Source organism: Sphingomonas sp. BK345, from assembly GCF_014193845.1.
Classification (GTDB): Bacteria; Pseudomonadota; Alphaproteobacteria; order Sphingomonadales; family Sphingomonadaceae; genus Sphingomonas.
In genome coordinates, this window is record NZ_JACHZX010000005.1 from 57,672 (window position 1) to 114,936 (window position 57,265).

Below are 57,265 nucleotides of genomic sequence, written 5' to 3' on the forward strand. Positions count from 1 at the left end.
TCGCCGCGCTGTTCCAGGTGGTGCTGATCACCGCCTCGGCGATCGGCATCGCGGTGCGCGCGATCCAGCGCTTCTCCGCGCCTGCCGCCAACGAGGACGCGGGGCTGGGCATCGGCGTGTCGGTGCTCGCCATCCTCGCCACCTTCGCGCTGCTCGCCTATCAGCGCAGCGTGATCCGGCGCACCGGCTCGGTCGCGATCCTCGCGGACAACGTCCATTACCAGTCGGACGTGCTGCTCAACGTGGCAGTGATCGCGGCGCTGGTGCTCGACCAATATGTCGGCCTGTCGGGGGCGGACCCGGTGTTCGGCATCGCCATCGCTTTGTGGCTCGCCTGGGGCGCGTTCCAGGCGTCGAGCCAGGCGATCGACATGCTGATGGACAAGGAATGGCCCGAGGACCAGCGAGCCGCCTTCATGGAGGTGGCCGCGCGCCAGCCCGGCATCCGCGGCATCCACGATTTCCGCACGCGCCGCGCCGGCAGCCACGATTTCGCGCAGTTCCACATGGAGGTCGATCCGAGCCTCACCGTCCGCGACGCGCATGACATCGTCGAGCGGGTGGAGGTGGCGCTGCGCCAGACCTTTCCGCGGGTGGAGACGCTGATCCACCTCGACCCCGAGGGGCATGTCGATACCGACAACCCGCTGGTGGAGGCCGACGTCACGCCGCACTGGTTCGGCAAGCGAGTAGGCTATTGATGCGCATCCCTTTCGCCCAGATCGACGCCTTCGCCGACGCGGCCTTCGCGGGCAATCCGGCGGCGGTAATGCCGCTGGCGAGCTGGCCCGAGGACAGGCTGCTCCAGCAGATCGCCGAGGAGAACAATCTCAGCGAGACCGCCTTCCTCGTCCCCGACGCGAGCGGCGAGAGCGACTTCGAGCTGCGCTGGTTCACCCCCGCCGCGGAGGTGGCGCTGTGCGGCCATGCCACGCTGGCGAGCGGCCATTTTGTGCTCTCGTCGGATGGTGACCGCGACTCGGTGCGCTTCCGCACGCGGCAGGCGGGCGTGCTCGAGGTCGCGCGCGCGGACGGCGCGGTGGGCGCGAGCTACGCGATGGCGCTGCCGGCCTGGAAGCCGACGCCACGCGCGCTGCCCGAGATCGTCGCGGCGCTCGGTGTCGACGCGGTCGAGACCTTGTGGTACGAGAAGGGCTACGCGCTCGTGATCGTCGCCGACGAGGCGGCGGTGCGGGCGGCGGCGCCGGACGGGCGTGCGATCAAGGCGCTCGGGCCGTTCGTCCATATCGTCGCGGCGCGCGGCGAGACCGCCGACGTGGTCAGCCGGGTCTTCACAGACTATTTCGACATCCCCGAGGACCCGGTGACGGGCTCCGCGCACGCGGTGATGGTGCCGTACTGGGCGGAGCGGCTCGGCCGCGACTCGTTCGGCGCGTTCCAGGCGAGCGCGCGGGGTGGGCGCGTGGGCTGCCGGCTCGACGGCGACCGGGTGATCCTGCGCGGCGATTGCGTGACCGTGATCGAGGGTACGTTCCTCCTCCCCTGATGTTCGTCCTACAATGAGGGAGAGGGGCGCCTTCAGGGCGCGATCGTTCTCGTGCGTGCTACGCCGTCTTTCGCCGTCGTGGGTTGGTCGAGGCTTCTACTCACTTGTTTTCCGATCGGAGCAGTGTAGATTGGCGATGACGGCGCGAGGCGCCGCCTATCTGAAGGGGATCGGAGTTGATGAAGAAGATCGTCGCCGGTGCGACCGGGATCTGCCTGGCGCTGGCGCTCGCCGCCTGCGGTTCGAAGACCAGCAACGACACCGCCGCCAACGACACGCTGGCGAATGAGACGGTGCTCAACGAGGAGCTGCCCGCCGACGGCAACTTCGCGTCGGTCGGCAACGGCACCGACCTGGGCGCGCTGCCCGCCAACGCGACCGGCGACAATGTAAGCGCCACCGCCGGCAACACGCTCTGATCCGAGTTTCAGCGCCCCTCCCACGGGCGCCGCACCGAACCGTCTAGTGCTCCCTAGACCAACCTACGCCCGGCGCTCCCCCGCGCCGGGCGCTTGTTGTTGGCGCCTTGAACGCCATTCCGGTCGGAGGCACCGGCGCGTCGATCGCGCGCTTGCCCCTGCGTCGGCGGCTGAGTAACCGCGCAACGAGCCTCCGCAGTCCGGGACCGAGCGTGCCATATCCCGAGCAGTGCCGTCCGCGCCGCGCGCCCAACGTGCTGCCGCGACTGATCTATTTCTGGCGGTTCGGGCGGCTGCCCGATCTTGCCGCACCGCGCCGCTTCAGCGAGTTGGTGTATGCGCGCAAATTGTTCGAACGCGACCCGCGCTGGCCCAAACTCGCCGACAAGGTCGCGGTGAAGGCGCATGTCGCCGCGACGCTGGGCGGCGAGTGGGTGATCCCGACCCTGTGGCATGGCACCGCGCTCCCCGACACGCCGCCCTGGCCGCGCCCGTTCGTGCTCAAGTCCTCGCACGCGAGCCAGCAGAACGTGTTCGTTCGAGACGGGGAATCGCTCGACTGGGCGGCGGAGCGGCGTCGCGCGGCGCGCTGGCTGCGCCGGCCCTATGCGCCGCTGCTGCATGAGTGGCTCTACTCGGAGATTGCGCCGCAACTGCTGGTCGAGCCGCTGATCGGCTGCGGCCGGGTGCTGCCCGTCGACTATAAGTTCTTCGTGTTCGGAGGGCGGGTCGAGTTCATCCAGGTCGATCTCGACCGCGAGCATCGCCACCGCCGCGTGATGCTGGACCGCGCATGGCGCCGGCTCGACCTCGCCTTCGAGTTTCCCGCCGATCCGCGCCCGGTGATGCCGCCGGCGTCGCTCGACCGGATGATTGCGGCGGCCGAGACGCTGGGCGCACCGCACGATTTCGCACGAATAGACCTCTATGACGTCGCCGGCCGGCCGTATTTCGGCGAGTTCACGCTCTATCCCGGCTCGGGGCTCGATCGCTTCCGGCCGGTCAGTTGGGACCTCCACTTCGGCTCCTATTGGGCCGAGCGTCAGTCCGCGCCCTGTCAGGCAGCGAGGCGGTACGGCTCGTCAGCGATCGGGACGATCGGCACGGCGACCGGCGCTACGGCAGCACAGGTGCGCTCGGCGCGGCGATGGCTGATGATGAGGTAGACGAGCGAGAACATGGGAGATCCTAAGGTTGATGCTGCGGTGCAGCAATAGCCGTCATGTGGTCAACGCCTGGTTAGCGCGCAATTGCAAGTTGACGCGTCGCCGTTGCAGCAGGCGCAACCGCGCGAGCGATGGCGGGCAGTGCGAGCGGCAGGCCGGCGAGCCACACCGGCGCGAGCATCAGCCCCCAATAGCTGTTCTCGGGCCGCCCGATCAGCAGCGTGGGTACCAGCAACGTCACCAAGGCGAGAGTAACGCGGCGTGTATAGCCCGACGAGTTGCTCACCCAGCCGTAGAGCGCGAGCGGGACGCAGACGGCGGTGGCCGCTGTCGGGAAGAGTGCGAGCGGCGTGGTGGCGCGCGCCATCGCGAGATCGAAGCTCCAGCCGCCCGCGCGAACCCATCCTTGCGACACCGCGTCGCCCGGCCGCAGTATCGCAGCGACCGCGCTCGCATGGGCCGTGAGCGCGATAACGGCGGCGGTCGCGGCGGCCGCCCATCCCAGCGCCTCGTCATGCCGCCGCTCGAGCACCGCGGCGAACGCCATCGCGACGAGATACGGGAGCGCCAACTCTCGGAAGAGCGCGGCGGCGAGCCCAAGCAGCGCGGCGACCCGCCAGCGGCGCTGGTCACGCGACGCGAGCGACAGCGCCACCAGCAGCCCCGCCCAGCACTCGGGCCAGAGCGCGACCACGGCATTGGCCAGCGGCAGCGCGGACGCGGCGGCGATCGCGCTGGCGCCGCCCCAGAGGAGACGTGGGCCGATCGTCGCGCGCAGGCGATAAGCGAAGGCCATCGCAGCGAGCAGCGCCAGCGCGCGCAGCGCCCACAGAGCGCCCTGCGCGCCGACCAGACGATAGATCCAGGCACGCGTCGGTAGCCGCACCGCGACGAAGGGCTTCAGCGGGAAATCGCGGGCGCGATGTTCGGCGGCGACCGCGGCGTAGTAACCCTGCCCATCGGCGACGCGGCGGTCGATCGCGCGATACAGCGCGGCGTCACCGTTCGAGGCGGTGGCGGCAGGGTGCGCCGTCGGCGGGGCAGGGGAGAGCAGGCCAATCGCGATCAGCATTATCGTCGCCGCCAGCAGCAGCCGCGCGACGGCACGGGGCGGCAGTGCGACAGGAAACGAGAACGAGGCGGGCACGCCGGCACATTGCGCGTCGATCGGTTAACGTGCCGTCAACCTGCCCGCCGCTCAGCAGCCGAAGTGACGGAGCTGAAAGCGATAGACCCACAGCAGCAGCGTCGCCGCGCCGAGCAGAAGGCAGAGCCGCGAGCGCGGCCGACACCAGGCACACAGCAGCAGGGCCACGACGGGCAGGAGCGTCAACGTGGCCAGCAGCGGCCGGGCGGGATCGCGTGCGCCGAGCACGGCACACCGCGATCCCGGCACGAGATCGTCACCGGCGGCGATCCACTCGAGCGGGCTGGTCGAGAGCGTCACGATCGATAGCGCCGCCGCCAACGTCGACAGCGTGAGCACGAGGCGCTTGGCGCGGGCGAGCTGCCGCAGCGCTCGATCTCGCCGACGGCGCGGTGGCTGCCTAACGGGCGGCGCTGGCGTGTCCCGGGGCTCCGGCGCGGGCGGCGGCCGCCGCGCCGCGTGACCGCGCCGGCCGGGCATGGCTCAGCAAGCGTCGATCAGCGCGCGCAGCGCGGGATCGCGCACCTCGAGCACCTCAAACAGGCCAAGCGCGCGGAGCACCGGCACCGCCCCGGCGATCGCGCTCGTCAACAGCGCGCGTTCGGACGGTGCGATATCCGGCTCGGCCCAGCGACGCGCGTTGCGGAGGAAGGCGGCGACGGTGCCCTTGCGCGCGGGAATCCCGTCGATCTCGGCGTGATCGACGCCGTCGGCGAGCACGTCCTCGGGGCGCGAGGGGCGGGGCTGGTCGATCACGCGCGGGCTCCGTCAGGGATAACCCTCTCATCTTAGGACGCTCCGCCGTGGCGCCGCCGCGACGGGGCATAAAAAAGAAGCCGCCGCCCGGCATCCCGGGCGGCGGCTCGATCAGGTCGGCGGGCGGCGGGCGGCGGGCGGCGCGCGGCGCCGCCCGTCTCGTCTCACTGCTCGTTGAGATACTCACCCGCGTCGGCGTCGGTACCGGTGCCCGAGGGCACCACCGCCGCCAGCGGATCGCTGCCGGTGCCGGCATCGTCGCGCGGGCTGCGCTTCTCCTCGGCGGCGCGCGTCTGCGACGCCGTGCCGGCCGAGCCCGCCGCGATCATCGCCTCCTGCAGCTTGCGCTGCTGGACGCGCAGCGCGGCGTCACGCGACGAGGCTGCCACGCGCAGGCGGTTCATGCCCGCGCCGGTGCCCGCCGGGATCAGCCGGCCGACGATCACGTTCTCCTTCAGGCCCATCAGCGTGTCCTGCTTGCCCTGGACCGCCGCCTCGGTGAGGACGCGGGTGGTCTCCTGGAACGACGCCGCCGAGATGAAGCTGCGGGTCTGCAGCGACGCCTTGGTGATGCCCAGCAGGATCGGCTTGCCCGCGGCGCGCGCCTGACCGTCCTCCAGCTTCTCGTTGATCGCGTCCATCTCCTCGCGGTCGACCTGCTCACCGACCAGCAGCGTGGTATCGCCGCTCTCGATGATCTCGACCTTCTGAAGCATCTGGCGGACGATCGTCTCGATGTGCTTGTCGTTGATCTTCACGCCCTGGAGACGATAGACCTCCTGAATCTCCGACACGAGATATTCCGCCAGCGGCTCGATGCCGAGTACCTCAAGGATGTCGTGCGGGTCGGGGCTGCCGCCGATCAGGTTGTCGCCACGCTTGACGTAGTCGCCTTCCTGAACGTCGATCACCTTCGACTTGGGCACGAGATACTCGACGACCTCGCCGCCGTCCTCGGGCTGGATGCCGATCTTGCGCTTGGCCTTGTAGTCCTTGCCGAACACGACGCGGCCAGAGACCTTGGCGATGATCGCGTTCTCCTTGGGCTTGCGCGCCTCGAACAGCTCAGCGACGCGCGGCAGACCGCCGGTGATGTCGCGCGTCTTGGCGGATTCGCGCGCGACACGCGCGAGCACGTCGCCCGCCTGCACCGTCGCATTGTCCTCCACCGACAGCACCGCGCCCGGCGCCAGCAGGTAGCGCGCCGCCTCGCCCGAGCCCTCGTCGAGCAGGGTCATGCGCGGGCGCAGATCCTCCTTCGACTTGGTGGTCGCGCGATATTCGGTGACCACGCGCTGCGCGATACCGGTCGCCTCGTCGACCTGCTCGGTGAGCGTCTTGCCCTCGATCAGGTCCTGGAACTTCACGGTACCGCCGGTCTCCGTGATCACCGGCATGGTGAACGGATCCCACTCGGCCATACGGTCGCCCTTGGAAACGATATGGCCGTCGTCGAACATCACGTACGCGCCGTACGGGATCTTGTGCACCGCCAGCTCGCGCCCGTCCATGTCGACGATCGCGATCTCGGCCGAGCGGCTGAGCACGACGCGACGGCCGCGCTGGTCCTCGATCACGCGCACGTCGCGGAACTCGACGGTGCCGTCGACCGGCGCCTCAAGGTTCGACTGCTCGTTGAGCTGCGCCGCGCCGCCGATGTGGAAGGTCCGCATCGTCAGCTGCGTGCCCGGCTCACCGATCGACTGCGCCGCGATCACGCCGACCGCCTCGCCGATGTTGACCGGGGTGCCGCGCGCGAGATCACGCCCGTAGCACTTGCCGCAGACGCCGACCTTGCTCTCGCAGACCAGCGGCGAGCGGATCTTCATCGCCGGGATGCCCAGCGCCTCGATCTGAGCGACCATCGGCTCGTCGAGCAGGGTGCCGACCGGGATCACCACCTTGCCCGTCTTGGCGTCGACCACGTCCTCGGCCGTGGTGCGGCCGAGGATGCGCTCGCCGAGCGACGCGATCGTCGAGCCGCCCTGGACGATCGCCTTCATCTCGAGCGCGCGCTCGGTGCCGCAATCCTCCTCGATGATGACGCAGTCCTGCGACACGTCGACGAGGCGGCGGGTGAGATAGCCCGAGTTGGCGGTCTTCAACGCGGTGTCCGCCAGGCCCTTACGGGCGCCGTGGGTCGAGTTGAAATATTCGAGGACGGTCAGGCCTTCCTTGAAGTTCGAGATGATCGGCGTCTCGATGATCTCGCCCGACGGCTTGGCCATCAGGCCGCGCATACCCGCGAGCTGCTTGATCTGCGCCTGCGAGCCACGCGCACCCGAGTGCGCCATCATGTAGATCGAGTTGATCGGCTTCTCGCGGCCCGTCTCCGGATCGACCTTGACCGCCTTGATCTCGTTCATCATCGAGGCCGCCACCTGGTCGCCGCAGCGGCTCCAGGCGTCGATCACCTTGTTGTACTTCTCCTGCTGCGTGATCAGGCCGTCCTGATACTGCTGCTCATAGTCCTTCACCTGGTCGCGCGTCTCGTCGACCAGCTGCTCCTTGTCGCCCGGGATGATCATGTCATCCTTGCCGAACGAGATGCCGGCGCGGAACGCGTGGCGGAAGCCGAGCGACATGATCGCGTCGGCGAACAGCACCGTCTCCTTCTGGCCGGTGTGGCGATACACCTCGTCGATGACGTCGCCGACGTCCTTCTTGGTCAGCAGCCGGTTGACGACGTCGAAGGGCACCTTGTGGCTCTTCGGCAGCGTCTCGCCCAGCAGCATGCGGCCCGGCGTCGTCTCGAAGCGCTTGAGATACTGCTTACCGTTCTCGTCGGTCTGCGGCACGCGGCTGATGATCTTCGAGTGGAGCGTCACCGCGCCGGCGTAGAGCGCCTGGTGCACCTCGGCCATGTCGCCGAGCAGCATGCCCTCGCCGGGCTCGCCCTGCTTCTCCATCGACAGGTAATAGAGGCCCAGCACCATGTCCTGCGAGGGCACGATGATCGGCTTGCCGTTGGCCGGGCTGAGGATGTTGTTGGTCGACATCATCAGCACACGCGCTTCCAGCTGCGCTTCCAGCGACAGCGGGACGTGCACTGCCATCTGGTCGCCGTCGAAGTCGGCGTTGAACGCGGAGCAGACCAGCGGGTGGAGCTGGATCGCCTTGCCCTCGATCAGCACCGGCTCGAACGCCTGGATGCCGAGCCGGTGGAGCGTCGGCGCGCGGTTGAGCAGCACCGGATGCTCGCGGATCACCTCGTCCAGGATGTCCCAGACTTCCTTGCGCTCCTTCTCGACCCACTTCTTCGCCTGCTTGAGCGTCATGCTCAGGCCCTTGGCGTCGAGGCGCGCGTAGATGAACGGCTTGAACAGCTCGAGCGCCATCTTCTTGGGCAGGCCGCACTGGTGCAGCTTGAGCTCGGGACCGGTCACGATCACCGAACGGCCCGAATAGTCGACGCGCTTGCCGAGCAGGTTCTGGCGGAAGCGGCCCTGCTTGCCCTTGAGCATGTCGGACAGCGACTTCAGCGGACGCTTGTTGGCGCCCGTGATCGTCCGGCCGCGACGGCCATTGTCGAACAGAGCGTCGACTGCCTCCTGCAGCATGCGCTTCTCGTTGCGGACGATGATGTCCGGCGCGCGCAGCTCCATGAGGCGCTTGAGGCGGTTGTTGCGGTTGATGACGCGGCGGTACAGGTCGTTGAGATCCGACGTCGCGAAGCGGCCGCCGTCGAGCGGCACCAGCGGGCGCAGCTCGGGCGGGATCACCGGCACGACCTCGAGGATCATCCACTCGGGCCGATTGCCGGACTCAAGGAAGGACTCGACGACCTTGAGCCGCTTGATGATCTTCTTCGGCTTCAGCTCGGACTTGGTCGTCGCCAGCTCCTCGAGCAGCGCGACCTTCTCACCCTCGAGGTCGAGGCTCTCGAGCATGATGCGGACGGCCTCGGCGCCGATGCCGGCCGAGAAGGCGTCCTCGCCATATTCGTCCTGCGCCTCGAGCAGCTCGTCCTCGGTGAGCAGCTGATACTTCTCGAGCGGGGTCAGGCCAGGCTCGATCACGATATACGCCTCGAAGTACAGCACGCGCTCGAGCTGCTTGAGCTGCATGTCGAGCAGCAGGCCGATGCGCGACGGCAGCGACTTGAGGAACCAGATGTGCGCGACCGGGGCGGCCAGCTCGATATGGCCCATGCGCTCGCGGCGGACCTTCGAGACGGTCACCTCGACGCCGCACTTCTCGCAGACGATGCCCTTGTACTTCATGCGCTTGTACTTGCCGCACAGGCACTCGTAATCCTTGATCGGACCGAAGATGCGCGCGCAGAACAGGCCGTCACGCTCGGGCTTGAACGTGCGATAGTTGATCGTCTCGGGCTTCTTGATCTCGCCGAACGACCAGCTGCGGATCTTGTCCGGCGACGCGATCCCGATCTGGATCTGGTCGAACGTCTCCGGCTTGGCGAGCGGATTGGCGAAATTGGTCAGTTCGTTCATCTTGCTTTCCTCACAGGGAGGGAAAAACCACATCCGTTCGCCCTGAGGAGGGACTGAGCGGAGGCGAAGGCCCGTCTCGAAGGGCACGCCCGGCCTCAGTCCCTCGGGACGCCGCTTCGACTTCGCTCAGCGGCTCCTCAGGACGAACGGTGTTATCTGCTCACTCGGCCGCGATGGCGACGCCGTCCTCGTCCACGCCCAGGTCCATCGTCTTGAGATCGACGTTGAGACCCAGCGAGCGCATCTCCTTGACGAGCACGTTGAAGCTCTCGGGAATGCCGGCCTCGAACGTGTCGTCGCCCTTGACGATCGCCTCGTAGACCTTGGTGCGGCCGACCACGTCGTCGGACTTCACCGTCAGCATCTCCTGCAGCGTGTAGGCGGCGCCATAGGCCTGGAGCGCCCACACCTCCATCTCGCCGAAGCGCTGGCCGCCGAACTGCGCCTTGCCGCCCAGCGGCTGCTGGGTGACGAGCGAGTAGGGCCCGATCGAGCGCGCGTGGATCTTGTCGTCCACGAGGTGGTGCAGCTTGAGCATGTAGATGATGCCCACCGTCACCTTGCGGTCGAACTGGTCGCCGGTGCGCCCGTCGAACAGGTCCGACTGGCCCGAGCGATCGAGGCCGGCGAGCTCCAGCATCTCGGCGACATCGGCTTCCACCGCGCCGTCGAACACCGGGGTCGCCATCGGCACGCCCGCTTTCAGGTTCTGCGCCAGCTCGACGATCTCGTTGCCGTCGCGGGCGCGGATGTCGTCGAGGTAGTGCTCGCCATAGACCGTCTCGAGCCGCTCCTTCACCGCCGCGGGCATCTCGCCCGCGGTGGCGTCGGGGTTGGCCTCGCGCCAGTCCTCCAGCGCATGCGAGATCTGCTGCCCCAGGCCGCGCGCGGCCCAGCCGAGGTGGGTCTCGAAGATCTGCCCGACGTTCATGCGCGACGGCACGCCCAGCGGGTTGAGCACGAGGTCCACCGGCGTCCCGTCGGCGAGGAACGGCATGTCCTCCACCGGCAGGATGCGGCTAATCACGCCCTTGTTGCCGTGGCGGCCGGCCATCTTGTCGCCCGGCTGCAGCTTGCGCTTCACCGCGACGAACACCTTGACCATCTTGAGCACGCCCGGCGGCAGCTCGTCGCCGCGCTCCAGCTTCTCGCGGCGATCCTCGAACTTGTCGCGGATCTTCTTGGCGGCCTCGTCATACTGCGCCTTGACCGCTTCCAGATTGGCCTGGACCGCGTCGTCCTGCACCGCGAACTTCCACCACTCGTGGCGGTCGACGCTGTCGAGCAGGTCCATGTCGATCGTCGCGCCCTTCTTCAGGCCCTTCGGCACCGCCGTCGCGACCTGGTCAAGCAGCATCTCGCGCAGGCGGCTCCACGTCGCCCGGTTGAGGATCGTGCGCTCGTCGTCCGAGTCCTTCTTCAGGCGCTCGATCTCCTCGCGCTCGATCGCCATCGCGCGCTCGTCCTTGTCGATGCCATGGCGATTGAACACGCGCACGTCGACGATCGTCCCGGCGACGCCCGGCGGCAAGCGCAGCGAGGTGTCGCGCACGTCGCTGGCCTTCTCGCCGAAGATGGCGCGGAGCAGCTTCTCTTCCGGCGTCATCGGGCTCTCGCCCTTGGGCGTGATCTTGCCGACCAGGATGTCGCCCGGCTCCACCTCGGCGCCGATGTAGACGATGCCCGCCTCGTCGAGGTTGCGCAGCGCCTCCTCGCCGACGTTCGGGATGTCGCGGGTGATGTCCTCGGGTCCGAGCTTGGTGTCGCGCGCCATCACCTCGAACTCGTCGATGTGGATCGACGTGAACACGTCGTCCTTCACGATCCGCTCGGAGATGAGGATCGAATCCTCGTAGTTGTACCCGTTCCACGGCATGAACGCGACGAGCGCGTTCCGGCCCAGCGCCAGCTCGCCGAACTCGGTCGACGGGCCGTCCGCGATCACGTCGCCGACATTGACCACGTCGCCCACCTTCACCAGCGGGCGCTGGTTGATGCAGGTCGACTGGTTCGAGCGCTGGAACTTCATCAGCGTGTAGATGTCGACGCCCGACTCGGTCGCGCTGACGTCACCCGTAGCGCGGATCACGATGCGGCTGGCGTCGACCTGGTCGACCACGCCGGCGCGCTTGGCGGCGATCGCCGCGCCCGAATCGCGCGCGACGGTCTCCTCCATGCCGGTGCCGACGAACGGCGCCTCGGCCTTGACCAGCGGCACCGCCTGGCGCTGCATGTTCGAGCCCATCAGCGCGCGGTTGGCGTCGTCGTTCTCCAGGAACGGGATCAGCGAGGCCGCGACCGACACGAGCTGCTTGGGCGAGACGTCCATCAGCGTGATCGTCTCGGGCAGCGCCATCAGGAACTCGCCCGCCTGACGCGCGGAGACCAGCTCCTCGGTCAGCCGGCCGTCCGCGTCGAGGTCGGCGGAGGCCTGCGCGATCGTGTGCTTGGCCTCTTCCATCGCCGACAGATAGACCACCTCGCCGGTGACCTTGTTGTCGACAACCTTACGGTACGGCGTCTCGATGAAGCCATACTTGTTGACGCGGCTGAAGCTCGCGAGCGAGTTGATCAGACCGATGTTCGGGCCTTCCGGCGTCTCGATCGGGCAGATGCGGCCATAGTGCGTCGGGTGGACGTCGCGGACCTCGAAGCCCGCGCGCTCACGCGTCAGACCGCCCGGCCCGAGCGCCGAGACGCGACGCTTGTGCGTCACCTCGGAGAGCGGGTTGGTCTGGTCCATGAACTGCGACAGCTGCGACGAACCGAAGAACTCGCGCACCGCGGCGACAGCGGGCTTGGCGTTGATCAGGTCGTTCGGCATCACCGTCGACACGTCGACCGACGACATGCGCTCCTTCACCGCGCGCTCCATGCGCAGCAGACCGACGCGATACTGGTTCTCGAGCAGCTCGCCGACCGAGCGGACGCGGCGGTTGCCGAGATTGTCGATGTCGTCGATCTCGCCCTTGCCGTCCTTCAGGTCGACCAGCGTCTTGACCACCGCGAGGATGTCCTCGGTGCGCAGCGTCGTCACCGTGTCCTCGGCGTCGAGGTCGAGGCGCATGTTTAGCTTCACGCGGCCCACCGCCGACAGGTCGTAGCGGTCCGGATCGAAGAACAGGCCGGCGAACAGCGATTCCGCGGTCTCGAGCGTCGGCGGCTCGCCGGGGCGCATCACGCGATAGATGTCGGACAGCGCCTGCTCGCGCTCCTCGGCCTTGTCGGCCTTGAGCGTGTTGCGGATCCACGGACCGGTAGTGACATGGTCGATGTCGAGCAGCTCAATCCGGTCGATCCCGGCCTTGTCGAGCTTCTCGAGGCTTTCCGGCCCCATTTCGTCACCGGCCTCGACGTAGATCTCGCCGGTCTTCTCGTTGATCAGGTCGTAGGCGGAATAGCGGCCGTAGATCTCCTCGGTGGGGATCAGCAGCGTCTGCAGCCCGTCCTTGCCCGCCTTGTTGGCGGCGCGTGGGGTCACCTTGGTGCCCGCGGCGAATACCACCTCGCCCGAGGCGGCGTCGATCAGGTCGAACGTCGGCTTCACGCCGCGCCAGTTCTCGGGCGCGAACGGGATCTGCCAGCCACCCTCGCCGCGCACATAGGTGACGCGGTTGTAGAAGTGGTTGAGGATCTCCTCCGAGTTGAGGCCCAGAGCGTACAGCAGCGCCGTCACCGGCAGCTTGCGCTTCCGGTCGATGCGGACGTTGACGATGTCCTTGGCGTCGAACTCGAAGTCAAGCCACGAGCCGCGATAGGGGATGACGCGCGCGGCGAAGAGATACTTGCCGCTCGCGTGCGTCTTGCCGCGGTCGTGATCGAACAGCACGCCCGGCGAACGGTGCATTTGCGACACGATCACGCGCTCGGTGCCGTTGATGAAGAAGGTACCGTTCTCGGTCATGAGCGGCATGTCGCCCATGTAGACGTCCTGCTCCTTGATATCGAGCACCGAGCGGGTCTCCGTATCGGGATCCACCTCGAACACGATCAGGCGCAACGTGACGCGCATCGGCGCGGCATAGGTGATACCGCGCTGGCGGCACTCCTCCACGTCGAACTTCGGCGGCTCGAGCTCGTAGGTCACGAAGTCGAGCTCGGCGGTGCCGGCGAAATCGCGGATCGGGAACACGCTGCGCAGCGTCTTCTCGAGACCCGAGACATAGCCGATCGAGGGATCCGAGCGCAGGAACTGCTCGTAGCTCTCGCGCTGGACCTCGATCAGGTTCGGCATCTGCACGACTTCGTGGATGTTGCCGAAGACCTTGCGGATGCGCCGCTTGCGCGTGCCGCTGAGCCGGTCGGAGCGCGCGGAGCCCGCGTCGATCGCCTTGGTTGCCATAGGAGCGTGTGCCTCGTCAGCCAGAATATACGGGCGCATGGACCGAACGGCGAAAGGCCGCGCGTCTGATCCCGGCGGGCGGGAGACGGCGACCTTCAGCGTCCTGAACCCCTCGACCCATACGTATGACTCGCTGCGCGACGGCGTGCCATGTCCCGAGATCGAAGGAAGTGACCGGGATATAGGCTCGTCGTGTTGGAGCGTCAACCGGGCGGGGGTGGCTCGGCGGCGCGGGGCAGGGCGGTTGACCTCCTCCGTGAGCGCGGTAGCGGGTGCGGCGATGTTCACGCGTAACCTCCTCGTCCTGCTGGCCTCGCTGCCGCTCGCCCTGCCCGCGTCGGCGCAGCAGGCGACAACGGCGCCGGTCACCACCGTGCCGCCGGCCGATTCGGCAGTCCCGCCGCCGATCTCCTGGTCGCTGCCGCCGGGTCCTGGTGCCACGCCGAGCGTGCCAGCCGCGGTCGCACCGGTCCGGGTCGCGCCGACGCCGCGTCCGACGCCGACGGCGCGAGCGACGCCCGCGCCGGCGCCGCGAGCGAGTCCGACGCCGCGCGAAGCGCCTACGCCGACCCCGCGCGGCATCGCGACACCGGCAGAACGTGCGCCGGCCGTCGTCGCGACGCCGGTCGCCGCGTCCAGTCCGTCGGTGACATCGCCGGCCGCGGCTCCCGTCGGCACGCCGTCGCCGACGCCATCGCTTAGCGCCGCGGCGAGCGGCGTCATTCCAGTGCCTTCGCCCGCTTCCGCTCCGCCGGCACCGCTGTGGCGAGCCGACTGGCTGATCGCGGGTGCGCTCGTCCTGCTGGTCGGCGCCGCGCTGCTGTTGTGGCGGCGGCAGCGGCGCAAGGGATCGAGCGACGTCCACGCCGATGAGGTCGCGGTCTCCTCGGCGACGGTGGAGGCGCGCGCGCACCAGCCGCCCGCCTCGAATCCGGTACCACCCCTCGCCCCCGTGCCGACCGACTCCTTACCAACGTCGCCCGCCGTCGCTGCACCGCGTGCGCGTCTCACCGTGGCGCTGCGCCCGCGCCGCGGCGGGATCAACCTGCTCACCGCGACGCTCGACGCCGAATTGGAGATCGTCAACAGGGGTGATGCGCCGGCGGAGGCGATATACGTCACCGCGCGGCTGCTGAGCGCCCACCGCGACCAGCAGGCCGAACTCGACGCACTCTTTGCCGAACCGCGCGTGCGTGCCGCGACGGCGCCCTTCTTCCTCGCGCCGGGCGAGGCGCGCGTGCTGCCGCTGCTGCTCACGCTGCCACGCGCTGCGATCCGGCCGATCGACATGGGCGGGCACGCGATGTTCGTGCCCGTCGCGGCGGTGGACTTGCGCTATGCCAGCGGGGCGGGCGAGGCGCAGAGCGCGGCGGCCTTCGCGGTGGGCGTGGAGCGCGACGGCGCGACGAAGCTGGCGCCCTTCCGGCTCGACGGCCCCGCGCGCATGCACGAGACGCTCGGCGCGCGGCCACACGGCGAGCCGGTGATGCGCTGAGACCGAGCGACGCGACAGCGCAGCGCTTCAGCAGGTGAACGGTGTCGCGCAAACTGCGGGTGTCAACGGACGGATGTCGGGACCTCGGTGAAGCAACACCATCGACCGCATTGTCACCGCTTTGCTGCCGGAAGAGCAGCTCTCACCGCCAGGCGGTCGTCCTCAGCGTCCTCCCGTGACGCGACCGCCTGCCGCCTCAGGTCGACGCGCGCACCACCAGGGTCGCCGGCAGCGTGAGGTGATCGGTTGGCTCGCCCGCGATCTGGCGCACCAAAGTGTCGACCAGCACCGCGCCGGCCCGCGCGTAATCCTGCGCCACCGTGGTGAGCGGCGGGCGCGTCAGGCTCGCCGCAGGAATGTCGTCGAAGCCGACCACCGACACTGCGCGCGGCACCACCAGCCCGGCCTCGTCGAGCGCGCGCAGCGCGCCCAGCGCGATCAGGTCGGAGGCGGCGAACAGCGAGTCGAAGCCGATGCCGCGCGCGATCAGCCGCTGCGTCGCCTCATAGCCCGCCTGTTCGGACGATAGCGCGTCGACGTGCAGCCCCGGGTCCGCCGCGAGCCCGGCCTCGCGCAGCGCGTCGGAGAGGCCGCGGTAGCGGTCGCGGAACTCGGGATAATGGTCGCTCGCCTCGCCGATGAAGGCGACGCGGCGGCGCTTGCGCTCGATCAGGTGGCGGCCGACCGCGGCGCCGCCCGCGCGATTGTCGCAGCCGATCACCGTGCCGAGCCCGCCGCTCGCCGCGACCGAGCCGTAGCGCACGAAGCGAGTCTTCTGCCCGACCAGCTGCTCGACGCGCGCGCGGTACAGCTGCCAGTCGCCGTAGCCGAGCAGGATCAGCCCGTCGGCCTTCCGCGAATCGGCATAGTCGACGTGCCAGTCGGCGGAGAGCTGCTGGAACGAGGTGAGCAGGTCATAGCCGCGCAGCGCGCAGGTCTTGAGGATCGATCCCAGCATCGACAGGAAGAACGGGTTGATGTGCGAATCGTCGGGCAGCGGGTCTTCGAAGAACAGTAGCGCCAGCGTGCGCGCCTCGCCTTTCCGTAGCGACGAGGCGGCGCGGTCGACCTTATAGTTGAGCTGGCGCGCGATCGCCTCGATGCGAAGCCGTGTCGCCGCGCTCACCGTCTTGTCGCCGCGCAGCGCGCGCGACACGGTGGGCTGCGAGACGCCGGCCAGCGCCGCGATGTCGAACGAGGTGACTTTGTCGGACAGCGCCATGGCGGCGGATCGGTCTCTCCAGCGGGAGCATCTTCTACCGCGCGGGCGCCGCGCTGTGAATACGTATGCCCTGCGCTGGTCAAGCGCAGCGCCGCGCCGCATCAGGCGGCGAACCGCGCGGCCTGTCCCGACGCGGCACGGGGAGGGTGAGCGGATGGTGGTGTCGGGATCTTCGCTGGAGGTGTGCTCCCGCGAAAGCGGGAGCCTAGAGCCACAGAGCAGCATGTTCGCGGCTCTGGGTTCCCTCCTGCGCGGGAACGCGGGTGAGGCCAGGGCGGCTTCGTCCTCCTGCGCGTGGCGCGGGACGGACGGCACCGCCCCGTCCTCGCTGCCGCCGTCAGAGGGGTACGCCGCCGCTCCGTTCTCTTGGACGTCATCCCGAACTTGTTTCGGGATCCACCATGCCGCGTCCTCAGTGGCGGCGGCGCTCGCGGGACCGTGGATCCTGAAACGAGGTCAGGATGACGCTAGGAGCGCAAGCGTTCGCGCTCGTCCCCTCACCGTCATGACCATCCTCGCCGCGCTGCTCACCACCGCCACCCCCGCGCTCGCCGACCCGCTGACCGATCTGCGCGCGCGTCTGCCGCAGGACGAGGTGATCTACTTCGCGCTGCCCGACCGCTTCGACAACGCCGATCCGAGCAACGACCGCGGCGGGCTCAGCGGCGACCGGCTCGTCACCGGCTATGACCCGGCCGCCAAGGGCTTCTATCACGGCGGCGACCTCAAGGGGCTGACGCGCCGGCTCGACTATGTCGAGGCGCTCGGCGCGACCGCGATCTGGGTCGGGCCGATCTTCCGCAACAAGCCAGTGCAGGGCCCCAAGGGGCAGGAGAGCGCGGGCTATCACGGCTATTGGATCACCGACTTCGAGCATGTCGACCCGCATCTCGGCACCGACGCCGAGTTCAAGGCGCTGGTCGACGCCGCGCACGCGCGCGGCATCAAGGTCTACATGGACATCATCGTCAACCACACCGCCGACGTGATCCAATATCGCGAGTGCGGCGACTGCACCTATCGCAGTCGTGCCGACTATCCGTACCAGCGCCGCGGCGGCGTCGGCGGCGCCGCGATCAATCCCGGCTTCGACGGTGACCAGGACCAGAGCGCCGCCAATTTCGCCCGCCTGACCGACCCCAGCTACGCCTACACGCCGTTTGTGCCCAAGGGCGAGGAGAAAGCCAAGTCGCCCGCCTGGCTCAACGATGTCACGCTCTACCACAATCGCGGGAACAGCACGTTCAGCAACGAGAGCTCGACCATGGGCGATTTCGTCGGGCTGGACGATCTGATGACCGAGAACCCGCGCGTCGTCAGCGGCATGATCGAGATCTTCGGCGGCTGGATCGACCGCTTCGGCGTGGACGGCTTCCGCATCGACACCGCGCGCCACGTCAATCCCGAGTTCTGGCAGCAGTTCGTCCCCGCGATCCAGGCGCGGGCGAAGGCGCGCGGAATCCCGAACTTCCACGTCTTCGGTGAGGTGGCGGCCGACCAGCTCGACCCCGGCCCGCTCGCGGTGCACACGCGCGTCGACAGATTGCCCGCGGTGCTCGACTTCGCCTTCCGCCGCGCGGTGCTCGATACGGTGGCGGGACAGCGCGGCACCGACGCGTTCGAGACGCTGATCCGCGGCGACGCTTTGTACGATGGCGGCGAGGCGGCCGCGCGCACGCTCCCCACCTTCGTCAGCAACCACGACAACGGCCGCTTCGCCTATTTCGTTCGCCAGGGCTTCCCGCAGGCGAGCGACGACGAGGTGCTGCGCCGGGTCGAGCTCGCCAACGCGATGCTGCTCACCCTGCGCGGCGTGCCGACGATCTACTCGGGCGACGAGCAGGGCTTCACCGGCGACGGCAACGACCAGGACGCGCGCGAGGATATGTTCGCCAGCCGCGTCGCCAGCTACAATGACAATCGCCTGCTCGGCACCAGCACCACCACCGCCACCGCGCATTTCGGGCGCGACAACCCGCTGTTCCGCCAGATCGCGGCGCTGGCGCGCGTACGTCGTGCCGAGCCGGCGCTGCGCGAGGGGCGGACGCTGTTGCGCGCGCGCGAGGACAAGCCCGGGCTGCTCGCGGTGTCGCGCGTCGACCCGGCGAGCGGGCGCGAGATCCTGCTGGCCTTCAACACCTCTACCCAGCCCATCGACCGGCTGGTCGAGATCGGCCTGCGCGGTGCCACCGCCGCCACGCTCGCTGGCGCGGGCTGCGCCGCGCGCGCCGCCGCGCCCGGATCGCTGCGTGTGACCTTGCCGCCGCTCGGCTATGCCGTGTGCGCTATCGGAGAGACAGAATGACCGACCCGTGGTGGAAGGGCGCCGCCGTCTACCAGATCTACCCGCGCAGCTTCGCCGACGCGAACGGCGACGGTGTGGGCGACCTGCGCGGCATCACCGCGCACCTGGACCATGTCGCCTCGCTCGGCGTCGACGCGATCTGGATCTCGCCCTTCTACACGTCGCCGATGCGCGACTTCGGCTATGACGTCGCCGATTACTGCGACGTCGACCCGACCTTCGGCACGCTCGCCGACTTCGACGCGCTGGTCGCGCGCGCGCACGCGCTGGGGCTGAAGGTGATCACCGACCAGGTCTGGTCGCACACCTCGGAGCAGCATGCCTGGTTCCGCCAGAGCCGCCAGCGCCGCGACGGCGACAAGCACGACTGGTACGTCTGGGCGGATGCGAAGGAGGACGGCTCGCCGCCCAACAACTGGCAGTCGGTGTTCGGCGGCCCGGCCTGGACCTGGGACGCGCGGCGCCAGCAATATTACCTCCACACCTTCCTGCGCGAACAGCCCCAGCTCAACGTACGGAACCCGGCGGTGCAGGAGGCGCTGCTGGCGGTGGGGCGGTTCTGGCTGGAGCGCGGGGTCGACGGCTTCCGGCTCGACGCGATCAACCACGCGATGGGCAGCGCGGCGCTGACCGACAACCCGCCCGCGCCGCCCTCGAACAAGCCGCGGACGCGCTCGTTCGACTTCCAGCTCAAGCAGCACAGTCAGGATCAGCCCGACATGCTGCCTTTCGTCGAGCGCATCCGCGCGCTGACCGACGAGTATCCCGATCGCTTCACCGTGGCCGAGATCGGCGGCGAGGAGAGCGACTGGGTGCGCAAGGATTATACCGCGCCGCGCCGGCTCGACACTGCCTACGGCTTCGACTTCCTCTACGCCGAGCAGCTGACCCCGGCGCTGGTGCGCGCCGCGCTTGCGCAATGGCCCGGCGCCGCGGACGAGGGCTGGCCGAGCTGGGCGTTCGAGAACCACGACGCGCCGCGCGCGGTGTCGCGCTGGGCGCTGCCCCAGCATCGCGACGCCTTCGCCCGCGCCAAGATGGTGCTGCTGGCGGGGCTGCGCGGCAACATCTTCCTCTACCAGGGCGAGGAACTCGGGCTGACCCAGGTGGCGGTGCCGTTCGAGCTGCTCCAGGACCCCGAGGCGATCGCCAATTGGCCGCTGACGCTCAGCCGCGACGGCGCGCGCACGCCAATGCCGTGGCGAGCGGAGGGGCCGGGGCACGGCTTCACCGCGGGGACGCCGTGGCTGCCGTTCGGCGCGGACCACGGCGCGCTGGCGGTGGACGCGCAGGAGGCGGATGCGGGCTCGCTGCTGCACTGGACGCGGCGGCTGCTGGCGCTCCGCCGCGCGCATCCGGCGTTGCGGGTCGGACCGATCGCGTTCGTCGACCTGGGGCCGGGCGTGGTGGCGTTCGAGCGAGTCGCCGGTGACGAGCGGCTGCTGTGCGTGGTCAACCTGACGGCCGAGCCGCGCGAGCTGACGCTGCCCGACGGCGTGACACTGGTGGCCAGCGGGGTGAGCGGGACGCGCTTTGAGGGCTATGGCGCGCTGCTGGCGTTGCGTGTCCCGGTGGGGGGCGGGATCGAGGTGAGGGACGGCACCGCTTCTCACGTGCCGCCCGCAACTGGGCCCCGGCCTGCGTCGGGGCACGCGGGTGACGAGGCGCGCGACACTCGCTCCATCGGTGCCCCGGCGGAGGCCGGGGCCCAGTTGGGGGACGCTTCGCCATCTCGCGTGCCGTCCGTAACTGGACCCCGGCGTTCGCCGGGGTGGACGGGAGAAGGGGAGAGGTCGCCGCTCGCCGAGGTCACCACAGCTGCCGCCTCGACCGCCGACGCCATCCCTGGCTCCACCCCCCGCGCGACCTCCCGCGCATGACCCAGCCGCGCCGCCGCCGCCAGTCGCTCGCCGGGCTGGCCAACATCAGCTTCGGCTTCTTCGGCATCCAGATCGGCTTCGCGCTGCAGAACGCGAACATGAGCCGCATCTTCCAGTCGCTGGGCACGCGGCTCGACGACCTGCCCGCGCTATGGGTCGCCGCGCCGCTCACCGGGCTGCTGGTCCAGCCGGTGATCGGCCACCTCAGCGACCGCACCTGGCTGGGCCGGTTCGGGCGGCGGCGGCCCTATTTCCTCGCCGGCGCGCTGCTCGCCGCGCTGTCGCTCTTGATCATGCCGCTGAGCCCGGGGCTGCTCGTTGCGGCGCTGATGCTATGGGTGCTCGACGCCTCGCTCAACGTCTCGATGGAGCCGTTCCGCGCTTTCGTCGGCGACATGCTCGATCGCGACCAGCACGCCGCCGGTTACGGCGTGCAGACCGCCTTCATCGGCGCCGGCGCGGTGGTGGGCTCGATCTTCCCCTGGCTGCTCGAGCAGGCGGGCGTGTCGAACGTCGCGCCGCCGGGCGTCATCCCCGACTCGGTCCGCGTCGCTTTCTGGGCCGGCGGCGCCGCGCTGCTGCTGAGCGTGCTGTGGACGGTGCTGACCACGCGCGAATATTCGCCTGAGGAGATGGAGGCGTTCGACGGCGCGCGCGCCGCCGACGAGGCCGAGAGCCACGCCGCGCTCGCTGGGCGCGGTGACGGCGCTCCGCTGGCCTGGCTCGGCGCGGGTGCGGCGGTGGTGGCGCTCGTCGCCGCGCTCGGGCTGGAGAAGGAGATGTACCTGCTCGGCGCGCTGCTCGCCGGCTATGGTCTCGCCAGCCTGGTCGCCATCCGGCGCGCGCGGCGGGGGCGGAGAGCGGGCGTGCTCGGGCATCTCGTCGGCGATTTCGCGGGCATGCCGCCGCTGATGAAGCGGCTCGCGCTCGTCCAGTTCTTCAGCTGGTCGGCTTTGTTCATCATGTGGATCAACACCACCCCCGTCGTCACCGGTGCCTTCTACGGCGCGCGCGACGCGGCCAGCCCGGCCTATCAGGAGGGCGCCAACTGGGTCGACGTGCTGTTCGCCGCCTACAACGGCGTGGCGGCGCTCTCCGCGCTGCTGCTGCTGCCGTGGCTGGCGCGGCGCGTCGGCAAGGCGCGCACCCACGCGATCGGGCTCGGCTGCGGTGCGCTCGGCTTCGCCAGCGTCTTCGTGGTGCCCGACGCGCGCTGGCTGCTGCTGAGCGAGGTGGCGATCGGCATCGCCTGGTCGACCATCCTGGCGATGCCCTATGCGATCCTCGCCTCGGCGCTGCCGCAGCGCAAGCTCGGAGTGTACATGGGGCTGTTCAACGTCTTCGTGGTGCTGCCGCAGCTGCTGGTGGCGACGGTGATGGGATCGATTACCAAGCATTTCTTCCCGACCGAGCCGATCTGGACGCTGGCCTTCGCCGCCGCGACGATGCTGGCGGCGGCCTTGGCGATGCTGCGGGTGCGGGTGGAGTGAGGCGACGCGCGAGACGTACTTCGAGACGACGCTTCGACGGGCTCAGCGCCTCCTCGGCGCGAACGGATGCCGCGGCACCAGGCTGTCTTTCTCAGCCGTTCGCGCTGGGGAAAGGCTGAGCGCGTCGACGCCTCGTCTCGAAGTGCCTTCCGCTACGGCCGCTGGGGCGCCGTCTCGCCGCCCTGCGCCGCCAGCGCCATCGCGCGCGCGGTGCCGGTGGCGGGCTTGAGCCGCGTCGCCGACGCATCGCGGCCGTAGTTGAGGTACAACACCGTCGCGATCAGCAGCGCGATCGCCAGCAGCGCGGGCCAGCCGGCGAAGCTGCGGTAGGAGAAGCCGTGCTTGTTCGTGTCCATCGCGATCCTCGTCGTCGGGTCTCGCGGCTGGCAATGACATAGCGGGCAGACACGTTCCCGCTGATCGAGGTTACATTTTCTTGCTGTCAGGCGGCGCGGGGATGCGCCGCGAGCGCCGCCTCGGCCTGGTCGAGCGCGCGCGGGTCATCGACGTCGAGCCACCAGGCGTCGCCGACGTCCACCACCCGCGCCTCGCCGCACGCCGCCAGCGCCTCGACCCCGGCCGAGATCGAGCCGCTGCCACCGGCCGCGATCGAGTCGCGCAGCGCGTCATGAAAGCGCACGTCGACCGCGAACACGCCGGTGTCGTAGCAGTCATAGTCGGGCAGGTGCTTGCCGATCGCAACGATGCGATCGCCTCTCGTACGCACCCGCGTGACGTCGTCGAGGTCGACTAGGGGATTGTCGAGCCGGCGGTCGATCCCGAGCGTCAGCGCCGCCTCGGGCGCGGCGACGACGCGCGCGATCAGCGCCGGGTCGAGCAGGTGGTCCGCCATCATCAGCAGGTGGCGACGCCGGCCGATCGCCTCGGCGCCGGTCAGCACCGAATGGCCATTGGCGAGCGACCAGTCGGGCGTGCGCACGCAGCGCAGTGGCACGTTGAGCGTCGCCGCTACCACGGCGAGGTGACGCTCCAGCCGCTCGCCCTCGTGGCCGGTGACGACCGTCACGTCGGTGACGCCACCGTCGAGCGCGGCACGTAGCACGCGCTCGATCAGCGGCACGCCCTGCACGAGCGTCAGCGGCTTCGATGGAGAGACCGCGCGCAGCCGGCTGCCGTAGCCGGCCGCGACGATGAGCGCGTGCAAGGGGAGGGCCTTACTCGGCGGCGAGGCGCGCGTCGGCGTGGATGAACTCGTTGGTCATCGCGGCCGCCACGTCGTCGGTCACCTGCTGCGGCGGGTGCTTGCAGAAGAAGGCCGACGGACCCTCGAGTGCGCCAGCGATGCCGCGCTCCAGACCAAGCTTCACGCAGCGGATCGCGTCCACCACGACCGCGGCCGAGTTGGGCGAGTCCTCGACCGACAGGCGCAGCTCGAGGTTCATCGGCACGCCGCCGAACAGGTCACCCTCAAGCCGGAGGAAGCACAGCTTGTTGTCGCCGAGCCAGGGGATGTAGTCCGACGGACCGACGTGGATGTTCTCGTCCGCCAGCCGCTCGGCGATCACCGCCTGCACCGCCTCGGTCTTCGACTCCTTCTTGCTCGCCAGCCGGTTGCGGTCGAGCATGTTCATGAAGTCGGTGTTGCCGCCGGTATTGAGCTGGTAGGTGTGATCAATCGTCACGCCGCGCTGGCCGAACAGGTTCGACAGCACGCGGTGGACGATCGTCGCGCCAACCTGCGCCTTCACGTCGTCGCCGATGATCGGCAGGCCGGCGTCGGCGAACTTCTTCTCCCACTCGGGGCGCGAGGCGATGAACACCGGCATGCAGTTGACCACGCCGAGGCCTGCCTCGAGCGCGCACTCCATGTAGAATTCGGTCGCCTCCTGGCTGCCGACCGGCAGGAAGTTGACCAGGATCTCGGCGCCGGTGCGCTTGAGCTCGGCGATGATCTCCGCCTTCTCCGCGTCGCGCGTGTCGTTGATCTCGAAGCCGCGGTCGTTGGCGGCGGTGAGCATGTGCGGCGCGACGCCGTCCAGCTTGGCGCCCATCTTCACGATCGTCCCGGTCTTGGGCACGTCGGCGTGGAACACCTTGGTGCAGTTCGGTTTGGCGAAGATCGCCTCGCCGAGATCGAGCCCGACCTTGCGCGAATCGACGTCGAACGCCGCGACGAAATCGAGGTCGCCGACCTTGTAGCCGCCGATCTCCTCGTGGATCAGACCGGCGGCGGTGTTGCTGCCGGCATAGTGGTATTTGCCCTGCACGAGGCTGCTCGCGCAGTTCCCAACCCCGATGACCGCCACCTTGATCGAAGCCATTCTACCCCACTTGTCGGCCCCTAGCCGAGCTGAAGACATATACGTTGCCGCTTCGTGACAGATACGTGGCAACTGTCAAGCGGACCGATCGCCTGTATAGGCGCGCCGGGGCAAATGCACGAGGAACGCGTGAACGATTCCGAACCGGCTGTGGCGGGGAAGCCGCGCGAGCTACAAGGCTTTCTGAACAGGACGATTTATCACCCGCTCGCGCACCTGCTGGCGCGCGCGCTGGTGCCCACGCCGGTGACGCCGAACATGGTCTCGATCGCGGGCGCGCTGATGGTGATGGCGGCGGCGGTGCTGTACGCGCGGGTGGGGACGCCTGCGGCGATCGCGCTCGGTTTCCTGCTCCACTGCCTGTGGCACGTGGTGGACGGTGCCGACGGCGCGCTGGCGCGGATGTCGGGTCGCGCCTCGCCCTCGGGCGAGATCGTCGACGGGCTGTGCGACTATGCCGGGCACGCGGTGATGTACACGCTGCTCGGCGCGGCTATGGACGACCGGATCGGCTGGGTCGCCTGGCCGATCGTCGTGCTGGCGGGGGTGAGCCGTGCGGTCCAGTCGGTCTTCGCCGAGAGCCAGCGCCGCACCTATCAATGGTGGGCCTATGACGTGCCGTGGCTGCAGACCGCCAAGTCCGGCGGCGACGGTATCGGGGTGAAGCTGTCCGGCCTCTATCTCTGGGCGTGGCACAAGATGTCGGGGCCGACGCAGGTGGTGAACGCGCTGGTGGCGAGCGCCGCGGCGGATCCGCCCGAGCGCCGCCGCATCGCGCAGATCGCGCGCGAGGAGGGGCGCAAGCTGCTTCCCGCCGCCGCGGTGCTCGGCGCCAACCCGCGCACGATCCTGCTCGGGCTCAGCATGATCGCGGGGACGCCCCTCTGGTTCTTCCTGATCGAGATCGTGGTGCTCAACGTGGTGCTGGTGCTCGCGATCGTGCAGGCTGCCTACGTCGGGCGGCAGATGACCGCGCTGATCGCGCACGGGCACCGCTGACCCGCGTCGGTCGTGCACGGGAACCCCGCGCGCGGGCCGCGGGTTGCCTGCGGCAAGAACATGGATCAGCGAGATTTAGGGAGCGAGCGATGCGACGGATCACGGGCATGACGGCGGTAGGGCTGGCGACGCTGGCGCTCGCCGCGTGCAACGACCAGGCGAAGATGGACACGGGCGCGCCGGTCGCGGGCGGTGCCGGCGCCACTGCGCAGCTCGCCACCGCGACGGGCGCGCCGGCCGGCCGCGCCACCGTGACCGAGGTGGCGGGCGGGCTGCGCTTCACCGTGGACGTCAGCGGCATGCCGCCGGGCACGCACGGCGCGCACGTCCACATGGTCGGCCGCTGCGACCCGCCGGGCTTCGAGAGCGCGGGCGGCCATTGGAATCCGACGCAGATGAAGCACGGTACGATGAACCCGCAGGGGCCGCATCAGGGCGACCTGCCCAATCTCGTGATCGGCAATGACGGCCGCGGTACGATCGGCGCGACGATCCCGGGCGCGACCATGGCTGGGCTGCTCGACGCCGACGGCGCCGCGATGGTGATCCACGCCGGGCAGGATGACCTCAAGACCGACCCCAGCGGCAACTCGGGCGCGCGCATCGCCTGCGGCGTGTTCCAGGCGGGGTGAGAGGGGAGGGGCCGGCAACGCCGGTCTCTCATTGCTACCATCATCCTGAGCTCGTCTCAGGATCCACCGTGCCGCAGTGTCAGACGCCGAGGCGCTCGCGGGACGGTGGATCCTGAAACAAGTTCAGGATGACGCCAGCGCGTGAGGGGGGCGCCGGAGGGCGAGGAGAGGCGCGCGTCTCCCCGAGCCGCCTCACCCCACCTCTCCCGCCGCCCGCGCGCGGACCTCGCGAGTCCGCTCCGCCTCGGGCACCAGCCGGTAGGCCGCCACGCCCGCGGCCACGCCGAGCGGCACCACCGCGAGCAGCGCCAGCATCCCGGTCGACAGGCTGCCGCTCAGCGTGGAGATCCGCCCCGCCAGATACGGCCCGAGCGCCAGCCCGAGCAGCGTAGTACCGATGAAGAAGGTCGCCGTCGCCGTGCCACGCATTCGCGGCAGCACCAGGTCCTGCGTCGCCGCGGCGGCCGAGCCCAGCCCCCAGCTCGCCAGATATTGCGACGCGAACAGGCACAGGTAGAGCGTCAGCGGCGCACTCGCGGTGAAGCCGATCACGAGGAAGGGCACCGGCAGCACCGCGCCGCACAGAACCGGCACCAGCCGCCCGGACGGGTTGGTCCGCCGCAGCCGGTCCGCGATCAACCCGCCGCTCGTCACTCCGAGGAAGCCCGACAGCGCCGCGCCGCCGCCTAGGATCAGCCCGGCCTGCGCCGGCGACACCGCGAGCGCGCGCATCGCATAAGGCGCTGCCCAGAAGGAGGCGGCGTAGCTCAGGAAGGCGTTGAGCCCATAGGCCACCACCACGCACAGGAAGGCGGGGGTGCCGACGATCAGCGCGAAGGTCGGCGGGTCGCGCCGGCGCAGCGCGCTCGCCCAGGAGAAGACCGCGTACACGCCGGTGCCGACCGCGATCCACTGCGGCAGCGGCTCGCCCAGTGAGCGCAGCAGCACCACCGACGCGACCACCGCCGCCAGCGCGACGAGGTTGACGGCCAGCGCGCCGACTCCGCGCCGCGCCGCCGCGATCAGCGTGAGCGGGGGCAGGATCGTCAGCAGCTCGCTGGCGAAGGCGCGGAAGGGCGCAGGATGCGGCGGGGGCGGGGGCAGCGCCTCGACCGCGCCGCGCACCGGCTCGCGCAGCGTTGCCACCAGCGCGGCGAGCAACAGGCCGGGCAGCCCGACCGCGAGGAACGCGGCCTGCCAGCCGGCGAGCCCGAGCGGCGGGTCGACCGGGAAGGCGCGCTGCCAATGCTGCACCACCAGCCCGCCGACCAGCAGCGAGCAGCCCCCGCCGACGTAGATGCCCGCCGAGTAGATCGACAGCGCCGTGGCGCGCAGCTTGCGCGGGAAATAGTCCGAGATCAGCGAGTAGGCCGAGGGCGACGCGGTGGCCTCGCCGACCCCGACGCCGACGCGCGCCGCGGCGAGCTGCGCGCCCCCGTTCGCCAGCCCCGAGAGCGCGGTCATGGTCGACCACAGCGCCAACCCGATCGTCATGAGCCGGACGCGGTGCCAGCTGTCGGCGAGGCGGCCGAGCGGGATGCCGAACAAAGCGTAGAAGACGCCGAAGGCGGTGCCGTAGAGGAAGCCCAGGTCCTCGTCGCGCAGGTGAAGGTCGCGCTTGATGTCCTCGGCGAGGATGGAGATCACCTGCCGGTCGACGAAGTTGAGGATGTAGACGACGAACAGGATCGCGAGCACGTACCACGCATAGCCGCTCGCGCGCTGGTCGCCGTCCGGGGTCATGCCCGTTCCCTCCCGATCTTTGTCGTTGTGACGAGCGTAACAGAGGCGGGCGGAGAGGGAAGGGGGCGCCGCCGATATGGGGCGGGGCGGTGGCGCGGGATGTCGCGCCACCACCTCGTCCAGCGTCATCCTGAACGCGCCTCAGAATCCACCGGGCCGCACGTTCGACCGTTCGCGCGAGACGACCCCGCCGCCGCGAGCCCGTGCCCCGGCGCAGGCCGGGGCCCAGTTGGGAAGGCCGGTGTGCGAGCCATCCGCGTCGCCCAACTGGGCCCCGGCCTTCGCCGGGGGCATCGTGGCACTCTGGGCAGATCGACATGCCATGGAAAGGAGCTTTTCCGCCCCCCTACACTCGCGCCTCACCCACCCGCCTCATTGCGCCCGCGACACTTTCGTCCATGATCGCGCGCGTTCCATCCCCCGCGGAGTCGTCCCCATCGTGCGTCCAGCGCTCTCCCGTCTCGCTCTCTGCCTCGCCCTGCTCGCCGCCCCCGTCGCCGCGCAGCAGCCGCCCGCCGCCGCGGCGGACGGTCCCACCCGCCTCTTCACCGGCGCCGACCTGTTCGGCCTGTCGGTCGCGAGCGACCCGCAGATCAGTCCGGACGGGAAGACGATCGTCTACGTCCGCCGCTCGGGCGACATCATGACCGACCGCATGGCCTCCTCGCTGTGGCTGATCGACGTCGCCAGCGGGCGCCAGACCCCGTTCGCCACATCGGGCAGCTCGCCGCGCTGGTCGCCCGACGGCACCCGGATCGCCTATGTCGCGGGCGACGGCGAGCAGTCGCAGCTGTTCGTGCGCTGGCTCGCGAGCGGCAGCAGCGCGCGCGCCACCTCGCTGCCCGGCGACCCGAGCGCGCTCGCCTGGTCGCCCGACGGCACCCGCCTCGCCTATGTCGCCACCGTCGCGGGCGAGGGCACGACGCTCGGCAAGCCCCCAGCCAAGCCCGAGGGCGCGAAATGGGCGCCGGGGTTGGCGGTGATCGACCGCGTCACCTATCGCAACGACGGCCCCGGCTATCGCAAGCCGGGCTATGCGCATGTCTTCATGGTCGCGGCGGACGGCGGCGCGGCGCGCCAGCTCACCTTCGGCCGCTTCGACGACGATGGCCCGCTGGCGTGGAGCCCCGACGGACGCCGGATCCTGTTCGCCGCAATCCGCGCCGGCGACACAGAGCGCGAGGTGCTCAACACCGACGTCCAGTCGGTCGACGTCGCCACGGGCGCGGTCACCGCGCTGACCACGCGCCAGGGGCCGGACGCCAACGCGCGTGTTTCGCCCGACGGCCAGCGAGTCGCCTGGATCGGCTTCGACGACCACCGCCGCGGCTATGAGGACGCGCAGCTCTACGTCGGCGGGGCCGACGGCAGCGCGCCGCGCTTGCTCACCGGCGCGCTCGACCGCAGCGTCGAGGACGTGCAATGGGCGCGAGACGGGCGCAGCCTCTACGCCAGCTACGACGACCGCGGCCAGCGCAAGCTCGCGCGCGTCGGCACCGACGGCAAGCTCAGCGTGATCGCCGACAATCTCCAGGGCAGCGGGCTCGACCGGCCCTACACCGGCGGCGACTTCTCGGTCGCGCGCGACGGCACCGTCGCCTACACCGGCGGTGACGCGGGGGCGCCCGCCGACGTCTGGGTGCTCGCCGGCGGCAAGCCGCGCCGGCTGACGCAGCTCAACGCGGTGATGACCGCCGCCAAGACGCTCGCCCCCGTGCGCAAGCTGAGCGTCACCGCGCCCGACGGTCGCGCGATCGACGCCTGGCTCGCCACCCCGCCGACCCGCGCCGAAGGGCAGCGCGTGCCGCTGATCCTCGAGATCCACGGCGGCCCGCATTCGGCCTATGGCCCGACCTTCGCCAGCGACGTCCAGCTCTACGCCGCGGCGGGCTACGCCGTGCTGTGGGTCAACCCGCGCGGCTCGACCTCCTACGGCGCCCAGTTCGCCAACCTGATCGACAAGAACTATCCCTCCGCCGACTATGACGACCTGATGGCCGCTGTCGACGCCGCGATCGCCGACGGCACCGCCGACGCCGACGAGCTGTTCGTCACCGGCGGCTCAGGCGGTGGGGTGCTGACCGCCTGGATCGTGGGCAAGACTCACCGTTTCAAGGCGGCGGCGACGCAGAAGCCGGTAATTAACTGGATCAGCGAGGCGCTGACGATGGACAACACCACCTTCACCTCGCGCTACTGGTTCAGCAAGCTGCCGTGGGAGGATCCGATGAGCTACTGGGTGCGCTCGCCGCTCAGCCTGGTGGGCAACGTGACGACGCCGACGCTCGTGGTGGTGGGCAGCGAGGATTATCGCACCCCGGTGAGCGAGTCGGAGCAATATTATGCCGCGCTCCAGATCGCCAAGGTGCCGACCGCGCTGGTGAAGGTACCCGGCGCCAGCCACGGCGGCTTCACGTCGCGGCCGTCGCAGTCGGCGGCCAAGGCGGCGGCGATCCTCGCCTGGTTCGACCGCTATCGCGGGCGCGGCGGGGCGGCGCCGGCGAACTAAGCCTGGTGTGGGCCGTGGCGCCGACGCCGGCACCTCCGTCATCCCGGCCGCGAGCCGGGGTGACGGGCTCTACGCTCCCGGCCGTCCTCGACACCAACTCGGCCGCTGCGCGCCCGCCCCCTCGCGTCGGCTGCCCTAGGACATAGGTTAAGGTGTTTAATTTGAGCTATTTACGGCGCGGGACGTTGGCGGGGAAGGGTGAGAGCAATGAGGATGGAGCCTCGCGACGAGACCAGCCTGCTGGCGACGCTCGCGCGCAAGAACGCGGTGCTGGAGGGCATCAACCGGATCTTCCACGAGGCGCTTACCGCTCCTTCGCTTGAGGCGCTCGGGCGCGTCTGTCTGCGCGTCGCCGAGGATGTCACCGGCGCGTCGTTCAGCTTCATGGGCGAGATCGACCGCGCCACCGACCTGCTCGACGAGATCGCGATCAGCGAGCGGGGCTGGGCCGCGTTCGAGGCAGCCAAGAGCGATTGGCCGCGAGGCAAGGTGCCGACCGGGCTGGCCATCCACGGCCTGTACGGACGCGTGCTGCGCGAGGGACAGGGCCTGATCTTCAACGACGCGGCGACTCATGCGGATCGCATCGGCACGCCCGCGGGCCACCCGTCGCTGGAGAGTTTCCTCGGCGTGCCCCTTCACCAGAACGGCGCGGTGATCGGCATGGTGGGCCTCGGCAACCGCGCCGGCGGTTTCCGCGACGAGGACCTCGCCGCCGCCTTGGAGCTGGCTCCCGCGATCGTGCAGGCGCTGCACAGCAAGCGCGCCGAGATGGCGTTGCGCGACAGCGAGGAGCAGCGCCGCCTCACGCTCGAGCTGGTGCCCGCGATGCTGTGGCGAGTCGATCTCGCCGGCCTGCGCATCGCATCCAACCAGCAGTGGCACGCGATCACCGGCCAGACCGACGAACAGGCCTCGAACGGCGGCTGGATGGAGCTGATCCACCCAAGCGAGGCGGGCAAGGTGAGCCGCGCCTTCCGTCGCGCTTACGCCGCGGGCGAGCCCGTGACCGTGCAGTGTCGCGTTCGCCAGGCCGGAGGCGGCTATCGCGCGCTGCTGATCCGGCAGGTGCCGGTGCGCGACGGTGCCGGACAGATCACGCATTGGTTCGGCGCGGCGACCGACATCAGCGACATGCAATTGCTCGAGGAGCGCCAGCGCGTGCTCGTGGCGGAGCTGCAGCACCGCGTGCGCAACATCCTCACCGTGGTACGCTCCGTCTTCGCTCGCACGGTCGAGGGCGCGGAGTCGCTCGACGACGTCGCCGACCATTTCCGCGGACGGCTCGACGCGCTGGCGCGCACGCAGGTGAGCGCGACGCTCAACGCCAGCGGCACCGTTGACCTGGAAAATCTGATCCGCGACGAGCTGCTGAGCGTCGGCGTCAGCGATGGGCCCGGGCTCTCCATGTCGGGACCCGACGTGGCGCTGCCGGCGGGGCCGGTGGAACTACTCGGTCTCGCGATCCACGAGCTCGCGACCAACGCTTTAAAATTCGGCGCTTTTCGTGCGCCAGGAGGGTCGCTCTCCATCACGTGGGATGTTAATGTAGATGGAAGATCAGCGCGCCGTCTTGACCTTAGCTGGGTCGAGCAGGGCGTGCCTGCGATCCCGATCCGGCCGACGCGGCAGGGGTTCGGGACCGAGTTGATCGAGGAGGCTCTACCGTATCGGCTCGGTGCCGAGACGCGGCTCGAGTTCCGCGGTGGCGGTGTGCGCTGCACCATCGGGTTGCCGCTGGGCGGCGACGAGGAAGGGGCGTGACGATGCCGGGGCGACTCGCGGGCAAACAGATACTGGTCGTGGAGGACGAATATTTCATCGCCTCCGACCTGCGCCGCGCGCTCGCCGCCCAGGAAGCGCTGGTGATCGGTCCGGTGAGCAGCCTCGCCGCCGGACTGGATCTCGCCGAGCGCGAGGGGATCGCCGCCGCGCTGCTCGACGTGAACCTTGAGGGCGACTCGTCGCTCGCCATCGCCGACCGGCTCGCCGCGCGCGGCGTGCCGTTCGTGTTCGTCACCGGCTACGACGACTGGGCGCTGCCCGACGCCTATCGCCACGTGCCGCGTATCGCCAAGCCCTTCGCGGTGCCAACGGTGCTCGCCGCGCTCGACCAATTACTCGCATCGGAGGACGTGCCATGATCCGCGCCGCCACCATCATCGATGATCGTCAGCCCGCGCTGCAGCGGCTCGCCGCGCTGGCCCCGCTCGACGGCGAGGTGATCGACACGATCGTCGCGGCCGCCGGGCAGGCGCAGACGATCCGCGCGCGCCGCGAGCTGGTGAGCGAGGGGCGCGAGATCGCCGAGCCGCTGCTGCTGCTGCGCGGCTGGGCGGCGCGCGTGCGGCTGCTGCCCGACGGGCGGCGCCAGTTCCTCAGCTTCCTGCTGCCCGGCGATGTGGTCGGCCACTGCCCGCAGCCGCGCCCGGTCGCGGTGGCGACGATCGTTGCCCTCACCGACGTGCTGGTCTGCGCGGCCCCGCCCGCCGCACCCGGCTCGGTGCTGGGCACGGTCTATGCCGTGGGCGACGCGCTCGATCAGGCCTATGTGCTGGCGCACGTGACCCGGCTCGGCCGGCTCAACGCGCAGGAGCGGATCGGCGACCTGCTGCTGGAGCTGCACGAGCGGCTCACGCTCAACGGCATGGCGCGCGGCACCAGCTTCGACCTGCCGCTGACGCAGGAGACGCTCGCGGACGCGCTGGGGCTCACCTCGGTCCACGTCAACCGCATGGTGCAGCAGGCGCGGCGCGAGAACGACCTGCAGTGGAAGGGCGGTCGGGTCACGTTGCTCGATCCGCCGGGGCTCGCGCGCAAGATCGGTCGCGTGCCGGTGCGCGTGTCCGCCACGGTGGGGCCGCAGCCCGCGCGGGCGCGCTGAGGCAAGATCTACGCCGCAAGCGGGGAGGGCCTATCCCTCCACCCGCCGCGCGCCCGCCTCGCGCACCGCGGCGAGTGTGGGCCAGCCGTTGACCGCCATCAGCAGGTCGGCCTCGGCGAGCAGGCATTTGAGCACATGCGCGCAGCCCGCCGCGCCGCCGAGCGCGAGACCGTAGCTGTACGGTCGCCCGACGCCGACCAGATCGGCGCCGAGCGCTACCGCCTTCACGATATCGGTCCCGCTGCGCACCCCGCCGTCGAACCACACCGGGACGCGCCCCGCCACCGCCGCCGCCACGTCGGGCAGCAGGTCGATCGCGGCGATCCCGCCATTGGCCTGGCGCCCGCCGTGATTGGAGACATAGACCGCGTCGGCGCCGCCATCGATCGCGCGACGCGCGTCGTCGGGGTGGCACAGGCCCTTCAGCACGATCGGCAGCTCGGTCAGCGAGCGCAGCCACGGCAGGTCGTCCCAGGTCAGCACCTGGCCGAAGGTCGCCGCCCAGGTCATCACCGCGGCGCGGCGGTCTTCCTCGGGCGGCCGCGCGAGCAGGCGACGGAACACCGGGTCGCTGAAGTAATTGGCCAGGACGTGGCCGCGCAGCTGCGGGAAGTTGGCGGTATTGAGGTCGCGGGGGCGCCAGCCGGTGACCCAGGTGTCGAGCGTCACCACGATCGCGCGACAGCCCGCCGCCTCGGCGCGGCGCACCAGGCTGGCGGCGAGCTCGCGGTCGCGCGGCGTGTAGAGCTGGAACAGCGCGGGCGTGTCGCCGCCGGCGGCGATCACGTCCTCGAGCCGGTCGTTGGCGAGCGTCGAGGCGCACAGCGGCACGCCAGTCTCGGCCGCGGCGCGGGCGGCGGCGAGGTCGCCGTGCGAATCGGACGTGCACAGGCCGGTGACACCGATCGGGGCCATGAAGAGCGGCGAGGCGAGCCGCGCGCCGAACAGGTCGGCGGAGAGGTCACGCTGCGCGCTGTCGACCATCATCCGCGGCACCATGCCCCAGTGCGCGAAGGCGCTGGCGTTGCGACGCTGCGTCAGTTCATCGCCGCAGCCGCCCTGGACATAGGTGAGCAAGGAGGGCGGCATCGCCGCCTCGGCCCGCTGTTCAAGCGTGGCGAAATCGACCGGCCATTCGGGCACGATGCCCTCCAGCCCGGCGAGATAGATCGCCAGCTGATAGTCGCCGAACTGCGCCATCCCCGCTCTCCCTGTGTCCGCGTGGGCGTACGCCAATCCGGGAAGCGGTTCCACGCCGTTGCGACGGGGCGCGGACGCGAGAAGGGCCGGGATCGCTCCCGGCCCTTCCGCTGTTCGTCTGTGGCGAGCCCCGGCGAGCCGGGGCGTGCGTTCGTCGAGGCGCCCCGGCAAACCGGGGCAGGGGGCGTCAGGCGCCCGCGACCTCGGCGACGTCGACCTTGATCCCCGGGCCCATCGTCGAGCTGACCGCGATCTTCTTGACGTACTTGCCCTTGGCGCCCGACGGCTTGGCCTTCACCACCGCGTCGACCAGAGCGTCGAAGTTGCGGCGCAGGTCCTCGGCGCCGAAGCTCGCCTTGCCGATACCCGAGTGGATGATCCCGGCCTTCTCGACGCGATACTCGACCTGACCGCCCTTGGCGGCCTTCACCGCCTCGGCCACGTTCATCGTCACGGTGCCGAGCTTGGGGTTCGGCATCAGGCCCTTGGGGCCGAGCACCTTACCCAGACGGCCGACCACGCCCATCATGTCCGGGGTCGCGATGCAGCGATCGAAGTCGATCGTGCCGCCCTGGACCGTCTCCATCAGGTCCTCGGCGCCGACCACGTCCGCACCCGCGGCGCGCGCCTCGTCGGCCTTGGCGCCGCGCGCGAACACGCCGACGCGGACGGTCTTGCCGGTGCCGGCCGGCAGCGTGACGACGCCGCGGACCATCTGGTCGGCGTGGCGCGGATCGACACCGAGGTTCAGCGCGATCTCGATCGTCTCGTCGAACTTGGACGACGCGTTCTGCTTCGCCAGCGCGATCGCCTCGTCGACGCCGTGCAGCTTCTCACGGTCGATCGTCCAGGCCTTCTGCTTCTTGCTCACCTTCGCCACGGCCTCAGCCCTCCACCACTTCGAGGCCCATCGCGCGGGCCGAGCCTTCGATGATGCGGGTCGCCGCCTCGAGATCGTTCGCGTTCAGATCCTTCATCTTGGTCTGCGCGACCTCGGCCAGCGCCGAGCGGGTGATCTTGCCCGCGGACACCTTGCCCGGCTCCTTCGAGCCCGACTTCAGGTTGGCCGCCTTCTTGATCAGGAAGGTCGCCGGCGGCGTCTTCGTGATGAACGAGAAGCTGCGATCGGCGTAGACGGTGATCACGGTGGGCAGCGGCGAGCCCTTCTCCATGTCAGCGGTCTGCGCGTTGAACGCCTTGCAGAATTCCATGATGTTGACGCCGCGCTGACCCAGCGCCGGGCCGATCGGCGGCGACGGGTTGGCAGCGCCCGCGGGCACCTGCAGCTTGATATAGCCTGTGATCTTCTTTGCCATTCGTCTCACTCTGTTACTGGGCGCGCCCGAGGGAAGCGCCCGGTTCAAGTCTAGCGGTTCGTCCGGGCGCGGCCGCAGCCCCACCCTCCCGCGGCGTTCCATCGTGTGATGCGGTGGAAGCCAGCGCGCGTAGCCGAAGCGGGGTGCGTTGACAAGGTTTAGGGCTGCGACCCCGCACCTCCGCGCGCGCGATGAATTTCAACCGAATTGTACGTAATTTATCGTTTGCGCCGACCAGTTCTGTGAGCGTGATTATTGCCGAGGGCGGCGCCAAGTCGTAATCGCGAAATCATGGGCAGCTTCATCCCACGTACAGGAACGTCACGTGACGGTGCGCCGCTGTCGCTGAGTCGTACGCCACCCGACGATCTCGCGCCCTTCGTCGCACGCTTCTTCGTTACCATCTTCGATCGGCCTAGCGATGCCGTGCTCGAAGATTTCCTATTGCACGAAACAGCTTACATCCGCGTTCCGGTGATCGGCCAGTGGTCGACGATGATCGATGGCGCGTGGCGGGACTATGAAGGGCCGATGCTGTTCGGCGCGCAGCAGCGTCGCTTCCCGGTACGCTGCGTCGGTCCGATCGTCGCCGCGGGCTTCGCGATCCGGCCCGCCGGCTGGTTCGGCTTCAGCGACGCGACCGCGGACGAGTTGGCCGACCGACTCGTGCCGATCGTGCCGGGGCGGTGGAACGAGGCTTTGCGCTGGGCGTGCGACGACGTGCTCGACCAGGAGCAGACGTTCGCCCGGCTCCACCAGGTGGTGCGCGAGCATCTCGTCGTCCGCGCCGTGACGCCCGACATGATCAGCGCGCGCTTCGAGCGAATCGCGCGGGTCGACCCGACGCGGCCGGTCACGGAGATCGCCGCGGAGTTCGGGATCTCGGGGCGCAGGCTGGACCGCGCCGTGCGCCAGCATTTCGGCCACCTGCCCAAGACGGTGATGCGGCGCAGCCGCTTCCTCGACATGGCCGCGGTGATGCGCGGGCTCGCGGTGCCGACTGCCGACGAGCTGGCCGAGTTGCGCTTCTACGACGCCTCGCACCTCAACCGCGAGTTCCGCGAGTTCGTCGGCATGACCCCGGCACAGTTTCGCCGCACGCCGACGCCGCTGCTCACGCCGGGCCTGGAGGTGCGCCAGCAGCGCAAGCGCGCAGACCTCGCGCCGCACGCCCCCGCGCCGTGGCTGGCGGACGGGCAGGCAGCGCCCACGCTGGTGGAGATGCCGATCAGGGAAATGGGCATGCCGCCGGGCGGCTCCGCGGTCGCGGAGACGCAGAGCGCGGCCCGGCCGCGTTAGAACTCATCCAGCTCGGCGCCGCTCCCGCCCGAGCGAGAGCCCGGCACTTACTTGCTGCGCTCGACCTGCTCGAAGTCGAGCTCGACCGGCGTGGCGCGGCCGAAGATGCTGACCGACACCTTGACCTTCGACTTGTCGAAGTCGAGCTCCTCGACGGTGCCGTTGAAGCTCGCGAACGGCCCCTCGAGCACCTTGACGGCGTCGCCGATCTCGTAGTCCACCTTGACCTTGGTCTTGGGCGCGACCGCCGCCTCCTCCTTGGAGTTCAGCATGCGCGCCGCCTCGGCTTCCGAGATCGCCTGCGGTTTGCCCGAGGAGCCGAGGAAGCCGGTCACCTTGGGCGTGTTCTTGACGAGGTGATAGACGTCGTCATTCATGTTCAGCTTGGCCAGCACATAGCCGGGCATGAACTTGCGCTCGACCGCGATCTTCTTGCCGCGGCGCGCCTCGGTGACGGTCTCGGTGGGCACCTCGATCTGCTCGACCAGTTGCTCGAGTCCCATGCGGGTCGCCTCGGCCATGATCGAGTCGCGGACCTTGCCCTCGAACCCCGAATAGGCGTGGATGATGTACCAGCGCGCCATCGTCGTGCTTCCCGTCCTTACTTCGCCAGGCTCAGCAGCGCCTTGACCACGGCGTTGAAGAACGAGTCCACCGCCAGGAAGAACAGCGCCAACACCGTGGTCATCACCACGACCATCACCCCCGTCATCACCGTCTCGCGGCCGGTCGGCCAGACGATCTTGGCGGTCTCGGTGCGGACCTGTCGGATGAACTCGAGCGGGGTCGTCTTCGCCACGATACTGAGCCCTTGTTGAGCCGTGATAGAATATCCCGGCAGCGACCGGCATGGGCCCACTACCGCTTCCCCGCGAGTGGGAAGAGCGATGATAGACCGTCCGTGCTGTCGGAAGTGCGAGCGGACATAAGTTGGCCGCGGTGAAAAGGCAAGCGCGGTGGCGGTATAGGCGTCGCGATCGCTGCCATGAAGAAGGGGCCGGCGCGTCGCGGCACCGACCCCCTTTTCGCTATCCGTCGCTACTGACGGCGGGTCGCCCCTGGCGACCGCGCCCGATCAGTTGCTGTCGGAATCGTCGTTGTTGTCGTTGACGATCGCGATCACGCCGATCGCCGCGATACCGGCGGCGATGATGGCGCCGAACACGCCGGCGCCGGCGACCTGGCTGTCCTTCGACGTCGAGGTCGACGCGCGCGCGCCGGCCACCGACAGGCTGGCGGCGGGGTTCGCGGTGGCGGCGAGCGCCGGAGTGGCGACGAGGCTCAGCGCAGCGGCGCCGGCGAGAATGGAACGCATATGGCTACTCCCTTGGTGATTGACGTACGTCAGAGGTATAGGGCTATTACGCCGCGCTTGCGAACGCGCAAGCCGGAGAATCTATCCTTCGCCACCGTTCTGGGTTGGCAGGAGTGGAGGGACTCGAACCCACGGCCCTCGGTTTTGGAGACCGATGCTCTACCAACTGAGCTACACTCCTGTGCCGCGGCGCTGTTGGACGCCGCGCGCGCATTCGTCAAGGGGCGAGCGCGCCGAAGGTCTTAGGCCGCCCGCGTCGCGGCAGGCGTGGCGTTGGGGCGGCGCACCGCGATCGCCAGCGCGCGCGCCTCGGTCACCGGCAGCGGACGGCCGAAGTAGAAGCCCTGGATGCTGCCGCACCCCAGTTCCCGCGCCAGCCGCAGCTCGGCCTCGGTCTCCACCCCTTCCGCGGTGGTGGCCATGCCCATGCTCTGCGCCATCGCCACCACCGCGCGGATGATCGCGATCGCCTCGGCGGTGCCGCGCGACGCCGCCTGGACGAAGCTGCGGTCGATCTTGATCGAGGAGAAGCGGGTCGCGCTCAGATAACCGAGAGAGGAATAGCCGGTGCCGAAATCGTCGAGGCTGAGCCCCACGCCGAGATCGAGGATCTGCTTGAGCAGCTTCACCGCGCCGGTGCCCTCGCGCAGGAACACGCTCTCGGTCACCTCCAGCTCGAGCCGGCGCGCGGGCAGGCCGGTGTGCGCCAGCGTGTCGGTGATCACCCCGACGAACTGCGGGTTGTGGAGCTGCTCGGGCGAGACGTTGACCGCGACGCGCACGTCGTCGGGCCAGCCCGCCGCCTCCGCGCAGGCGGTGCGCAGCACCCACTCGCCGATCGGCGCGATCAGCCGCGCTTCCTCGGCGATCGGCACGAACTTGGCCGGCGGGATGTCGCCCAGCTCGGGGTGGCTCCAGCGCAGCAGCGCCTCGAAACCGCGCACCGCACCGCTGCGTGAGTCGACCACCGGCTGATAGGCGAGGTGGAGCTCGTCGTTGTCGAGCGCGCGGCGCAGCGCCAGCTCGATCACGCGGCGCTCCTCCGCCTCCAGGTGCAACTGAGGCACATAGGCGTGGTAGACCCCGCCGCCGCGGTCCTTCGAGCGATACAGCGCGAGATCGGCCGAGCGGATCAGCGTCTCCGCGGTGCGGCCGTCGCGCGGCCCGGTGGCGACGCCCACCGAGGCGCCGATGTAGAGCGTGTGCTGATCGACCTCGTAGGGGCGCGACAGCGTCTCGATGATGGTGTGCGCCAGCCGCTCGAGCCGGCCGGGGTCGCCCGCGTCGCGCACCACCACAGCGAATTCGTCGCCGCCGAGCCGGCCGATCAGCTCGTTCTCGGTCACCAGCTCGGCGAGCCGCTCGGACACGCGGCGCAGCAGGCGGTCGCCAACGGGGTGACCCAGCGTGTCGTTGACCGCCTTGAAGCGGTCGAGGTCGATCATCATGAAGGCACAGCGCGCGCGCCAGCGCTCCGCCTCGCTCAGCGCGCGGGTGAGCTCCTCGTTGACCGAGAGGCGGTTGGGCAGGCCGGTGAGCGCGTCGAAGCGGGCCATGCGGTTGATCCGCTCGGCCGAGGCGCGCTGCTCGGTGATGTCCGATACGACGCCGCGGAAGCCGGCGAAGCGGCCCGCCGCGTCGAGCCGCGGCGCGGCGGCGATCTGCCACCAGCGCGTCTCGCCGCGCACCGTGACCGGCAGCGCGACGTCGCTGAAGGGCTCGCGCCGCGTCATCTTGTCGGCGATGAGGCGCAGCTCGTCGGGGATGGCGGCGCTGTCCCAGTCGGCGCCGGCGAGCGACTGGAGCAGCGGCGTGCCCTCGAGCTCCGCGGCGGCGATCCCGCATGCGCGCGCGAAACGCTCGCTCGCGCCGACGATCCGGCGCGCGGCGTCGGTCTGCCACAGCCAGTCGGCGCCTTCCTCGAAGTCGCGCAGCAGCAGCTGCACCGTCGCCTCGCGTTCGCGCAGCGCGCTTTCCGCCGCGCCGATCCGCGCCACCGCGCGCGCGCGGGAGAAGATCACGGCCGCGAGCAGCAGCGCGAGTGCGACGACGATGGCCGCCGCGACGGGCCGGCCGGTGAGCGCGAACGGCGCGGCGGTCGCGGCGGCAGTGCCGGCGACGAGGACCAGCGCCGCGCTCGGCAGGGTCGCGAGCGTCAGCGCGGAAGCGGTCATCACCGTGGCGAGCAGCAGGTCGAGCGCGTGCGTCACGGGGGGATCGGCCGCGCCGGCGAGGTGCAGCGGGATAACCGCCCAGGCCAGCGCCAGCGCCGCCGCGGCGGCGCCCGCGCTGGCGAGCGGCAGCGGCGCCTCGGGCTCGGCGCGCGCGACGAGAAGGCGGGTGAGCGTCGCCGCTGCCACCGCCACCGCCGCGCCCCAGGTGATCAGCCAGGGCAGCGCCGCCGTGTGGCGCAGCAGCGCCATCGCCACGCCGGCGCCGAGCAGATGCGCGGCGAGCAGCGCGGGCGCGAGTCGACGCGCCGCTGCCCGCTTCTCCGCCCGCTCCACCGTCACCTCGCGGTGGCCGGCGGTGCGCTCGGCGCTACGACGCAGGCCGAGGCGCGCGCGGATCGGCACGGATGCCGATAGGGGGTGGGGATCGCGTGTCACGCCCGAGCCTTAGCGGCATCGTCGTTGACGAAGCGTTGCTGCCGGCAAGAACATGCCAGAGCGTCGGCACCGGATTGCCGGAGACAAGGCCGGCGTTGTCAGTCGCTTGCGCGCCGAGGCGGTGTCCGTGCTGGAGAAAACGTCCGGAATGGACGAAGAATCATCGCGCCTCACCCGCCACGGGCGGGGCCGGCGTGCCCGCAGCCGGGCGCCGGGCCGCGCCTCAGGCGGCGAGGTCGTAGGGCTTGATCTCGCCGGCGAGATACAGGTTCCGCGCCTTGGCGCGGCTGAGCTTGCCCGAGCTGGTGCGCGGCAGCGTGCGCGGGGGGATCAGCTCAACGACGCAGTTCATGCCGGTGACCGAGCGGACGCGGTCGCGGATCTCGTCGCGCAGCCGCACGCGCTCGATCTCGTCCGAGCTGCGGCACTGCACCAGCACCGCGGGAGTCTCCTCGCCGCCGGGCGTGGTGATCGCGAAGGCGGCGATGTCGCCGGCCTTGAACCCGGGCAGCTGCTCCACCGCCCATTCGATGTCCTGCGGCCAGTGGTTGCGCCCGTTGATAATGATCATGTCCTTGGCGCGGCCGACGATGAAGATGTAGCCGCCGGACATATAGCCCATGTCGCCGGTGTCGAGCCAGCCGTCGATCAGGCACGCATCGGTGGCGCCGGGATCGCGGAAATAGCCGACCATCACGCTCGGCCCGCGGCACCACACCTTGCCGATCGCTCCGTCGGGCAGCGGCGTGCCGTCCTCCTCGCGCACCTCGACTTCCATGTCGCGCACCGGCTTGCCGCAATTGACGATCGCGCGGTAGCGCTGCGGCCGGTCCTCGCCGTGCTGCATGCCCGAGAGCTCGGTTTCCTCGACCAGCTCGACCCGGATGCCCTCGCCCGGCGGCATCAGCGACACCGCCAGCGTCGCCTCGGCGAGGCCGTAGCTCGGCAGGAAGGCGGTTGCCTGGAAGCCCGCGTCGGCGAAGGCGTCGACGAAGGCCTGCATGACGTCGGGCCGGATCATGTCGGCGCCGTTGCCGGCGACGCGCCAGCGTGACAGATCGAAACGATCCGACGCCTTGGTCTGGCTGGAGATGCGGCGCGCGCAGATATCATAGCCGAAGGTCGGCGAGTAGCTCAGCGAGGTGCCAGGGTTGCGGCTGATCAGGTCGAGCCACGACAGCGGGCGGCGCGCGAAATCCTCGGTCTTGAGATAGTCGGTCGAGACCTGGTTGGCGACCGGCGAGAGGAAGCAGCCGACCAGCCCCATGTCGTGGTACCACGGCAGCCACGAGACGCAGCGGTCGGTCTCGATGATCTGCACGCCGTGCGCGTGCGCGGCGAGGTTGCTCAGCAGCGCGCGATGCGTGATCGCCACGCCGTGAGGGAAACGCGTCGAGCCGCTGGAATATTGCAGGTAGCAGACGTCCTCGGCGGTGCTCGCGGGCAGCGCCGTCTCGGGCCCGGGCTGGGTGGCGAACTCGACCCAGTCGATCCCGCGCACGTCCGACGCCTCGGCCGCCGCGCCCGCCATTTGCGCGAGCTCGGGCGGGAAGACGAGCATGACGGGATCGCAGCTGGCGAGCTGGACGCGCAGCTGGTCGATGTAGGAATCGCGCCCGCCGAACGAGGTCGGCAGCGGGAGCGGGACCGGCCAGGCGCCCGCGAGCACCGCGCCGAAGAAGAGCGCGGCGAACTCGGCGCTGGTCTCCGCCACCAGCGCGACGCGGTCGCCGGGGGCGACACCCGCCGCGATCAGGCGATAGGCGCAGGCGCGCGCGTCGTCGCGCAGCGCGGTGAAGCCGTAGGCGCGCACCAGCGTGCCGCGCGCGTCATGGAAGTTGAGTCCGCGGCCGCCCCGCGCGGCATAGTCGAGCGCCTCGCCCAGCGTCGCGAAATCGGCGAAGCGGCGCGGCAGCGGGTCGGCCGTCGGCGTCGGTCGCGTCTGGGGGGCAGTCGGGGCGATGTCGGTCGTCATCCTGTGTTCCTGTCGCAGCGGTCACGCCGGTGCAATAGTTAAGCGGTTAAAGGCGTACTTTGGCCGAGCGTTCAAAATCGGATGCCAGTGTGGCACAAACATGGCCGTGTCGCTGCCCCAATCACCCAAGGCCTCGCGCCGCCGCCCGCCGCCGCTCGACCATGCGGCGCTCGAACGGCTCGCGCTCCGCTACGTCGAGCGGTTCGCGACCACGCGCGGGAAGCTCAGCGCCTATCTCGCGCGCAAGATCCGCGAGCGCGGCTGGGACGGGGAGCCCGCCGACCCGGACGGCATCGCGGAGCGGATGGCGACGCTCGGCTATGTCGACGACCGCGGCTTCGCCGAGCAGAAAGGCGCCGCATTGGGTCGGCGCGGCTATGGCGCGCGCCGTGTCGCCGAGACGCTGCGCGCTGCCGGGCTCGACGCCGAGGACGCCGCGCCCGTGCTGGCGCAGGCGCGGGCGGCGGCACTGAAGAGCGCGCTGCGGCTCGCGCGGCGCAAGCGGATCGGGCCGTTCGCCGACGCGCCGGTCGACGCGGCGCAGCGCGCACGCCAGTTCGGCCAGTTGCTGCGAGCCGGCCACGCGCCGCCGTTGGCGCGACGCATCGTCGAGGCCGAACCCGGCGCGATTCTGGACGAGGAATGAACGATCGGCGCTTGCCAAGCTTCATTGTGCAGTGCACCGATAGACGGGCGTTAACGCTGCGACACGGCGAAGAAGGGGACGACGACGCGACGTGCGAGACGAGGCTTCCGCTACCGCCGGCGATCCGCACGATCCGGCCGGACTGCCGACGGCTGACGCCGATTCGGTAGCGGTATCAGGCGTTCTCAAGTGGTTCGACGCGACGCGCGGGTTCGGCTTCATCGTCGCGGACGATCCCGCGATGGGTGATATCCTGCTTCATTTCAGCGTCCTCCAGGCGTTCGGCCGGCGCACGCTGCCCGAAGGGGCGCGGGTCAGCGGCACCGCGATGCGGGGGCAGCGCGGCTGGCAGGCGGTGACGATCGCGGAGATCGATCTCAGCGTCGCGCTCGAGACGATGCGCGACCGCGACCGCGCGCGCGTCGACCCGAACGCGCTCACCGCCGAGGCAGGCGAGTGGGAGGAGGTCACGGTCAAGTGGTTCAATCGAATCAAGGGCTACGGCTTCCTGGTCTCGGGCGGGCGGCCGGGCGACATCTTCGTCCACATGGAGACGCTGCGCCGTGCCGGCGTCGCCGAGGCGCAGCCCGACCAGCGCCTGCGCGCCCGCATCATCCAGGGGCGCAAGGGGCCGCTGGCGGTCGCGGTGGCGGTGGTCGAGTGAGCCGCGCCGCGCTGCCGCTGGCCTTGGCGCTGCTGCTCGCCGCCTGCGGGCGCGGTGCCCCAGAGGCGGCACCATCGGCCTCGCCCTCCGCCATGACGAGCGAGACGACCGATGCGCAGCGCCGCACGATACCGGTGACGATCGAGAGCGGCGGCAAGCGCCACACCTTCCGCGCCGAGGTCGCCGAGACCGCGGCGCAGCAGGCGCAGGGCCTGATGTTCCGCACCGACCTGCAGCCCGACGACGCGATGCTGTTCGCGCCCTATCCCGCCGGCGGCGGCGCGCCGCAGGTGGCGGAGTTCTGGATGAAGAACACGCCGCTGTCGCTCGACATCGTCTTCATCCGCGCCGACCACAGCATCGCCGCGATCGCGCCGAGCACGACCCCGCTGTCGGAGGCGAAGGTGAGCTCGGGCGAGCCCGTCGCCGCGGTGCTCGAGCTGGTCGGCGGCCGCGCCGCCGCGCTCGGGATCGCCGTGGGCGACCGGGTGAGCTGGTAACTCTCTCAACCCCTCCCCGCGAGCGGGGAGGGTGGGCTTTGACTCACCTGCTGCACATCTGCCGGACGCTGCCAGGCATTGAACCGCGCCCGCGGGGCGGGTAAGCGCGGGGCACCATGGGCATCAACCTCAATCCCTTCACCTGGTGGAACGGCGCCAGCTGGGGCACCATCCTCGGGCTGCGCGGCAAGCGCCAGGTCGGCGAGGACTCGCTCGGCAACACCTATTGGGTGGGTGGCCGCGACACCGCGGGCAACCCACGCCGCTGGGTGATCTACGCCGGCGCCAACGACGCCAGCCGCGTCCCGCCGGAGTGGTTCAGCTGGCTGCACCATCAGGTGGACGGCACGCCCGACCAGAACCTGCCGCCGCCGCGGCAGTGGCAGAAGCCGGCAGTGCCCAATCTCACCGGCACGGCGCTCGCCTATCGCCCCCAGGGCGCGCTGGAGAAGGGCGGCCATCGCGCCTCCGCCACCGGCGACTATGAGGCGTGGAGCCCCGACGCGTGAGGCGCGGGCTCGCGCTCGGCGGGCTGTTAGTGGTGGCGGCGGCGGCGGCCTGGGCGGGCCTGGGATGGCGCGGCGCACGCCACGGCGACTCGCCGGCCGTGAGCACCGCGCTGCCCGCGCCCGTCGGCGCGCCCGCGCCGCGCGCCTCGGACGAGGTGTCGCTCGATTCGCAGGACGATCCGGTCGACCTCGGCGCCACCCCGATGGCGCAGCGCGTCGCGGTGCTGGGCCTGCTCAACAAGCGCAACGGCGTCAGCCGCGACATTACGCTCAAGCCCGGTCAGGCGGTGCGCGCAGGCGATGTGATCGTGCGGCTGCGCGCGTGCGAGCAGACCGCGCCGTGGGAGCCCGAGCCGCTCACCGGCGCCTTCGTGCAGCTCGACGTCCGCGCGGTCGAGGGCGGATGGCGCCGCGCCTTCTCAGGCTGGCTTTACAAGGAGCGGCCCGCCGCCAACGTGGTGATCCACCCGGTCTATGACGTCTGGACCAAGAGCTGTGCGATGACCTTCCCGGGCACCGCGCCGTCGGCACCCGCCGCGGCATCCAAGGCGCCGAAGGCGCCCGCACCCGCCGCCTCCGACAGCGCGGCAGGGGATGAGCCCGCCCCTGCCGACGAAGCGGTCGAAGAGAGCGCCGCGCCCAGCAACGCCATATAGTCGGCCCGTGGCACCTCGATCGCCCCGAGGGAGGCGAGGTGCTCGGTCATGAACTGGCAGTCGAGCAGCGTGAAACCGCCCGCGCGCAGCCGCGCCACCAGCGCCGCGATCGCGACCTTGGAGGCGTTGGGCGCGCGGCTCACCATGCTCTCGCCGAAGAAGGCGCGGCCGAGCGCGAGGCCGTAGAGCCCCCCGACCAGCCGGTCACCGTCCCAGCACTCCACCGAATGCGCCAGGCCCAGCCCGTGCAGGCGCACGAACGCCTGCTCGATCGAGGCGTTGATCCAGGTGTCGGGACGATCCTCGGCGCTCTCGGCGCAGAGCGCGATGATCTCGGCGAAGGCGCGGTCGGCGGTGACGCGGAAGCGGTCGCCCGCGATCACCTTGCGCAGCGAGCGCGAGAGATGGAAACCGTCGAGCGGCAGGATCGCGCGGCGGCGCGGCTCGACCCAATAGACGTCCTCCGCGTCGCGGCTGTCCGCCATCGGGAAGACCCCGACCGAATAGGCGCCCAGCAGCAGCGACGGGTCGAGCGGCTCGCTCAAGCGCAGCGCTGCTCCACGATGCGCCACAGCTGCGCGAACGCCTTTGCCGCGACGCTGTTCGGAGCGGCGACGCCGACCGGCAGGCGCATGGCGGTGGCCGCCTCGATCGCGCTGGCCGCGGGGATGGCGGGCCAGTCGGCGTGCTGCCCGACCGCGGTGACGTGGAGCGCGCGGCGGCGATCGACCATGTTGTGGACGGGCAGGATCGCGACGTGGCCGCCGAACTGGCGCTCGATCGTGGCGTGGGCGCGCTGCGAGAAGGCCGACGGCACCACCGGCACCACGATCAGGTCGGCGGCGCGCGCGACCTGGTCGGCGGTCTCGGTCAGCCCGGGCGGACAGTCGAGGAGGACGTGGTCGTGGTCGCCTAGGTCGGCGATCAACTTGCGCAGCCGCTTCTTCTTGTCGAGCTCGCGGAACAGGTGGTTGAGGTCGCGCAGCGAGGCGTCGGCGGGCAGCAGCTCGAGCCGGTCGAAGCGCGTGCGCGTGATCAGTCGCTCGGGATCGACGTCGCGCGAGAACAGCGCTTGGGCGCGATCGTGCGCGGCGCCGTCACCGAGCACCCAGCTCGACGCGGCCTGGGGATCGAGGTCCCACAGCAGGGTGCGTCGCGCTGACAGCGTGGCCGCGCACCAGGCGAGGTTGACCGCCAGCGTCGACTTACCGACGCCGCCCTTCAGGCTGTAGATCGCGATGGTTGCCATAAGCGTCGGACGCTAGGGGCGGCCGCGGCGGGCGGCAAGGATTGATCGAGGTGAGGCGCCGGCGCTCTCCGCGAGACGCGCCGGCGCGGTTCAGGTCAGGCGTGGCAGGAGAGCGCGCCCTTGCCGGGGCGGGTGAGGGTGATCTCGGTCGGGTTGCCGGTCAGCTTCCAGCCGCCGTCCGCACTGAGCGGCGCCTCGCCGCCCTCGCCCTTGAGCATCGTCGGCGTACCGTTCTTCTCGGTACGCACCACCGCCTGCTTGTCGCCGGTGAAGAAGGTCACGTACACGAGGCTGCCGTCCTTGCAGCGCATCGTCTTGTCGGCCTTGATCGCGGGCGGCAGCTCGACGGGCGCGGCATTGGCCAGCTGCGACGCCATCGGATCGGGGTTCGAATCGAGAACCTGCTTGGACGGCTCGGAATTGCACGCTGCGAGCGCGAACAAGGAGGCGGCGAGGGGGAGGAAAGCGAGCTTTTGCATAGGTCCGCACGCTTCGCGCATGCGGAAAACGTCGTCAACCCTGTCATACTAAAGTCATTATATCATCGACCCATTTCGGTAGCGCTCACTCGTGGAATTCGGACAACTCGGGGATCCGTCCGAACGCGATCTTCGAGCCGACGCGATCGAGCCGCCCGCCGTTCAGCGGGCCGACCGACACCGCGTTGCGCCCGAACCGCTCGTTGATCCGGTCCATCGCGCGGCTCAGCGCCAGCGTCCGCGTCTCGCGCGCGAGCGGGTCGTCGGGATCGAGCGCGGCGAAGAGCGATCCCTGCTCACCCGCGACCGGCTCGATCTCGGCCAGCGTCACGCCGATCATGCGGCAGCCGCTGCGATGCGCCGCGCCCGCCGCGTGCAGCCGCGGGAAGAGCGCGTCGAGCCGCGTGAGCACGACGAAACTGTCCTGCGTGGCCGGCAGCTTGACGCTCGCGCGCCACTTGCTCTTGTCGTCCTCGAACCGCGCGTGCAGCACCAGCAGCCGCGCGCGATAGCCCTTGCGGCGCAGCCGGCTGGCGGCCTTGAGCGCGAGCCGCCGTGCGGTCAGCCGCACCGATTCATAGCCGCGGTAGCGCGGGGAGAGCACGTGGCTGTGCCCGATCGTGCGGCTCTGCGTCGGCTTCTCGGGGAGGTCGACGCCGTGGAGCAGGTACCACAGGCGGTCGCCGTCGCTGCCGCCCCAGGCGTGGCCGGCGTCGCGCGGGCGGCGGGCGAGCAGCTGGCGGATGTCGTTGACCCCGTCGCGCGCCAGCCGCCGCTCCATGTTGGGGCCGATCCCCGAGATGTCGCGCAGTTTGAGCGGGTACAGCGCCTCCGGCAGCGCGGCGGCCTCGAACACCACCAGCCCATCGGGCTTCTGCAGGTCGGAGGCGAGCTTGGCGAGCAGCCGGTTGGGAGCGATCCCGATCGAGCAGGTGAGATAATCGCCGACCGCGGCGGCCAGCCCGCGTTTGATCCGCCCGGCCAGCGCGATCGCGGCGTCGCGGCCGTTCTCATTGTCGAGCAGCCGGCACGCCACCTCGTCGATCGAGCAGACCAGCGTCACCGGCACGTGGCGCTCGACCTCGGCGACGATGCGGTGGTGATAGGCGACGTACAATTCGTGCCTTGCCGGCGTGACGACCAGGTCGCGGCACTTGCGCTTGGCCTCCCACACCGGTGTGCCGGTCGAGATGCCGTACAGCTTGGCCTCGCGCGACGCCGCGATCGCCACCGTTGTGTCGCTGCCGACCGGCGCGACGATCACCGGCCGCCCGCGCAGCGAGGGCTGCACCTGCTGCTCGACGCTGGCGAAATAGCTGTTCAGGTCGAGGAACAGCCAACGCAGCGGACGCGGGGGCAGAATGAGATCGGCGCTGGGCACCGGCGGGCGACTCGCGAGAGGGAACGGATGAGGAACATGGCAGGTTCGCGGCGATTTGGCGAATCCGTGATGTGATCGCGGCGTCGGCTTGGCGCGATCCGGCCGTCGAGCGATGGCGCTTGCCGTCGGACGGGGTAGATCTGTGCCGCGCGCCGGATCGAACCGGCGGGCCCCGCGGCAGGGAACCGAGATCTGCGCCTGGGCGGTGCGGCAGGGAATGACCTGCGCGGTGCTCAAATATCGGGTCCCGCAGGTCTGGCTGCGCATCAACGGGCAGCAACGCCGCCCCGACGTGCTGCCTGGGCTCGAGGACGCGCAACGCGCGCTCGGCATCCTGCGCCAGCGCGCCCCGGGCTATGGCATCGACCCGCACCGGGTCGGCGTAATAGGCTTCTCCGCGGGCGCTCATCTCGCCGCCAACATGAGCAACACCGAGGCGCGCAGCTACGCCCTGACCGACGCCGCCGACCGCGCGTCGCCGCGGCCCGATTTCGCCGTGATCGCCTACACCGCCCGCATGCTCGACAACACCAAAGGGCGGAACAATCTCGAGCTCCGGCCATGGGTCACGATCAGCCCCCAGGCACCTCCGACGCTGATCCTCCATGCCATGGACGATCCGACCGACAATATCCGGCAGCCGCTGGCCTATGCGCTGGCGCTCAACGACGCCGGCGTGCCGGTCGACCTGCGCGTCTACGCCAGGGGAGGACATGCCTTCGGCCTGCGCCCGACCGCCGCCCCCGTGACGACGCAGTGGCCCGGGCAGGTGCTGCGATGGCTGCACGATCGCGGCATGCTATGATCGGCCGCCGCCCTGACCGGAGACCCGCTCGTGACACCGCGCACCTTTGCCGATTTCTGGCCCTATTACCTTCGCGAGCACGCCCGCCCCGCCACCCGCGCGCTCCATTATGCCGGCACCGCGCTCAGCTTCGCCGCGGCGGCGCCGGCGCTGGCGTTCGGCGGCTGGTTCTGGGCCGCCGTCCCGGTGGCCGGCTATGCCTTTGCCTGGAGCGCGCATCTCGCGGTCGAGCGCAACCGGCCGGCGACCTTCCGCCATCCGCTCTGGTCGCTGCTCGCCGACTATCGCATGTTCTTCCTGTGGCTCGCCGGGCGCCTCGCACCGCACCTCGCCAAGGCCGGGGTGACGCCGCGATAGATCTGCTCGCTTGCGCATTCCCCTTGGGGGCCGCATCTAGCGCGGCATGCATACCACAAGCGACACGCTGGCGCTGATCGGCAACACGCCGCTCGTGCGGCTTAAGGGGCCGAGCGAGGCGACCGGCTGCGACATCTTCGGCAAATGCGAGTTCACCAACCCGGGCGCGAGCGTCAAGGATCGCGCCGCTTTGTTCATCGTCGAGGACGCCGAGGCGCGTGGGCAGCTTCAGCCCGGCGGCACGATCGTCGAGGGCACCGCGGGCAACACCGGGATCGGGCTGGCGCTGGTCGCCAACGCCAAGGGCTATCGCACGATCATCGTGATGCCCGACACCCAGTCCAAGGAGAAGATGGACACGCTGCGCGCGCTCGGCGCCGAGTTGGTGACGGTCCCCGCCGCGCCCTATTCGAGCCAATACCACTTCGTCCACACCTCGCGCCGCATCGCCGAGGAGACGCCCGGCGCGATCTGGGCCAACCAATTCGACAACATCGCCAACCGCCGCGCGCATATCGTCGGCACCGCCGAGGAGATATGGGCGCAGATGGAGGGCCGGATCGACGGCTTCACCTGCGCGGTGGGCACCGGCGGCACCTTCGCCGGGGTGGGGCTGGGCCTCAAGGCCAAGGACGAGCGCGTCTGCATCGCGCTGAGCGATCCGCACGGCGCCGCGCTCTACGACTATTACGCGTGCGGCGAGCTGCGCGCCGAGGGCTCGTCGGTCGCCGAGGGGATCGGGCAGGGGCGGATCACCGCCAATCTCGAGGGCGCGCCGGTCGACGCGCAGTTCCGCATCGCCGACCAGGAGGGTTTCGACTGGACCGAGCGGCTGCTGGCGGAGGAGGGGCTGTGCCTCGGCCTCTCCTCGGGGATCAACGTCGCCGGCGCGGTGCGGCTCGCGCGGCAGCTCGGGCCGGGCAAGCGGATCGCGACGATCCTGTGCGACACCGGCTTCCGCTATCTCTCGACGCTCTATGATCCGGCCTGGCTGGCGGCGAAGGGGCTGGTACGGCAGCGTCGTGACGGGGCGTGATCGACAGCGCCGCGACGATCGGTTAACGTCGCACGACGAGATGAAGGGTTCGCAGCGAAAGAAAGTGGCGGTCGAGCGCCAACAGTCGGAACAGGCGCGCCAGCGCGTGCGGGTCGGCATGGTCGGGCTCGCCATGGTCGTGTTGCTGATCGGTGTGGCCAGCGCGATCTTCTCGACCGTCGATCAGGAGCGCCCGGTCGCGGTCGCCGGCGCGGCGCAGCCCGCGGTCGTGGTCAACATGAGCGTGCCGGGACCGATCCCCACCGTGACGCCGACCAACGAGCCGCTCGCGGAACTCGGCGTGACCCCCAGCGCCGCCAACACCCCGCCGGCCGAGAAGCCCGCGCCGCACGCGCAGTGACGAACGGCGCGCCCGGGTGCGCGCATGCAGCAGCGGAGCGCGTTGGCCCCCAGCGGCCACAGTCGGCGGGGTTGATGCTGGCTTTACTCTGGCAATCTCGTCATGCCGGGCTTGACCCGGCATCCATGGTGCCGCGAGCGCCCCAGTCGTCGCGCCGGCGGAACGTTGCATCCCGGCTCAAGCGCGGGGTGACGATGATATCGGATCCGGCCTCCTCGTCGCGACGAGCGCAGCTCCTTGCCAGATGGGGGAGCCACAGGGCGAACGGCCCGACCGGCTCGATGGCAGTTCCGGTTTCCCAGCGTGCGCCGTCGTTCCCGCGCGGTCCCCGATCCTGCCGGGGAAAAGCGGGGAAAGCCCGCCCGCATCCGCTCGTCACGCCGAGTCTTACCCCCGCGAGCGCCCGCTCACGCCCGCCCCCGCCGCCCTAGCGAGCGGATTAGGCGATAAAATCCGCTGGTTCCCCGGCTATCCCCGAATTTCCCTTCTCATCCCCGTACAACCCTGATACCTCCGTGCGACGACATTGGGGGCAAGACCACTGTTGTTTGCTGATGGGCAACGTCGGCGGGCGGTGATGACCGTTCGCCGGACAGGGAGGTTTTGCGTCCCGGGTGTGAGGTGGGCGTGGCGGACAGGGTGGACTATCAGGGAAAGGGGCTCGGTCTTGTCGACGACAAGGGCCGTGTCGCGATTCCCAACACCCTTCGCGCGATGCTCGCCAAGAACGCCCCCCGCGACGACGGCAAGGACGGCGGCACGGTCATCATCGCCCCGCACCCCGAGCACCGCTGCCTGATCGCCTATGATCCCGGCTTCGTGCCTTTCTGGAAAACGCGGCTGGAGGCACTCGACGCGGCGCAGTTCGAGCGCACCGGCAAGGTCGATTACAACATCCTCGATCGTGCCGGCGGCGCCGAGCCTTTGCCCTTCGACGGCTCCGGCCGTTTCATCATGCCCGCGTTCGAGCGCCGCTACGCGCGGATCGCGGGGGCGGCGGTGTTCCTCGGCGCGTTCAACTGGATCACGATCTGGGCGCCCAACATCCTGCTCGAGACCCCGGATATCGACCCGTTCCTGAAGGAATATGTCGAGTTCGCCTGCGAGGAGAAGGGGATCGCGCTATGATGAGCGAGACCGCCCCTGAGACCGGCCTGCCCCCCGGTCCCGTCGCGCCGCACGTGCCCGTGCTGCTCGCGCCCGTGCTCGCCGCGCTCGCCCCCGCCCCCGGCGAGCGCCACGTCGACGCAACCTTCGGCGCCGGCGGCTACACGCGCGCCCTGCTCGCCGCGGGCGCGGAGGTGGTCGCGTTCGATCGCGACCCCGACGCGGTCGCCACCGGGCGCGCGCTCGCGGCCGACGCGCCGCGGCTGACGATGGTCGCCGCCACCTTCTCGGCGCTCGCCGAGGAGCTGGAGACGCGCGGCCTCGCCCCGGTCGACGGCGTGACGATGGACATCGGCGTCTCCTCGATGCAGCTCGACCAGCCCGAGCGCGGCTTCTCCTTCCAGGGCGACGGGCCGCTCGACATGCGGATGAGCCAGGAGGGGCCGACCGCCGCCGATTTCCTCAACACCGCCGACGAGGAAGCGATCGCCGACGTGCTCTACCGCTACGGCGAGGAGCCCAAGTCGCGGCGGATCGCGCGCGCGGTGGTGGCGGCGCGCCCGCTGACCACGACCGCGCAGTTCGCGACCGTGGTGCGCCGCGCGCTCGGCCATCGCCCGCACGACAAGAAGGACCCCGCGACGCGCGCCTTCCAGGCGGTGCGGATCCACGTCAACGGCGAGCTCGACGAGCTGGAGCGTGGCCTCGCCGCGGCGGAGCGCGTGCTCAAGCCGGGCGGGCGCCTCGCGGTGGTCAGTTTCCACTCGCTCGAGGATCGTATCGTCAAGCGCTTCCTGCGCGATCGCGCGGGCGCGGCACCGGGCGGCTCGCGCCACCTGCCGGCGGCGGCGCCGGCGCGTGCGGCGACCTTCGAGATGATCGGGCGCGCGCAGCGCGCCGACGACACCGAGCTGGCGGCGAATCCGCGCGCCCGCTCGGCGACACTTCGCGCGGCACGGCGGACGGCGGCGGCGGCTTGGGTAAGGGAGGCGTGAGGATGGCGGCGATGTATCGGTTGAAGGGGCTGGGCTGGCTCACCAGCTGCGCGATGGTCGCGATCGGCTTCTATCTCGTCTCCTCGCAGGTGGCCGCCGAGCGCAAGCGCGTGGAGCAGCTCGACCGCAAGATCGTCGGCGCCGAGCGCGACATCCGCGCGCTCGAGACCGAGTTCGACGTACGCGCCAACCTCGCCCAGCTCGAGCGCTGGAACGGCGACACGCTGGCGCTGACCGTGCCGACCGCGGCGCAGTTCGTCCGCGACGAGGCAGCGCTCGCCTCGCTGTCGCCCAACCAGCCGGTGCCCGCGCCGCTGCCGGGGGCCGCCGCCCCGGTGCAGACCGCGCAGCTGATCGTCCCCGCCGCCGCGACCGCCGTCACCGCCTCTGCCGCTCCCGCTCCCGCCGTTCCCGCCACCGTCCGGACCGCGGCCGCCGCGCCGGTCGCGACGGTGAAGGTCGCGGCGGCCAAGCCGGCCGCCGCTCCCCGCCTGACCCCGACGGCGGTGGCGGCGGCCGCACCCGCGGGCGCGTCCGCCGCGCGCGCCGCCAAGGTGGCGATGCTCGACCGCGCGCTGCTAAGCGAAACCACCGTCGGTGACCTGCTCAGCCGCGCCCGCACCGAGCGCGGTCGCCTGCGGTGACCGCCCTCGTCGCCCGTCCGGTCCGCGGCGCGCGCGCTGGCGACCAGCGCCAGCAGCTGCTCGCCACCCAGCACCTGCGGCTGATGGTGCTGATGCTGCTGTTCGTCGCGGGCGTGCTGGTGGTGATCGGGCGGCTGACGCTGCTCGGCGTCGTTGCCGGCAGCGAGCGCGGCGGCAGCGTCGCGGCGGCGGCGCCGCGCGGCGACATCGTCGATCGCAACGGCGCGCCGCTGGCGCGCACGATCGACGCCTGGACGATCGGGGTGCATCCCAAGAAGCTGATCGGCGACCCGTCCGAGATCGCGCGCAAGCTGGCCGAGCTGATGCCCGAGAAGGGCGACCAATCCTGGTTCTACGCGCAGATCACCAAGCCGGTGAGCTTCACCTACCTCCAGCGCCGCGCCAGCCCGGCGCTCGTCGAGGCGGTCAACGCGATCGGCGAGCCGGGCATCGTGTTCGAGCGCGAGACGCAGCGGCTCTACCCGCAGAGCACGCTGGCCGCGCACGCGCTCGGCTTCATCAGCGGCGGCCATGGCATGAGCGGGATCGAGCGCGCGCTCGACGAGCGCCTCACCAACCCGGCCACGATCGGCCAGCCGGTCGCGCTGTCGCTCGACACGCGCGTCCAGGCCGCGCTGGAGAGCGAGCTCGGCCGCGCGATGACCACCTTCTCGGCGCGCGGCGGCGGCGGCATCGTGCTCGACGTCCACACCGGCGAGGTGCTGGCGATGGTGTCGCTGCCGACCTTCAACCCCAATCGCGTCGGCATGTCCGGGACCGACCAGCTGCGCAACCTGACGACGCAGAGCGTGTTCGAGCTGGGATCAACCTTCAAGCCGATCACCATGGCGACCGCGATCGATACCGGCGTGGTCACCTCGATGGAGGCGCGCTTCGACGCGACCCACCCGCTTCAGGTCGGCCGCTACACGATCCACGACGAGCGCGGCGATCCGAAGCGCTGGCTCAACATGCCGGAGACGCTGATCTACTCGTCGAACGTCGCCACCGCGCGCGTCGCCGACGAGGTCGGACAGCAGCGGATGGAGACGATGTTCCGCAAGCTGGGCTTCGACACCCGGCCGGACATAGAGGTGCGCGAGAAGGGTCGCCCGCTGTGGCCGAAATATTGGGCGCGCACGACGACGATGACGACCGCTTTCGGCCACGGCATCGCGGTGACGCCGCTCCACCTCGCCAACGCTTACGCCGCACTGGTCAACGGCGGCACCTGGCGCCCCGCGACCTTGCTCAAGCTGCAGCCGGGCCACGCGCCGGTCGGTCGCCGCGTGATCAGCGAGGCGACCAGCGCGCGGATGCGGCAGATGCTCCGGCTGGTGGTCATGCGCGGCACCGGGCGCAAGGGCGACGCGCCGGGCTATCGCGTCGGCGGCAAGACGGGGACGGCGGAGGCGGCGGTGGCGGGCGGCTATGACCGGTCGCGCAACGTCGCCACGTTCGTGGCGGCCTTCCCGATGGATGCGCCGCGCTACGTCGTGCTGGCGATGCTCGACTCGCCGCAGGGGACCAAGGAGACGGGCGGGTGGAAGACCGCGGCCTGGAACGCCGCGCCGGTGGTGGGGCGCACGATCGCGCGGGTCGGCTCGCTGCTGGGCGTGGTGCCCGACGATCATCGCGATGTGGACGTCTCGGACATCCTCCCGACGTTGTGGCAGGGCGACGACGCGCCCAAGAGCGGCGGCCAGTGAGGCGCGCGCGATGAGGCTCTCCGCGCTTCTCGGCGACGACGCCGCTGTCACCGCCCACGCGACCGTCACCGGCTTCGCGATCGATCACCGCAAGGTCGCGCCCGGCAACGTCTTCGGCGCCTTCGAGGGGATGCGCGTCAACGGCGAGGACTATATCGACGCCGCGGTCGAGGCCGGCGCGGTAGCGGTGGTAGCGCGCCCGGGCGCACGTGTCGCGGGGGCGGTGCACGTCGCCGACGACAACCCGCGCGAGGCCTTCGCCCGGCTCGCCGCGCGTTTCTACGCGCCCTTCCCCGCGACCGCAGTGGCGGTGACGGGCACCAACGGCAAGACCTCGACCGTCGAGATGACGCGCCAACTGTGGCGCATGGCCGGCGAGCACGCCGCCTCGATCGGCACGCTCGGCGTCACCACCGCCGACGAGCGAGTCGTCACCGGGCTGACCACGCCCGACGTCGTCACCTTCCTGTCGAACGTCGCCGGGCTCGCGCGCGAAGGAGTGACGCACCTCGCCTTCGAGGCGTCGAGCCACGGGTTGAGCCAGTATCGCACCGAGGGGCTCCCGGTGCGCGCTGCCGCCTTCACCAACCTCGGCCGCGACCATCTCGACTATCACGGCGACATGGCGGCATATTTCACCGCCAAGCTGCGGCTGTTCGCGCAGGTGCTGAGCGACGACGGCAGCGCCGTGGTCTGGGCCGACGACCCGCAGTCCGAGCGAGTTATCGACATCGCGCGCGAGCGTGGCAACCGCGTCGTCACCGTCGGCGAGCACGGCGACGACCTGCGGCTGATCGAGCGCGTGCCCACCCTGCTCGGGCAGGGACTGGTGATCCGCGCCGGTGGCGTCGACCACCGCGTCCAGCTCCCGCTGATCGGCGGCTATCAGGCGGCCAACGCGCTGATCGCGGCTGGGCTGGTGATCGCCACCGGCGGCGACGTCGCGGCGACGATCGCGGGGCTGGCGCGGCTCCAGCCGGTGCGCGGCCGGCTCGAGCGCGCCGCGATCACCGCGAGCGGAGCGCCGGTCTATGTCGACTATGCGCACACGCCCGACGCGATCGAGGCGGCCTGCGCGGCGCTGCGCCCGCACGTCGCGGGGCGGCTGATCCTGGTCGTGGGCGCGGGCGGCGACCGCGACCGCGGCAAGCGCGAGCCGATGGGGCAGGTGGCAGCGGCCGCAGCCGACGTGGTGATCGTCACCGACGACAATCCGCGCTC

Annotated in this window: 50 protein-coding genes, 1 tRNA gene and 1 pseudogene (2 of these 52 only partly in view); 29 read left to right on the top strand and 23 right to left on the bottom strand. The window is 70.4% G+C overall.

Annotated elements, in window-relative coordinates:
* The 4 genes from FHY03_RS15530 to FHY03_RS15545 form a co-directional block, all read left to right on the top strand.
* Positions 1–701, top strand: partial view of a cation diffusion facilitator family transporter gene (locus FHY03_RS15530; RefSeq protein ID WP_183923563.1) — the 3' portion only. It extends 253 nt beyond the left edge of the window; the window shows 701 of its 954 coding nt (coding positions 254–954); its start codon lies beyond the left edge, outside the window; its stop codon occupies positions 699–701.
* Complete coding sequence (locus FHY03_RS15535) at positions 701–1,507, top strand: PhzF family phenazine biosynthesis protein (RefSeq protein ID WP_183931626.1); 807 nt, start codon at positions 701–703, stop codon at positions 1,505–1,507. Before FHY03_RS15530 ends, FHY03_RS15535 begins: the two co-directional genes overlap by 1 nt.
* Before the next feature lie 179 nt (positions 1,508–1,686).
* Positions 1,687–1,926 carry a hypothetical protein gene (locus FHY03_RS15540; protein ID WP_183923559.1) on the top strand — a complete coding sequence of 80 codons (240 nt, stop codon included), beginning with the start codon at positions 1,687–1,689 and terminating at the stop codon, positions 1,924–1,926.
* 212 nt (positions 1,927–2,138) lie between these two features.
* The gene (locus tag FHY03_RS15545; RefSeq protein ID WP_311721908.1) at positions 2,139–3,092 is read left to right on the top strand and encodes an ATP-grasp fold amidoligase family protein; all 954 of its coding nucleotides are present in this window, start codon (positions 2,139–2,141) and stop codon (positions 3,090–3,092) included.
* Between the two features lie 73 nt (positions 3,093–3,165).
* Here FHY03_RS15545 and FHY03_RS15550 read toward each other — a convergent pair whose 3' ends face one another.
* From FHY03_RS15550 to rpoB, 5 genes are all read right to left on the bottom strand, one after another.
* A complete protein-coding gene (locus FHY03_RS15550; protein ID WP_183923557.1) occupies positions 3,166–4,239 on the bottom strand; it encodes a hypothetical protein in 1,074 nt (357 codons plus the stop codon).
* Between the two features lie 51 nt (positions 4,240–4,290).
* Entirely contained in the window at positions 4,291–4,578 is a 288-nt protein-coding gene (locus FHY03_RS15555; protein ID WP_183923555.1) for a hypothetical protein, read from the bottom strand.
* A gap of 144 nt (positions 4,579–4,722) precedes the next feature.
* On the bottom strand, positions 4,723–4,995 hold the full coding sequence (locus FHY03_RS15560; protein ID WP_221190261.1) for a hypothetical protein: 273 nt from the start codon (positions 4,993–4,995) through the stop codon (positions 4,723–4,725).
* 164 nt (positions 4,996–5,159) lie between these two features.
* Positions 5,160–9,449 carry a DNA-directed RNA polymerase subunit beta' gene (rpoC, locus tag FHY03_RS15565; RefSeq protein ID WP_183931627.1) on the bottom strand — a complete coding sequence of 1,430 codons (4,290 nt, stop codon included), beginning with the start codon at positions 9,447–9,449 and terminating at the stop codon, positions 5,160–5,162.
* Positions 9,450–9,609: 160 nt separating this feature from the next.
* On the bottom strand, positions 9,610–13,791 hold the full coding sequence (gene rpoB, locus FHY03_RS15570) for a DNA-directed RNA polymerase subunit beta (RefSeq protein WP_183923551.1): 4,182 nt from the start codon (positions 13,789–13,791) through the stop codon (positions 9,610–9,612).
* A gap of 280 nt (positions 13,792–14,071) precedes the next feature.
* On the opposite strand from rpoB, the gene FHY03_RS20740 reads away from it, so the two are divergent.
* Positions 14,072–15,286 (top strand): hypothetical protein, encoded by a 1,215-nt coding sequence (locus FHY03_RS20740; RefSeq protein WP_221190262.1) that lies wholly within the window; start codon positions 14,072–14,074, stop codon positions 15,284–15,286.
* A gap of 196 nt (positions 15,287–15,482) precedes the next feature.
* Here the strand turns inward: FHY03_RS20740 and FHY03_RS15580 are convergent, their stop codons facing one another.
* A complete protein-coding gene (locus FHY03_RS15580; protein WP_183931628.1) occupies positions 15,483–16,508 on the bottom strand; it encodes a LacI family DNA-binding transcriptional regulator in 1,026 nt (341 codons plus the stop codon).
* A 505-nt stretch (positions 16,509–17,013) separates the two neighbouring features.
* On the opposite strand from FHY03_RS15580, the gene FHY03_RS15585 reads away from it, so the two are divergent.
* The 3 genes from FHY03_RS15585 to FHY03_RS15595 are packed head-to-tail and all read left to right on the top strand — an operon-like array spanning position 17,014 to position 22,183.
* Positions 17,014–18,813: an alpha-amylase family glycosyl hydrolase gene (locus FHY03_RS15585; protein WP_183931629.1), complete on the top strand. Its 1,800-nt coding sequence runs from the start codon at positions 17,014–17,016 to the stop codon at positions 18,811–18,813.
* A complete protein-coding gene (locus FHY03_RS15590; protein ID WP_183931630.1) occupies positions 18,810–20,693 on the top strand; it encodes an alpha-glucosidase family protein in 1,884 nt (627 codons plus the stop codon). The genes FHY03_RS15585 and FHY03_RS15590 overlap by 4 nt, the downstream gene beginning before the upstream one ends.
* Positions 20,690–22,183 carry an MFS transporter gene (locus FHY03_RS15595; RefSeq protein WP_183931631.1) on the top strand — a complete coding sequence of 498 codons (1,494 nt, stop codon included), beginning with the start codon at positions 20,690–20,692 and terminating at the stop codon, positions 22,181–22,183. Before FHY03_RS15590 ends, FHY03_RS15595 begins: the two co-directional genes overlap by 4 nt.
* 152 nt (positions 22,184–22,335) lie before the next feature.
* Here FHY03_RS15595 and FHY03_RS15600 read toward each other — a convergent pair whose 3' ends face one another.
* The 3 genes from FHY03_RS15600 to FHY03_RS15610 form a co-directional block, all read right to left on the bottom strand.
* Complete coding sequence (locus tag FHY03_RS15600; protein WP_183923537.1) at positions 22,336–22,539, bottom strand: hypothetical protein; 204 nt, start codon at positions 22,537–22,539, stop codon at positions 22,336–22,338.
* An 86-nt stretch (positions 22,540–22,625) separates the two neighbouring features.
* The gene (locus tag FHY03_RS15605; protein ID WP_183923535.1) at positions 22,626–23,348 is read right to left on the bottom strand and encodes an NTP transferase domain-containing protein; all 723 of its coding nucleotides are present in this window, start codon (positions 23,346–23,348) and stop codon (positions 22,626–22,628) included.
* Positions 23,349–23,358: 10 nt separating this feature from the next.
* A complete protein-coding gene (locus FHY03_RS15610; protein WP_132908946.1) occupies positions 23,359–24,465 on the bottom strand; it encodes an inositol-3-phosphate synthase in 1,107 nt (368 codons plus the stop codon).
* 129 nt (positions 24,466–24,594) lie between these two features.
* On the opposite strand from FHY03_RS15610, the gene FHY03_RS15615 reads away from it, so the two are divergent.
* Both FHY03_RS15615 and FHY03_RS15620 read left to right on the top strand, forming a co-directional pair.
* A complete protein-coding gene (locus tag FHY03_RS15615; protein ID WP_183923533.1) occupies positions 24,595–25,464 on the top strand; it encodes a CDP-alcohol phosphatidyltransferase family protein in 870 nt (289 codons plus the stop codon).
* An 89-nt stretch (positions 25,465–25,553) separates the two neighbouring features.
* Entirely contained in the window at positions 25,554–26,096 is a 543-nt protein-coding gene (locus FHY03_RS15620) for a superoxide dismutase family protein (RefSeq protein WP_183931632.1), read from the top strand.
* Positions 26,097–26,288: 192 nt separating this feature from the next.
* On the opposite strand, the gene FHY03_RS15625 is transcribed toward FHY03_RS15620, so the two are convergent.
* The gene (locus FHY03_RS15625; protein WP_183931633.1) at positions 26,289–27,839 is read right to left on the bottom strand and encodes an MFS transporter; all 1,551 of its coding nucleotides are present in this window, start codon (positions 27,837–27,839) and stop codon (positions 26,289–26,291) included.
* Positions 27,840–28,278: 439 nt separating this feature from the next.
* Between FHY03_RS15625 and FHY03_RS15630 the strand changes: the two genes are divergently transcribed.
* From FHY03_RS15630 to FHY03_RS15645, 4 genes are all read left to right on the top strand, one after another.
* A complete protein-coding gene (locus tag FHY03_RS15630; RefSeq protein ID WP_409314210.1) occupies positions 28,279–30,348 on the top strand; it encodes a prolyl oligopeptidase family serine peptidase in 2,070 nt (689 codons plus the stop codon).
* Between the two features lie 207 nt (positions 30,349–30,555).
* Positions 30,556–32,112, top strand: a complete 1,557-nt coding sequence (locus tag FHY03_RS15635) for a sensor histidine kinase (RefSeq protein ID WP_183923525.1) — start codon at positions 30,556–30,558, stop codon at positions 32,110–32,112.
* Positions 32,113–32,114: 2 nt separating this feature from the next.
* On the top strand, positions 32,115–32,492 hold the full coding sequence (locus FHY03_RS15640; protein ID WP_183923523.1) for a response regulator: 378 nt from the start codon (positions 32,115–32,117) through the stop codon (positions 32,490–32,492).
* Entirely contained in the window at positions 32,489–33,232 is a 744-nt protein-coding gene (locus tag FHY03_RS15645; RefSeq protein WP_183923521.1) for a Crp/Fnr family transcriptional regulator, read from the top strand. The genes FHY03_RS15640 and FHY03_RS15645 overlap by 4 nt, the downstream gene beginning before the upstream one ends.
* A gap of 30 nt (positions 33,233–33,262) precedes the next feature.
* Here FHY03_RS15645 and FHY03_RS15650 read toward each other — a convergent pair whose 3' ends face one another.
* The 3 genes from FHY03_RS15650 to rplK form a co-directional block, all read right to left on the bottom strand.
* Complete coding sequence (locus tag FHY03_RS15650) at positions 33,263–34,432, bottom strand: alpha-hydroxy-acid oxidizing protein (RefSeq protein WP_183931635.1); 1,170 nt, start codon at positions 34,430–34,432, stop codon at positions 33,263–33,265.
* Positions 34,433–34,619: 187 nt separating this feature from the next.
* Positions 34,620–35,312, bottom strand: a complete 693-nt coding sequence (gene rplA / locus FHY03_RS15655; protein ID WP_132908955.1) for a 50S ribosomal protein L1 — start codon at positions 35,310–35,312, stop codon at positions 34,620–34,622.
* Positions 35,313–35,316: 4 nt separating this feature from the next.
* A complete protein-coding gene (rplK, locus tag FHY03_RS15660; RefSeq protein ID WP_132909404.1) occupies positions 35,317–35,748 on the bottom strand; it encodes a 50S ribosomal protein L11 in 432 nt (143 codons plus the stop codon).
* 291 nt (positions 35,749–36,039) lie between these two features.
* On the opposite strand from rplK, the gene FHY03_RS15665 reads away from it, so the two are divergent.
* A complete protein-coding gene (locus FHY03_RS15665; RefSeq protein ID WP_183931636.1) occupies positions 36,040–37,047 on the top strand; it encodes a helix-turn-helix domain-containing protein in 1,008 nt (335 codons plus the stop codon).
* 47 nt (positions 37,048–37,094) lie between these two features.
* Here the strand turns inward: FHY03_RS15665 and nusG are convergent, their stop codons facing one another.
* The 6 genes from nusG to FHY03_RS15695 all read right to left on the bottom strand — a co-directional run bounded on the left by nusG (position 37,095) and on the right by FHY03_RS15695 (position 42,946).
* A complete protein-coding gene (gene nusG / locus FHY03_RS15670; protein ID WP_183931637.1) occupies positions 37,095–37,631 on the bottom strand; it encodes a transcription termination/antitermination protein NusG in 537 nt (178 codons plus the stop codon).
* Positions 37,632–37,648: 17 nt separating this feature from the next.
* Positions 37,649–37,846 (bottom strand): preprotein translocase subunit SecE, encoded by a 198-nt coding sequence (secE, locus tag FHY03_RS15675; protein ID WP_183923513.1) that lies wholly within the window; start codon positions 37,844–37,846, stop codon positions 37,649–37,651.
* 276 nt (positions 37,847–38,122) lie between these two features.
* On the bottom strand, positions 38,123–38,362 hold the full coding sequence (locus tag FHY03_RS15680; protein ID WP_183923511.1) for a hypothetical protein: 240 nt from the start codon (positions 38,360–38,362) through the stop codon (positions 38,123–38,125).
* Positions 38,363–38,467: 105 nt separating this feature from the next.
* A tRNA-Trp gene (locus FHY03_RS15685) sits at positions 38,468–38,543 on the bottom strand.
* 61 nt (positions 38,544–38,604) lie between these two features.
* On the bottom strand, positions 38,605–40,938 hold the full coding sequence (locus tag FHY03_RS15690) for a putative bifunctional diguanylate cyclase/phosphodiesterase (RefSeq protein WP_409314211.1): 2,334 nt from the start codon (positions 40,936–40,938) through the stop codon (positions 38,605–38,607).
* Positions 40,939–41,194: 256 nt separating this feature from the next.
* Entirely contained in the window at positions 41,195–42,946 is a 1,752-nt protein-coding gene (locus FHY03_RS15695; protein WP_183923509.1) for a fatty acyl-AMP ligase, read from the bottom strand.
* A gap of 106 nt (positions 42,947–43,052) precedes the next feature.
* On the opposite strand from FHY03_RS15695, the gene FHY03_RS15700 reads away from it, so the two are divergent.
* The 5 genes and pseudogenes from FHY03_RS15700 to FHY03_RS21140 all read left to right on the top strand — a co-directional run.
* Positions 43,053–43,592, top strand: coding sequence for a RecX family transcriptional regulator (locus FHY03_RS15700; protein ID WP_311721924.1), 540 nt, complete (start codon positions 43,053–43,055; stop codon positions 43,590–43,592).
* A gap of 91 nt (positions 43,593–43,683) precedes the next feature.
* Positions 43,684–44,256, top strand: a complete 573-nt coding sequence (locus FHY03_RS15705) for a cold shock domain-containing protein (protein WP_311721926.1) — start codon at positions 43,684–43,686, stop codon at positions 44,254–44,256.
* Positions 44,253–44,756, top strand: coding sequence for a DUF192 domain-containing protein (locus FHY03_RS15710; RefSeq protein WP_311721928.1), 504 nt, complete (start codon positions 44,253–44,255; stop codon positions 44,754–44,756). Before FHY03_RS15705 ends, FHY03_RS15710 begins: the two co-directional genes overlap by 4 nt.
* Before the next feature lie 116 nt (positions 44,757–44,872).
* Entirely contained in the window at positions 44,873–45,265 is a 393-nt protein-coding gene (locus FHY03_RS15715) for an NADH:ubiquinone oxidoreductase subunit NDUFA12 (RefSeq protein WP_183923505.1), read from the top strand.
* 203 nt (positions 45,266–45,468) lie between these two features.
* Positions 45,469–45,702: pseudogene (locus FHY03_RS21140) on the top strand (DUF2155 domain-containing protein); the annotation flags it as partial.
* Between the two features lie 35 nt (positions 45,703–45,737).
* Here FHY03_RS21140 and aat read toward each other — a convergent pair.
* The 4 genes from aat to FHY03_RS15740 form a co-directional block, all read right to left on the bottom strand.
* Positions 45,738–46,466, bottom strand: a complete 729-nt coding sequence (gene aat / locus FHY03_RS15725; protein WP_221190263.1) for a leucyl/phenylalanyl-tRNA--protein transferase — start codon at positions 46,464–46,466, stop codon at positions 45,738–45,740.
* Positions 46,463–47,170 (bottom strand): ParA family protein, encoded by a 708-nt coding sequence (locus FHY03_RS15730; protein WP_183931639.1) that lies wholly within the window; start codon positions 47,168–47,170, stop codon positions 46,463–46,465. The genes aat and FHY03_RS15730 overlap by 4 nt, the downstream gene beginning before the upstream one ends.
* A gap of 95 nt (positions 47,171–47,265) precedes the next feature.
* A complete protein-coding gene (locus FHY03_RS15735; RefSeq protein ID WP_183923499.1) occupies positions 47,266–47,649 on the bottom strand; it encodes a hypothetical protein in 384 nt (127 codons plus the stop codon).
* Between the two features lie 85 nt (positions 47,650–47,734).
* On the bottom strand, positions 47,735–49,030 hold the full coding sequence (locus FHY03_RS15740) for a type VI secretion protein ImpB (RefSeq protein WP_311721931.1): 1,296 nt from the start codon (positions 49,028–49,030) through the stop codon (positions 47,735–47,737).
* Between the two features lie 229 nt (positions 49,031–49,259).
* On the opposite strand from FHY03_RS15740, the gene FHY03_RS15745 reads away from it, so the two are divergent.
* The 9 genes from FHY03_RS15745 to FHY03_RS15785 form a co-directional block, all read left to right on the top strand.
* Complete coding sequence (locus FHY03_RS15745; protein WP_183923764.1) at positions 49,260–49,835, top strand: alpha/beta hydrolase; 576 nt, start codon at positions 49,260–49,262, stop codon at positions 49,833–49,835.
* A 30-nt stretch (positions 49,836–49,865) separates the two neighbouring features.
* Positions 49,866–50,192 (top strand): DUF962 domain-containing protein, encoded by a 327-nt coding sequence (locus tag FHY03_RS15750; RefSeq protein WP_183923495.1) that lies wholly within the window; start codon positions 49,866–49,868, stop codon positions 50,190–50,192.
* Between the two features lie 46 nt (positions 50,193–50,238).
* Positions 50,239–51,228, top strand: coding sequence for a cysteine synthase A (locus FHY03_RS15755; RefSeq protein WP_183923493.1), 990 nt, complete (start codon positions 50,239–50,241; stop codon positions 51,226–51,228).
* On the top strand, positions 51,215–51,589 hold the full coding sequence (locus tag FHY03_RS15760) for a hypothetical protein (protein ID WP_311721935.1): 375 nt from the start codon (positions 51,215–51,217) through the stop codon (positions 51,587–51,589). Before FHY03_RS15755 ends, FHY03_RS15760 begins: the two co-directional genes overlap by 14 nt.
* A 627-nt stretch (positions 51,590–52,216) precedes the next feature.
* Complete coding sequence (locus FHY03_RS15765; RefSeq protein ID WP_183923491.1) at positions 52,217–52,717, top strand: division/cell wall cluster transcriptional repressor MraZ; 501 nt, start codon at positions 52,217–52,219, stop codon at positions 52,715–52,717.
* Entirely contained in the window at positions 52,717–53,691 is a 975-nt protein-coding gene (gene rsmH / locus FHY03_RS15770) for a 16S rRNA (cytosine(1402)-N(4))-methyltransferase RsmH (protein WP_183923489.1), read from the top strand. The genes FHY03_RS15765 and rsmH overlap by 1 nt, the downstream gene beginning before the upstream one ends.
* A 2-nt stretch (positions 53,692–53,693) precedes the next feature.
* Positions 53,694–54,335 carry a hypothetical protein gene (locus tag FHY03_RS15775; protein ID WP_260159325.1) on the top strand — a complete coding sequence of 214 codons (642 nt, stop codon included), beginning with the start codon at positions 53,694–53,696 and terminating at the stop codon, positions 54,333–54,335.
* On the top strand, positions 54,332–56,044 hold the full coding sequence (locus FHY03_RS15780) for a penicillin-binding protein 2 (RefSeq protein ID WP_183923487.1): 1,713 nt from the start codon (positions 54,332–54,334) through the stop codon (positions 56,042–56,044). The genes FHY03_RS15775 and FHY03_RS15780 overlap by 4 nt, the downstream gene beginning before the upstream one ends.
* 10 nt (positions 56,045–56,054) lie before the next feature.
* Positions 56,055–57,265, top strand: partial view of a UDP-N-acetylmuramoyl-L-alanyl-D-glutamate--2,6-diaminopimelate ligase gene (locus FHY03_RS15785; protein WP_183931641.1) — the 5' portion only. Its footprint extends 217 nt past the window's final position; 1,211 of the gene's 1,428 nt are visible here — the first part of the coding sequence; it begins with the start codon at positions 56,055–56,057; the stop codon falls past the right edge of the window.

What these genes read in the sequence shown, in the direction of transcription:
- rpoC (WP_183931627.1), bottom strand. Translation starts at nt 9,449, where the DNA reads ATGAACGAACTGACCAATTTCGCCAATCCGCTCGCCAAGCCGGAGACG.
- FHY03_RS15595 (WP_183931631.1), top strand. Translation starts at nt 20,690, where the DNA reads ATGACCCAGCCGCGCCGCCGCCGCCAGTCGCTCGCCGGGCTGGCCAAC.
- rplK (WP_132909404.1), bottom strand. Translation starts at nt 35,748, where the DNA reads ATGGCAAAGAAGATCACAGGCTATATCAAGCTGCAGGTGCCCGCGGGC.
- FHY03_RS15610 (WP_132908946.1), bottom strand. Translation starts at nt 24,465, where the DNA reads ATGGCTTCGATCAAGGTGGCGGTCATCGGGGTTGGGAACTGCGCGAGC.
- FHY03_RS15665 (WP_183931636.1), top strand. Translation starts at nt 36,040, where the DNA reads ATGGGCAGCTTCATCCCACGTACAGGAACGTCACGTGACGGTGCGCCG.
- FHY03_RS15580 (WP_183931628.1), bottom strand. Translation starts at nt 16,508, where the DNA reads ATGGCGCTGTCCGACAAAGTCACCTCGTTCGACATCGCGGCGCTGGCC.
- FHY03_RS15585 (WP_183931629.1), top strand. Translation starts at nt 17,014, where the DNA reads ATGACCATCCTCGCCGCGCTGCTCACCACCGCCACCCCCGCGCTCGCC.
- FHY03_RS15540 (WP_183923559.1), top strand. Translation starts at nt 1,687, where the DNA reads ATGAAGAAGATCGTCGCCGGTGCGACCGGGATCTGCCTGGCGCTGGCG.
- rsmH (WP_183923489.1), top strand. Translation starts at nt 52,717, where the DNA reads ATGAGCGAGACCGCCCCTGAGACCGGCCTGCCCCCCGGTCCCGTCGCG.
- nusG (WP_183931637.1), bottom strand. Translation starts at nt 37,631, where the DNA reads ATGGCGCGCTGGTACATCATCCACGCCTATTCGGGGTTCGAGGGCAAG.
- FHY03_RS15730 (WP_183931639.1), bottom strand. Translation starts at nt 47,170, where the DNA reads ATGGCAACCATCGCGATCTACAGCCTGAAGGGCGGCGTCGGTAAGTCG.
- FHY03_RS15695 (WP_183923509.1), bottom strand. Translation starts at nt 42,946, where the DNA reads ATGACGACCGACATCGCCCCGACTGCCCCCCAGACGCGACCGACGCCG.
- FHY03_RS15590 (WP_183931630.1), top strand. Translation starts at nt 18,810, where the DNA reads ATGACCGACCCGTGGTGGAAGGGCGCCGCCGTCTACCAGATCTACCCG.
- FHY03_RS15620 (WP_183931632.1), top strand. Translation starts at nt 25,554, where the DNA reads ATGCGACGGATCACGGGCATGACGGCGGTAGGGCTGGCGACGCTGGCG.
- FHY03_RS15680 (WP_183923511.1), bottom strand. Translation starts at nt 38,362, where the DNA reads ATGCGTTCCATTCTCGCCGGCGCCGCTGCGCTGAGCCTCGTCGCCACT.
- FHY03_RS15775 (WP_260159325.1), top strand. Translation starts at nt 53,694, where the DNA reads ATGGCGGCGATGTATCGGTTGAAGGGGCTGGGCTGGCTCACCAGCTGC.
- FHY03_RS15715 (WP_183923505.1), top strand. Translation starts at nt 44,873, where the DNA reads ATGGGCATCAACCTCAATCCCTTCACCTGGTGGAACGGCGCCAGCTGG.
- rpoB (WP_183923551.1), bottom strand. Translation starts at nt 13,791, where the DNA reads ATGGCAACCAAGGCGATCGACGCGGGCTCCGCGCGCTCCGACCGGCTC.
- FHY03_RS15735 (WP_183923499.1), bottom strand. Translation starts at nt 47,649, where the DNA reads ATGCAAAAGCTCGCTTTCCTCCCCCTCGCCGCCTCCTTGTTCGCGCTC.
- FHY03_RS15600 (WP_183923537.1), bottom strand. Translation starts at nt 22,539, where the DNA reads ATGGACACGAACAAGCACGGCTTCTCCTACCGCAGCTTCGCCGGCTGG.
- FHY03_RS15635 (WP_183923525.1), top strand. Translation starts at nt 30,556, where the DNA reads ATGAGGATGGAGCCTCGCGACGAGACCAGCCTGCTGGCGACGCTCGCG.
- FHY03_RS15650 (WP_183931635.1), bottom strand. Translation starts at nt 34,432, where the DNA reads ATGGCGCAGTTCGGCGACTATCAGCTGGCGATCTATCTCGCCGGGCTG.
- FHY03_RS15645 (WP_183923521.1), top strand. Translation starts at nt 32,489, where the DNA reads ATGATCCGCGCCGCCACCATCATCGATGATCGTCAGCCCGCGCTGCAG.
- FHY03_RS15625 (WP_183931633.1), bottom strand. Translation starts at nt 27,839, where the DNA reads ATGACCCCGGACGGCGACCAGCGCGCGAGCGGCTATGCGTGGTACGTG.
- FHY03_RS15535 (WP_183931626.1), top strand. Translation starts at nt 701, where the DNA reads ATGCGCATCCCTTTCGCCCAGATCGACGCCTTCGCCGACGCGGCCTTC.
- FHY03_RS15755 (WP_183923493.1), top strand. Translation starts at nt 50,239, where the DNA reads ATGCATACCACAAGCGACACGCTGGCGCTGATCGGCAACACGCCGCTC.
- FHY03_RS15640 (WP_183923523.1), top strand. Translation starts at nt 32,115, where the DNA reads ATGCCGGGGCGACTCGCGGGCAAACAGATACTGGTCGTGGAGGACGAA.
- FHY03_RS20740 (WP_221190262.1), top strand. Translation starts at nt 14,072, where the DNA reads ATGTTCACGCGTAACCTCCTCGTCCTGCTGGCCTCGCTGCCGCTCGCC.